General features: G+C 42.8%; 36 protein-coding genes and 2 pseudogenes. 28 read left to right on the top strand and 10 right to left on the bottom strand.

Annotation, left to right across the window (positions count from 1 at the left end):
- The first annotated feature begins 209 nt into the window (after window positions 1-209).
- The gene (locus ACEW80_RS01660; RefSeq protein ID WP_373524927.1) at window positions 210-356 is read left to right on the top strand and encodes a type II toxin-antitoxin system PemK/MazF family toxin; all 147 of its coding nucleotides are present in this window, start codon (window positions 210-212) and stop codon (window positions 354-356) included.
- Window positions 357-673: 317 nt separating this feature from the next.
- Window positions 674-1,399: a hypothetical protein gene (locus ACEW80_RS01655; RefSeq protein ID WP_373524926.1), complete on the top strand. Its 726-nt coding sequence runs from the start codon at window positions 674-676 to the stop codon at window positions 1,397-1,399.
- A 25-nt stretch (window positions 1,400-1,424) separates the two neighbouring features.
- Here the strand turns inward: ACEW80_RS01655 and ACEW80_RS01650 are convergent, their stop codons facing one another.
- A complete protein-coding gene (locus ACEW80_RS01650) occupies window positions 1,425-2,567 on the bottom strand; it encodes a quinone-dependent dihydroorotate dehydrogenase (RefSeq protein ID WP_373524925.1) in 1,143 nt (380 codons plus the stop codon).
- A 77-nt stretch (window positions 2,568-2,644) separates the two neighbouring features.
- Between ACEW80_RS01650 and ACEW80_RS01645 the strand changes: the two genes are divergently transcribed.
- The 7 genes from ACEW80_RS01645 to ACEW80_RS01615 all read left to right on the top strand — a co-directional run bounded on the left by ACEW80_RS01645 (window position 2,645) and on the right by ACEW80_RS01615 (window position 8,893).
- Window positions 2,645-3,070 (top strand): GNAT family N-acetyltransferase, encoded by a 426-nt coding sequence (locus tag ACEW80_RS01645; protein WP_373524924.1) that lies wholly within the window; start codon window positions 2,645-2,647, stop codon window positions 3,068-3,070.
- Window positions 3,071-3,211: 141 nt separating this feature from the next.
- Window positions 3,212-6,136, top strand: coding sequence for a GAF domain-containing protein (locus tag ACEW80_RS01640; RefSeq protein ID WP_373524923.1), 2,925 nt, complete (start codon window positions 3,212-3,214; stop codon window positions 6,134-6,136).
- Window positions 6,137-6,811: 675 nt separating this feature from the next.
- Window positions 6,812-7,006 (top strand): DUF2256 domain-containing protein, encoded by a 195-nt coding sequence (locus tag ACEW80_RS01635; RefSeq protein WP_094350216.1) that lies wholly within the window; start codon window positions 6,812-6,814, stop codon window positions 7,004-7,006.
- On the top strand, window positions 7,006-7,959 hold the full coding sequence (locus ACEW80_RS01630) for an isoaspartyl peptidase/L-asparaginase (RefSeq protein WP_373524922.1): 954 nt from the start codon (window positions 7,006-7,008) through the stop codon (window positions 7,957-7,959). The genes ACEW80_RS01635 and ACEW80_RS01630 overlap by 1 nt, the downstream gene beginning before the upstream one ends.
- Window positions 7,960-8,476: 517 nt before the next feature.
- A complete protein-coding gene (locus ACEW80_RS01625) occupies window positions 8,477-8,572 on the top strand; it encodes a type II toxin-antitoxin system HicA family toxin (RefSeq protein ID WP_373524921.1) in 96 nt (31 codons plus the stop codon).
- A gap of 16 nt (window positions 8,573-8,588) precedes the next feature.
- Window positions 8,589-8,669: a hypothetical protein gene (locus tag ACEW80_RS01620; RefSeq protein WP_292704493.1), complete on the top strand. Its 81-nt coding sequence runs from the start codon at window positions 8,589-8,591 to the stop codon at window positions 8,667-8,669.
- A complete protein-coding gene (locus tag ACEW80_RS01615) occupies window positions 8,669-8,893 on the top strand; it encodes a type II toxin-antitoxin system HicB family antitoxin (RefSeq protein WP_373524920.1) in 225 nt (74 codons plus the stop codon). The genes ACEW80_RS01620 and ACEW80_RS01615 overlap by 1 nt, the downstream gene beginning before the upstream one ends.
- Before the next feature lie 66 nt (window positions 8,894-8,959).
- Here the strand turns inward: ACEW80_RS01615 and murD are convergent, their stop codons facing one another.
- Both murD and glyS read right to left on the bottom strand, forming a co-directional pair.
- Window positions 8,960-10,432 carry a UDP-N-acetylmuramoyl-L-alanine--D-glutamate ligase gene (murD, locus tag ACEW80_RS01610; protein ID WP_373524919.1) on the bottom strand — a complete coding sequence of 491 codons (1,473 nt, stop codon included), beginning with the start codon at window positions 10,430-10,432 and terminating at the stop codon, window positions 8,960-8,962.
- An 84-nt stretch (window positions 10,433-10,516) separates the two neighbouring features.
- Window positions 10,517-12,670, bottom strand: coding sequence for a glycine--tRNA ligase subunit beta (glyS, locus tag ACEW80_RS01605; RefSeq protein ID WP_373524918.1), 2,154 nt, complete (start codon window positions 12,668-12,670; stop codon window positions 10,517-10,519).
- A 1,022-nt stretch (window positions 12,671-13,692) separates the two neighbouring features.
- Between glyS and ACEW80_RS01600 the strand changes: the two genes are divergently transcribed.
- Window positions 13,693-14,982, top strand: coding sequence for a glycosyltransferase family 4 protein (locus ACEW80_RS01600; RefSeq protein ID WP_373524917.1), 1,290 nt, complete (start codon window positions 13,693-13,695; stop codon window positions 14,980-14,982).
- A gap of 527 nt (window positions 14,983-15,509) precedes the next feature.
- Entirely contained in the window at window positions 15,510-17,084 is a 1,575-nt protein-coding gene (locus tag ACEW80_RS01595) for an efflux RND transporter periplasmic adaptor subunit (RefSeq protein WP_373524916.1), read from the top strand.
- Between the two features lie 201 nt (window positions 17,085-17,285).
- Here the strand turns inward: ACEW80_RS01595 and ACEW80_RS01590 are convergent, their stop codons facing one another.
- Window positions 17,286-19,202, bottom strand: coding sequence for a heavy metal translocating P-type ATPase (locus tag ACEW80_RS01590; RefSeq protein ID WP_373524930.1), 1,917 nt, complete (start codon window positions 19,200-19,202; stop codon window positions 17,286-17,288).
- A gap of 246 nt (window positions 19,203-19,448) precedes the next feature.
- Here ACEW80_RS01590 and ACEW80_RS01585 point away from each other — a divergent pair, with 246 nt between their 5' ends.
- From ACEW80_RS01585 to ACEW80_RS01565, 5 genes and pseudogenes are all read left to right on the top strand, one after another.
- On the top strand, window positions 19,449-20,567 hold the full coding sequence (locus tag ACEW80_RS01585; RefSeq protein WP_373524915.1) for an AAA family ATPase: 1,119 nt from the start codon (window positions 19,449-19,451) through the stop codon (window positions 20,565-20,567).
- Window positions 20,568-20,933: 366 nt separating this feature from the next.
- A pseudogene (locus ACEW80_RS01580) lies at window positions 20,934-21,125 on the top strand (MerR family transcriptional regulator); the annotation flags it as partial.
- A gap of 227 nt (window positions 21,126-21,352) precedes the next feature.
- On the top strand, window positions 21,353-22,234 hold the full coding sequence (gene folD, locus ACEW80_RS01575) for a bifunctional methylenetetrahydrofolate dehydrogenase/methenyltetrahydrofolate cyclohydrolase FolD (protein WP_373524914.1): 882 nt from the start codon (window positions 21,353-21,355) through the stop codon (window positions 22,232-22,234).
- A gap of 124 nt (window positions 22,235-22,358) precedes the next feature.
- Window positions 22,359-23,291 (top strand): geranylgeranyl diphosphate synthase CrtE, encoded by a 933-nt coding sequence (crtE, locus tag ACEW80_RS01570; RefSeq protein ID WP_373524913.1) that lies wholly within the window; start codon window positions 22,359-22,361, stop codon window positions 23,289-23,291.
- 169 nt (window positions 23,292-23,460) lie between these two features.
- Complete coding sequence (locus tag ACEW80_RS01565; protein ID WP_373524912.1) at window positions 23,461-23,916, top strand: divergent PAP2 family protein; 456 nt, start codon at window positions 23,461-23,463, stop codon at window positions 23,914-23,916.
- A 680-nt stretch (window positions 23,917-24,596) separates the two neighbouring features.
- Here the strand turns inward: ACEW80_RS01565 and ACEW80_RS01560 are convergent.
- Both ACEW80_RS01560 and ACEW80_RS01555 read right to left on the bottom strand, forming a co-directional pair.
- Entirely contained in the window at window positions 24,597-26,978 is a 2,382-nt protein-coding gene (locus tag ACEW80_RS01560; protein ID WP_373524911.1) for a phosphoketolase, read from the bottom strand.
- 632 nt (window positions 26,979-27,610) lie between these two features.
- Window positions 27,611-28,243, bottom strand: a complete 633-nt coding sequence (locus tag ACEW80_RS01555; protein ID WP_373524910.1) for a TetR/AcrR family transcriptional regulator — start codon at window positions 28,241-28,243, stop codon at window positions 27,611-27,613.
- 248 nt (window positions 28,244-28,491) lie between these two features.
- Between ACEW80_RS01555 and ACEW80_RS01550 the strand changes: the two genes are divergently transcribed.
- From ACEW80_RS01550 to ACEW80_RS01535, 4 genes are all read left to right on the top strand, one after another.
- Window positions 28,492-29,799 carry an ABC exporter membrane fusion protein gene (locus tag ACEW80_RS01550; protein WP_373524909.1) on the top strand — a complete coding sequence of 436 codons (1,308 nt, stop codon included), beginning with the start codon at window positions 28,492-28,494 and terminating at the stop codon, window positions 29,797-29,799.
- Window positions 29,796-30,971: an ABC transporter permease DevC gene (devC, locus tag ACEW80_RS01545; protein ID WP_373524908.1), complete on the top strand. Its 1,176-nt coding sequence runs from the start codon at window positions 29,796-29,798 to the stop codon at window positions 30,969-30,971. Before ACEW80_RS01550 ends, devC (ACEW80_RS01545) begins: the two co-directional genes overlap by 4 nt.
- An 89-nt stretch (window positions 30,972-31,060) precedes the next feature.
- Window positions 31,061-31,765, top strand: coding sequence for a DevA family ABC transporter ATP-binding protein (locus ACEW80_RS01540; RefSeq protein ID WP_373524907.1), 705 nt, complete (start codon window positions 31,061-31,063; stop codon window positions 31,763-31,765).
- A gap of 48 nt (window positions 31,766-31,813) precedes the next feature.
- Complete coding sequence (locus ACEW80_RS01535) at window positions 31,814-32,212, top strand: nuclease A inhibitor family protein (RefSeq protein ID WP_373524906.1); 399 nt, start codon at window positions 31,814-31,816, stop codon at window positions 32,210-32,212.
- A 61-nt stretch (window positions 32,213-32,273) separates the two neighbouring features.
- Here the strand turns inward: ACEW80_RS01535 and ACEW80_RS01530 are convergent, their stop codons facing one another.
- Window positions 32,274-33,113: a DNA/RNA non-specific endonuclease gene (locus ACEW80_RS01530; RefSeq protein ID WP_373524905.1), complete on the bottom strand. Its 840-nt coding sequence runs from the start codon at window positions 33,111-33,113 to the stop codon at window positions 32,274-32,276.
- 538 nt (window positions 33,114-33,651) lie between these two features.
- On the opposite strand from ACEW80_RS01530, the gene ACEW80_RS01525 reads away from it, so the two are divergent.
- From ACEW80_RS01525 to ACEW80_RS01515, 3 genes are all read left to right on the top strand, one after another.
- Window positions 33,652-34,851, top strand: a complete 1,200-nt coding sequence (locus tag ACEW80_RS01525; protein WP_373524904.1) for an ABC exporter membrane fusion protein — start codon at window positions 33,652-33,654, stop codon at window positions 34,849-34,851.
- 133 nt (window positions 34,852-34,984) lie between these two features.
- Window positions 34,985-36,157, top strand: a complete 1,173-nt coding sequence (gene devC / locus ACEW80_RS01520) for an ABC transporter permease DevC (protein ID WP_373524903.1) — start codon at window positions 34,985-34,987, stop codon at window positions 36,155-36,157.
- 82 nt (window positions 36,158-36,239) lie between these two features.
- Window positions 36,240-36,938: a DevA family ABC transporter ATP-binding protein gene (locus ACEW80_RS01515; protein ID WP_373524929.1), complete on the top strand. Its 699-nt coding sequence runs from the start codon at window positions 36,240-36,242 to the stop codon at window positions 36,936-36,938.
- Window positions 36,939-37,059: 121 nt separating this feature from the next.
- On the opposite strand, the pseudogene ACEW80_RS01510 reads toward ACEW80_RS01515, so the two are convergent.
- Window positions 37,060-38,097: pseudogene (locus ACEW80_RS01510) on the bottom strand (RNA-guided endonuclease InsQ/TnpB family protein); the annotation flags it as partial.
- A 172-nt stretch (window positions 38,098-38,269) separates the two neighbouring features.
- On the opposite strand from ACEW80_RS01510, the gene ACEW80_RS01505 reads away from it, so the two are divergent.
- Window positions 38,270-39,205: a M23 family metallopeptidase gene (locus tag ACEW80_RS01505; protein WP_373524902.1), complete on the top strand. Its 936-nt coding sequence runs from the start codon at window positions 38,270-38,272 to the stop codon at window positions 39,203-39,205.
- A 120-nt stretch (window positions 39,206-39,325) separates the two neighbouring features.
- Window positions 39,326-39,874, top strand: coding sequence for a late competence development ComFB family protein (locus ACEW80_RS01500; RefSeq protein ID WP_373524901.1), 549 nt, complete (start codon window positions 39,326-39,328; stop codon window positions 39,872-39,874).
- On the opposite strand, the gene ACEW80_RS01495 is transcribed toward ACEW80_RS01500, so the two are convergent.
- Window positions 39,875-40,480, bottom strand: coding sequence for a L,D-transpeptidase (locus ACEW80_RS01495; protein ID WP_373524928.1), 606 nt, complete (start codon window positions 40,478-40,480; stop codon window positions 39,875-39,877). It abuts the gene before it with no gap.
- 706 nt (window positions 40,481-41,186) lie between these two features.
- On the opposite strand from ACEW80_RS01495, the gene ACEW80_RS01490 reads away from it, so the two are divergent.
- From ACEW80_RS01490 to ACEW80_RS01480, 3 genes are all read left to right on the top strand, one after another.
- Complete coding sequence (locus ACEW80_RS01490) at window positions 41,187-41,381, top strand: hypothetical protein (protein WP_373524900.1); 195 nt, start codon at window positions 41,187-41,189, stop codon at window positions 41,379-41,381.
- Between the two features lie 367 nt (window positions 41,382-41,748).
- Entirely contained in the window at window positions 41,749-42,405 is a 657-nt protein-coding gene (locus ACEW80_RS01485) for a sigma-70 family RNA polymerase sigma factor (RefSeq protein WP_373524899.1), read from the top strand.
- A gap of 151 nt (window positions 42,406-42,556) precedes the next feature.
- Entirely contained in the window at window positions 42,557-43,162 is a 606-nt protein-coding gene (locus ACEW80_RS01480; RefSeq protein WP_373524898.1) for an anti-sigma factor, read from the top strand.
- A gap of 16 nt (window positions 43,163-43,178) precedes the next feature.
- Here the strand turns inward: ACEW80_RS01480 and ACEW80_RS01475 are convergent, their stop codons facing one another.
- Window positions 43,179-43,634 carry a gamma-glutamylcyclotransferase gene (locus ACEW80_RS01475; RefSeq protein ID WP_373524897.1) on the bottom strand — a complete coding sequence of 152 codons (456 nt, stop codon included), beginning with the start codon at window positions 43,632-43,634 and terminating at the stop codon, window positions 43,179-43,181.
- Window positions 43,635-43,852 lie beyond the last annotated feature (218 nt).

Below are 43,852 nucleotides of genomic sequence, written 5' to 3'. Positions count from 1 at the left end.
TCCGCTCCTGAAGGGGACTTGACGCCACGCTCACGTGAGCTAGATCAAATTCTTCGTTTAGCCGCCTAGACCACCAGTTGCAACTTTTTGATACTTAGCTCAGGAATTTAATTTCTGGGTCAATTTCTGCAAAAGTATAGGAGGAGACGCTAGGCGATCGCAGTCTATTCCTCAACGAAGCCATACAATATTATGTCCCAGAAGGCGGTTTGGAGGTTGATTCGGTTGTACTTCTCAATCAGATTCGCTCAATTGACAAGCAAAGGCTGATTAAACGCCTGGGAATGCTGCACCAAGATGCAATTGCACAGGTAGATAGAGCAATTCAAATCAGCCTTGGTTTGGTGAAGCTTTGAGGCAATGTCTGGCGACAAGCCCTACCCCTCAATATTGTTCGATTAAGGTACACAGTCCTTAATGATCCCCCTTAATCCCCCTTAAAAAGGGGGAAATAGAACCAATCTCTTTTACCCACTTTTTAAGGGGGTCGCCGGAGGCGGGGGGATCTTAATCCAAGCGTATTGGAATTTGTAGGGTTTTGGAGTGCAACATTTGCTTAGTCTCGGTTTTGCCGACAATTTTGCCCCAACTTTGCTAAAAGATACAAAAAAGTGACCAAATTTTTGCCAATATAATAATATTATTTCCCCAAATTCACTTGGCAAAAATCGGCATGAGTGAAAAACCCATAGAAAATAACGGCAAGGCTTTTCTCGTTCTGCTTTTGCCCCTCTCGTTTTTGATTATTTTCCTAGTTACCACATGGAGACTATTACTAGCGTTAATTTTGCTGGTAATTGGCTTCAAGCTTTGGCAGGAATATCAATGGCAACAGTGGACTGTGCGAGTTAACCCAATTTTTCATCAGTTGGTTCGGGAAAATCAGGGCAGACTTACGCCAATGGACTTGGCAATTAAGGGCAATTTTCCGGGAACAACGGCAAAACGCTACTTGGATACTAAAGCTTCGGAATTTGGTGCCAGTATACTGAACTCTGAAGATGCAGGGCAGTCTTATTACTTTATAACTGCCAGCATTCTCGGCAATATCCTTGACAGTAGTGAGCCTGTTAAAGAATTTACTGCTCAACCAGTTACTAAAACTGCGCGATCGCTCCTAGCACCACCGCCAACCCCACAGGAGGAAGAACCAGAAACCGAATCACTCCCACAGCCAACCCATGAGCAAGCTAAACGATCGCTAGAAAAACAGTTAGTTTTTGGCTCTCTGATTCAATCAGAACTTGCCAAACGCCTAAATGTCTATTCCAGCACCGTTTATAAACGGCGAAACGATCCAGAGTTTCCTGAATGGAGTCGCAACAAAGACCCTGATGGTATTGCCTGGTCTTACTCGGAAAAAACTAAGGAGTTTTTCCCAGTGGAGGAAGAAGGTTAAACAATTCAAAAATCAAAAATATTAATTACTTTTGATTTTTGAATTCTAAACCCACAGCTTCGCGGATGGTAGTTAATTTGTTTTCTTCTAGTTTGTCTAGCAAACCTGCTAAAATTCGGCGTACCATCACTGGCCCTTCGTAAATCCAGCCTGTGTAAACCTGAATCAGGCTAGCACCAGCAGTAATTTTTTCCCAAGCATCTTCAGGAGAAAAGATGCCACCAACGCCAATAATTGGGATTTGTCCTTGGGTTTGCTGCCAAATAAACCGAATTACCTCAGTGGAGCGATCGCGCAGTGGTTCACCGCTAATTCCGCCTGCTTCTAACTGGGGTGATTTACCCGTTTGGTCAATCACCTGGGTTTTTAATCCATCACGGCTGATGGTGGTGTTAGTGGCGATAATTCCTGCCAGTTGGTAGGTTTTAGCCAAAGAAATAATGTCAGCGATCGCTGACCATGATAAATCTGGCGCTATCTTGACAAACATTGGTTTTTGTGTAGTATTTTCTTGTTGCAATAATTCCAAGATGGCACTGAGCATGGCAGCATCTTGGAGCGATCGCAACCCTGGTGTATTGGGAGAAGAGACATTAACAACAAAATAATCTCCCAAATTCTTGAGTAAGCGAAAACTATCGAGATAATCCTGTGCGGCTGCTTCTAAAGGAGTTATCTTAGATTTACCCAAATTTATCCCTATGGGTATTGACTGAGTTAACTCCTGTTTTTGCTGTGTCAAACGTGCCGCCATTGCTGCTGCACCACTGTTGTTAAAGCCCATCCGATTGAGAGCTGCTTTATCCAACGGCAAGCGAAACAAACGGGGACGGGGATTTCCTGGCTGTGCATGAAAAGTTACAGTTCCTAATTCCGCAAAGCCAAAACCCAGGTTAGACCAAATTCCAGCAGCAACGCCATCTTTATCGAACCCAGCCGCTAACCCTACAGGATTCGGGAAGTTTAGACCAAACAAATTTTGTTCTAGACGTGAATCGTACAGACACAGAGATTTTTGTAGGCGTTGGTTTACCCAACTAGCAGGAGGGCTAATATTTCTTTGTGATAGCCAGCTAAAACTGCGGATTGTCTGCTGGTGTAACCACTCTGAATCGGTTTTTACCACATTGAACAAAAGCGGACGAATCGCAAACTTGTAAATATTCATTAACTTCTATAAAGAATGAATTATGTACGAGTGGGTAATGAGTATTGCTCAAAACCTTACCCAGAAGCAAAATTAGGATGATTACAATTCAGGTAGAACAGGAAGTAATTCAACAGGATCGGATGACCGTCATCCAAATGATTCGCCAGTTCAATCAACATTTTTTTCCGTTGTCGGAGTGGCAACCTATAGCAGTTTTCGCACGAGATGAATCAGGTTTGATTGTTGGTGGAGTTCTGGGTGAAATCGGTTGCGATTGGCTTTATATCAGAGTCCTGGTTGTTCAAGAAGACTTACGTAGCCAAGGAATTGGCAGCAACATCCTGAGAATTGCGGAAAAAGAAGGTCAAAAACAAAACTGTGTAGGGGTTCATCTTGAGACATTAGAGTTTCAAGCTAAGGAATTTTATGAATCTCAAGGCTATACTGTATTTGCTTTTCAAGAAAATTACCCCCTTGGGCATCAAAGATACTTCATGCAAAAGTTATTTAATCTGAGTTAAACAGGAAACACGATTATGTTGGTTGTTTATCAGGAAAAGGAGCAAGCCTGTGTTCTGCCTATTAAACAATTATGACGATATTACTCAGAGTCCTTTTCTGGGCATCTTATATATTACAAGCTATGTTAAGCAATAAATCAGATGGGGCAGTCGCAAAAACCTATAGCCGCCGAACAGCAGATCATATTGTTGGGGCGCGTCCTCCAGAGCCTCAGGGAAGAAGATGATGTTGACGTTTTAATTGAAACTACTATTTCTTATCTCAAAGAGCAGTTTGACTATAGGCTGATTTGGATTGCTCTTTACGATCGCCTAAATCACATATTATTTGGCAAAGGGGGCATGACACCTGATCATGACACGAGCTTTTTACGACAAAGGGTTGTGCTTAGTCCTGGGGATTTATTAGAGCAGGTGGTAATTGAACAGCATCCTTTGGGCGTAGCTGATTTGCAAACTGAAATCCGCGCCGCCGAATGGCACAAAGTTGCTGAAAAATTCCATATTAAAGGAACAATTATTTTACCAATTCGCTATAAAGACCGCTGCTTAGGTTTGCTGTTACTAGGTTCAGAACGCTGGGGCTACTTACTAACAGGGGAAGCCAAAGCACGTTTAATGATGGTTTTAGGCGAACTGGGGGCCGCGCTGTATCAAAATGAAATGCATTTGCAGCAAAAGCAAACCAAGCGAACGGACGAGCCATTATTAGAATTGCTAGAAAATGTCCGCACCCTGACTAACCTTAATCAAAGACTTGAAGCAGCCGTGCAAGCAACTCATAAATTTGTCTTCCCCAACCGGACAAATATTTACTGGTTTGATCGAGAAGGGCGCTACTTTTGGTGTCGGATGAGCAATCAGCTGGTTAAAGTTGATCGCGATTCCAGCATTCAGCAAGCAGCGGGAATGACTGTACAGGAGTTGAGCGACTTTTATTATGCTTTGGCAGTTAACAAAATTGTCTCGATTGGTGATGCACGCAGTTCTTTAAAGAGCCATTTTACGGCAAAATTGCTGCAACGGTTGAAGGTGCGATCGCTCCTGGCCGCTCCAATCATCTGGCAAAAAAACCTATTAGGTTTTCTGGCGGTGGAAAGCAATGAACCTCGGATCTGGACGGAGACAGACAAAAATTTTGTTCAAGGCGCTGCTGGCTTACTTTCCTTGGTTGCACCAACCGAAAACATGGAAAGCACCATCAAACAGATTCAAGAAGATGCCCAACTGACTAGCCAAGTTGCCCAAGGTATCTATAGCGAACACGACCTTCAGGAAACCTTACGCAGCTGTGCTAAAAGAGTTTTAGCTAGGCTTGGTGCCACCCGTTTTTTAGTATTGCAGTACGACTCTGAGCAGAATAATTATCAATTTATTTACCAAAGCCAGCCTTATAATCGCCGATCGTTGACATTTACCCTTAATAGTCTCAAAGAATTAGATGGGGAGCTTTTACAACGTTCAACTCAAGCGGTGGAGATTGAAAACTTAGACGAAGATTTACGCTTTTTTAACTGGCGTCCCTTGTTGTTAGAAAATGGTGTGCGATCGCTACTTGTTTGTAAATGCACTCACGGTTATCTACCAACAGCGCTTTTGGTGATCACTCACGAAACTCATCGTTCTTGGACAACTCTGGAAAAAGAATTGCTATGGGCTGTTAGTCAACAGATTGGTGTAATTATTCGTCAGTGGCAATTGCACAACCGTACCACCCAGCAGCAAAAAGTTTCCCAGGCATTTGAGCAATGCCTACACATCCTGACAGAATCCCAGAACAGCAAAATCGAGGTCGAAAAAAAGCATTTAGAACGCACTGCACTCGAACAAATAGCATCAATTTTGGGCTGTCCTCTTGCGGTACTGCTATCGTGGTCGCCTGGTGAAAGTTGGGCAGAAATTATCCCTGGAGTGATTGCCAATAGCCAACTGGGGATTTTTTCCGATGCCTCTATTTCTGTCCAGGCTGATGCCTTAATTCAGTGGGCACTTGCTACGGAGAGTTACCTGACTTTGAAGGTAGATAGTTTACCCCCGGAAACTCGAAAATGGTTGAATGCTCCAGACAAAGGTCAAATTTTAGTGATGGCATTATGTACCAACGCTGATTATGAAACTACAGGTGTAGTGTTGTTGGCAGACTATCAAGAGCGTCGCTGGTCTGAAGAAAGCCTTAGTGCTACAGCAATGCTAATTTCTCAATTAGCCTGGTGGCGTCGTCAAAAGCGAATTACCCAACTTTTAGAGTCCACAACAGAGGAATTACGACAACTCAATTGGTACAAACATCGTCGTTTAGAGGAAATTCAAAGAATAACGGCGCAGTCCCTTAAACAAATACATGATTTGGGCATTCCTGCTAATGAACTAAATCAGATGCGCTATCAGTTATTGCTGCGGCAGTTAGATCATACAGCCACTTCGATGAGTGGACTGCTGAAACTAGAGCAGTGGCAGCTACACATGAGTTGGGAAACTATGCCTATAGCCACATTATTGAAGCGATCGCTCGAACGCATCGAAAATTTTGTTAAACAACAAAAGCTGTGGATTGGTGTACATGGTTTGGGACAAACAATTGAGGAGCAAGGATCGCCAAAAAGTTCTTTATTAGCCAGAGGCGTTCCTAGCTCTAGCGCTCAACCTTTGATGGCGATCGCTGGTGATATTGTCAAAATTGAATTAGTTATCCATGAATTGTTGGTTGTTGCCTGTAACCGTTCTCAAATCGGCGGCAGAATTGATATTTGGTGTCGTCGCTTAGATAAGCTTAAACCCGTAGATCCCAAAGATGATTCTGCAAAGGTAGTGGCTGATCATCAGGCATTGCTAGAGCTATCGATTACATACAACGGTGCGATCGAACCACAGTTACTTACAGAACTACATGATAATACACCCAAAGATGTGCTTGCTCCTTCCAACCTCGACCAACCACCCGCTTCACATCTGTTAATCTGCCAAAACCTGATGCAGGAACTAGGAGGAGAGTTAAATTTCTATCAATTACCAGATAATCGGGTAGTCAGTCGCTTGTTGTTGCCGTTAGCTGGTAATGATTCTTAGTACTATTTTTCCAAGCAAGTGTTAAGAAATAAGCTTGAGTTAATAAAATTAAGTTCTGGAAATTTTTACCTATTTGCAACATTTTAAACATCCTTTGAGGCTTGAGGCTTCCTTAGTTAATTCAGTGAAATTACCATTAGATGCCAAATAAATATAACTCTTCTCTGCTGAAACCAAAATACCATAAATGGTATTAATAATTTCATGAACAAACTGATTTAAACTATTACTTTGCTTAAAATTGGACTTTTTACATTTTTATATAAAGATGTCCTTAAATACCGTGTTAATCGAAATCAAAATTCACTTGAATTTACTGATTTGCCTCAACATTTTTGAAGACAAGTATTGACCGTATATCCTTTCTAAAAGGACAAGCAACCAAGTTATATTTACATAGTTATTTTTCATATTATTTCCAAATTTTTTCTAAGTATTATTATGGAATTTCTCAAAATGCAATAAAAGTAGCGATCGCTAAACCAAAATATTTGATGTTTACCCTTTTCCAACTGCCTAAAGTTGCATCTTTTCAAGGCAAATACCCCAAAAGTAAGTCTAAAGATAGATTGACATTACATTTATTCGCCGAAATGATCTTCCCTTTGTAGCAAACTGGTTATAATTGTCTTCCATCTCTTTCACAAATCAGATTCTTATTTACATAGTATTTATATGGGACGTGTTCGTTCTAAATCTGACCTACCGACAAAAATCTGTCCGGTATGTCAACGTCCTTTTACATGGCGTAAAAAGTGGCAAGATTGCTGGGACGATGTGAAATACTGCTCAGAACGTTGTCGTCGTCGCCGTTCTGAAGCTCAAAATGAAACTAACCGCAACACAGACGCAAATAGCGCAAGGGATTAATGGAGTCACAGGTGCAACCTAAATTAATTATTCATGGGGGGGCTGGTAGTTCTCTCCACGGTAAAGGAGGATTGGAGGCGGTGCGCCGATCGCTCTATACAGTAGTAGAAGAAGTCTATTCTCTGCTGTTATCTGGAGCAACTGCCTCTGAAGCGGTGTTACAGGGTTGCCAAATGCTGGAAGATGACCCCCGCTTTAACGCTGGTACTGGTTCAGTACTACAATCTGATGGGCAAATTCGGATGAGTGCTTCTTTGATGGATGGCGCATCAGGGCAGTTTAGTGGTGTAATTAATATCTCGCGGGTAAAAAATCCCATTGAGTTGGCACATTTTTTACAAAACTCACCAGACCGAGTGCTGTCAGATTTTGGATCGGCTGAGTTGGCGCGGGAAATGCAAATTCCTAGCTATAACGCTTTAACTGATTTGCGGTTGCAAGAGTGGATAAAAGAGCGCCAGGATAATTTTAAAAGCACAATGGCTGGCGTGGTAGCAGAACCCGAACTGGTAGAAACCAGTAATGCTGGGCGCGGTACCATTGGCGTGGTAGCTTTAGATGCATCTGGTAGACTAGCTGCTGGCACTTCCACTGGTGGTAAAGGATTTGAGCGCATTGGTCGGGTAAGTGATTCCGCGATGCCCGCAGGTAATTATGCAACTAGTAATGCTGGTGTTAGCTGTACTGGAATTGGGGAAGATATCATCGATGAGTGTTTAGCCGCACGAATTGTAGTGCGTGTCACTGATGGTATGTCCTTGAAGGATGCTATGCAGCGATCGCTTGGGGAATCGCACCAGAACAAACGGGATTTGGGAGCGATCGCTTTAGATGTCAGTGGTGCGATCGCTTGGGGGAAAACTAGCGAAATCTTACTCGCCGCCTACCACGACGGCGAAAAAATTGGCGACACTTTGGAATGGAATGATAGTGAATTGATTGGCTATTGTTAAATTAATTGTAGGCACAGCGATTAATAAATTCGTGCCGGAGCTTACCTTTAATAATAGTGAGTTTTTTTACTTAGAAAGAAGTCGGAGCGGCAGCTACCTGCGGCAAATAGTTGCTATTTCTTCGGTTTGATAACGCCCTTTAAAAGCTTTTAGCGCCGCTCTTTTGAGTGCCACTTGATATCCTTGTTTCAGAATATCGAATTAATTCTGCTTGATTCAAGTAAAAACCACCAGATTTGCGGCGCTTGTTTATTTTGTTGATTTCACACACCGCATTTTCTATAGAAACATTGCTAGAACCAGTAGAACGTTTTTCAGCCTTCTGTTTAACCTGATGCGATCGCTTTGCACTTTTACGTTAGAATTTTGCACCGGATACGCAGCAGCTATTTGGTCTTGATGTTGGTGCTACAGATTTTAAATAACAAATAGCATTAGCACCATGCCCAAAAATAGAAAATCTGATTGACTTTTGATTTCTCAATTAGCAACTCTATCTGTACAGATAAGTAGTAGCATGAAAGTACGCGAAGTTATCAAACGACTAAAAGCTGATGGTTGGTATCTTGATAGAAATAAAGGTAGTCATCGACAGTTCAAACATATAAAGTAAACTTGGTACTGTAACAGTGTCTGGTAAGCCAAATGTGGACGTGCCAATTGGTACTCTGAAAAATATCTGGAGACAAGCTCAATTAGAGGAAGACTGATGCGTTATACTGTTGTGATTGAAAAGGGAGAAACTAGCTACGGCGCTTATGTCCCTGATTTACCCGGTTGTGTAGCTGTGGGTGAAACTTTAGAAGAAGTCAAGCAGATGATTGCAGAAGCTATTGAATTTCATCTAGAAGGAATGCTAGAGTATGGCTTACCTATTCCTAAACCTACAAGCATCGCTCATGAGGTTGAAGTTTTAAACTACAGCAAAACTTAAGTCTACGGCGTAATGCGATCGCATTTGACCACAACAAAAATCTCTATTTTGCTTATCAAGTTTGAACTATAAACTCTTGACTCTGGCAGGTTTGCAGCCTCCCGCCCAAGTAAGACATAACTGACGGAAATGCTCACCCCGCACTTCAAAATTGGGGTACTGATCGAAACTCGCACAAGCTGGAGATAGCAACACCACAGGCGCTTGATACTGTTTAGCTAATTCCGCCGCTCTGGGAACTGCTCTTTCCATCGTTTCCACAATCTCATAAGAATAATAACCGACTTCTTGGAGGCGTTGGGCAAATGCCGGAGCAGCAGAGCCAATCAATAACACAGCAGCAGCTAAAGAGTGAATTTTTGCTAGCCAAGCAGTATCATCACCTGGTTTAGCTTCTCCACCAGCAATTAAAATCGCTGGACTGTTCACCGATGCTAAACCAACTTCAGCAGCATCGTAGTTGGTGGCTTTGCTATCATTAATAAAATCAATACCTTCCCATGTGCAGATATATTCTAAACGATGGGCAACGCCAGGAAATTCACTAATTGCGCGGGCGATCGCATCATAATTAATTCCCGCTAATCGTGCTGTTGCTACTGCCATCAATAGATTTTGCTGGTTATGTTCTCCCACCATCTGCAAAGTAGATACTTTCACAATCGGTTCTGGTGCAGATGTCGCAGTCAACTTTTCCACAACCCAACCGTTTTCGATGTAAAAGCCTTTTTCGCTAATCAGGAAATCTTTTCCTTTCACACTTGTCCAATAGGCATTAGGCCAATAGCTTAAACCTAGCTTACTTAAGTAGGCATCATCGCCATTAAACACTTGCAACTCCGACTGACGCAACAACTTTGCTTTGATGTTGTAGTAGTTATCTAAAGTCTGATGGCGACTGAGATGATCCGGTGTAAAAGTCGTCCAGACACCGATACGGGGCGCAAGAGAGACGGAAGATTCTATTTGATAGCTGCTAATTTCTGCAATTACCCAATCGAGTGAAGGGTTGTCAAATTTTTCTCCTGCTCCCCCTGCTCCCTGCTCCCTGCTCCCTGCTCTTTGAGATAGGGCAACTTCACAGGCGGCGTAGCCAATATTACCGCAGGCGGGTGCATCTAATCCTGCTGTTTGGAAAATGGCAGCAATTAAAGCTGTGGTAGTAGTTTTGCCGTTAGTGCCGGTAATTCCTACCCAAGGTAGCGATGCCTGCGGCTGGCTGCGCCTACGCAAATTTCGCCAAGCGAGTTCTATTTCCCCAATGGTTTCAACGCCTAATTGGCGTGCCTTAACTAATACCGGAATATCCCAAGGCACACCAGGACTAACGACTATTAATTGCGGTAAATTAGCACCATTCAACTCTAAAGATTGCCCTAGTTTAACGGTTATTTGCTCGGCAGCGAGTTCTTGTTGTTGTTGTAGGAAGGTTTCGGAGGTGTTGCAATCACTTAGCTCTACCTCCCAACCTTCCAGTTTCAACAATCTTGCCGCAGCAACACCGGACTTTCCCAATCCAATTACAGAAGCTCTAGGCATAGATTGCAGCAGAGTGTCCCTGGTTAAGCACTACCCATATTAGCGTTTATCAGCAAAAATTACACAAATTTTTGTTGACCTACGTTACAGATTTTTGACGATCGCGCCAAAATCAGCTAAAACACGGGCATGATTGCGAACTAATCCGAGCAGATGTAAGCGATTACGTTTGACTTCTGGATTGGAGTCCATAACTAAAACGCTATCCGGGCCATCAAAGAAGTTACTAACTGTCGGCGCAATTTTTGTTAGTGCTGCTACTAATAGTTGATAATTTCGTGTCTGCTGTGCTGCTGAGGAAAGCGGTACTGATTCAACTAAAGCATTATACAAAGCTACTTCGGAAGGTTTTTGGAATAGTTCTTGATCAACTATGGTTGTTGGTTCTAACTGTTTTGTATTCAAGTCACCTTGGGCGGCTAATCGTGTGGAACGGTTAACGGTTTCGTAGATGTTATCTAAAGTACCGTCGTTGCGGATTTGTTGCAGATATAAGGCGCGATCGCGTACATCTAATAAATCCTTTAACGTCCGTTCTGTGTATTCTGGGTCATTTTCTCCCAAAACTGCATTTACCAAATCGTAATCAATTTGCTTTTCTTCTTGCAGTAAAGTGCGGATACGTTGCAAGAAAAACTCTTGTAATGCTGTTGTTAATGATGCCTGATCTTTATGATATGTTGCTGCAAAGTCTGTGGCTATTTGCGCCAATAAATCATCTAAATTTATTGGTAAATTATAAAACCAAGTAATTTTAACTACAGCATTTGCAGCCCGGCGCAAAGCAAAAGGATCAGAGGAACCGGAGGGAATTAAACCTAAACCAAAGATACTCACCAAAGTATCTAATCTATCTGCCAAACCGACAATTTGACCCGTGAGTGTTTCGGGTAAAATATCACCGGCTCCTGTTGGTAAATAATGTTGAAAAATTGCCTTTGCTACTTCAGCATCTTCACCACTGGCTAAGGCATACTTTTCTCCCATAATCCCTTGTAATTCTGGGAATTCATATACCATTTGTGTAACCAAATCTGCTTTACACAATAAAGCAGCACGTTGGATTTTTTGGCTTTGATTCTCGTCTAATTCTAATTGGCTGGTAATTTGCGCGGCAATTTTAACTATTCTATCTACCTTGGCACGTAACGAACCCAATTCTTCTTGGAAAGTGACTTTTTCTAACTGGGGTAAAAAGCTATCTATTGGCTTGGTTAAATCAGCTTCGTAAAAAAATCTGCCATCAGCTAATCTGGCACGAATCACCCTTTCATTCCCTACGGCAACAATATCTGCTTTATTAGGATCACCGTTAGAAATGGTGATGAAATTGGGCAATAATTCTTGCTGAGAACTATCTGATTTAAATACAGGAAAATAACGCTGATGAGTAACCATAACTTCAGTAATTACCTCAGTTGGTAATTCCAAAAATTCTGGTTCAAATTTACCGCCAACTGCGGAAGGATATTCTACAAGGTTGGTTACTTCCGCTAACAAGTCGGGGTAAATTAGTGTATACCCGCCTAAATTCTCTGCGACTGCCTTTACTTGCTCTTTGATCAAATTTGCCCGTTCATCGGGATCAACTGTGACATAAGCAGAGCGTAGCGTTGTGACATAATCAGTAGCCTGGGCAATTGTCACAGGTTCAGGATGCAAGACGCGATGACCTTGGGAAATGCGATCGCTTTTAATCGTTTTAGAACCATTCACTAATTCTAGAGGCAGCACCGTCTCATCTAGCAAAGCCACCAGCCAACGAATCGGTCGGGAAAACCTCGCATCCCCATTCCCCCACCGCATCAACCTCTTACCTTCCAAACCCCAAATCCACTGAGGAACAAATTCTGTCAAAATTTCCGCCACAGGACGGCCGAGAATTCTTTTTTGCACAAAGACAAATTCCCCTTTGTCAGTGGGGCGAACAAACAGCGCATCTAGTTCTACGCCTTGTCTATTGGCAAAACCTGTTGCTGCTGCTGTTGGCTGACCATTTTTAAAGGCCGCTTGAGCAGGAGGCCCTTTAATTTCTTCTTCTCGGTCTGGTTGCTGGGATGGTAGACCTTTAATTAATACCGCCAACCGCCGGGGAGTACCGTATACTTGGACACTTTCGCCCTTGAGGCTGTTTGCTTCCAGGCTTTGGGGAATGCGCTCCTGCCATTGCACTAAAGCATCACTGAGAAAACTTGCAGGTAGTTCTTCTGTACCAACTTCTAATAGAAACCCAGGCATAGGACACTGTTTTCAACTTTGCGTAGCTCAACTTTATCAGTTATTATCAGGCGATCGCTCGTGATTTTTAGGTAATTATAGTTTGAATGTTTCTTGTGAATCTTTAACCGAGTACTGTGGGTTTAAATTGATATCTTATCCAAAACTTCACAAAAAAAGTCTTCTCTTAATTGATTTATTAAATTTGCTACCGTAGTTTTATGCAGTATTTACTTATACACATTTCTATTGTAAGCTTAGGCTGTTTATAAATTTATATCTGCATGATGTCAATTAACTTTGGAGTTATGACAATGAAAAACATTTTCGCTAAAATACAACAATTTTGGCAAAAACTGGCAAAATTTCCCATACATAAGCATTTAGCGTACAAGGTGGCTTAGACTGCCAGAACCTTCATACTGCGGGCAATACGTTAAAAAAACCTTGTGGTCAACCTTAAGTGATGACAATGAAAAATATTTTCGCCCAAATCGCCGCCACTAGAGCAACCAGTGCTGCTTTCACTGTTGCTGTTTGTTGGTTCAACTTTAACTTTTATTCTCCGGTAACAGCTTCAAATGCCAAGCTATGCAGGACATGAACTACTTAAAAAAGTAGAGTAATCTTCAGTAAATACAATAATGATGACTTGGTTAAAAATACTTCATGTGCCAGTTTAAAGGGCGGAATAAGGGTTATATGCACAAGCGTAAATATAATGCTACAATCCCCTGAGTGTAAATTTAGGTATTAGTTAGAACTAACCAGACTAACGATTGTCATAATCACTAGAAACTAAAACCTATATCTATAAGAATCTAACCTATTTACACAAACTAAGATTTTGATTTTTAAATGTTTTATGATCTACAAAAATTATCTTTTAAAAACTAATACTAAAAGTCATAAACAATGCTTAACGCAATCTTAATCAAAAAAATATTGTAAGTTAAGAAAAGTAATAAAAGTAGCAACCACTACTTCCTATAAGTAATAAATCCGATATCTCGTACTGTCTTCATGAAATTCACAAATAGCTCATGCACATTCTTATTTATTCATATAACTATCATCCAGAGCCAATTGGAATTGCTCCGTTAATGACTGAATTGGCAGAAGGACTAGTAAAGCGAGGTCATGAAGTACGGGTAATTACCGGAATGCCCAACTATCCTCAGCGCGAGATTTATGATGGGTATCGAGGTAAATGGTACGTTACGGAACAAAAAAATGGCGTTACAATCCAGCGAAGTTATCTCAGGATTAAGTCTAAACCTAATCTTGTAGATCGGTTGTTGCTGGAATTGAGTTTTGTTTTCACGAGCTTGCCACAAGCCCTCAAAGGCGGACGTCCCGACGTGATTATCTTAACAGTTCCACCTCTACTAGCTACATTACCTGCAACACTACTTGGTTGGTTATACAACTGCCCAGTAATTCTAAATGTGCAAGATATTCTACCAGAAGCTGCCGTGCGTATCGGGCTACTGAAAAACAAGTGGATGATCCGAACTCTTGCAGCCTTAGAGAAATTTGCATATCGGACTGCACACACAATTAGTGTGATCGCTGATGGGTTTAGTGAGAATTTAGTGAAGAAGGGAGTACCTGTTAATAAAATTGTTTGTATTCCTAATTGGGTAAATGTAAATTTCATTCACCCATTACCTAAAGAGAGCAACTCCTGGATATCTAGCCATCAATTAGATGGGAAATTTGTAGTCCTGTATTCAGGCAACATTGCTCTAACCCAAGGTTTAGAGACAGTAATAGAAGCAGCAGTTTGCTTGCGTCATATCAAAGAAATTGTCTTTGTTATCGTTGGCGAATCAAGAGCATTGCAAAGATTGCAGGAATATTGTCAATTAAATGGAGCAGATAATGTTTTGCTGCTACCGTTGCAACCGCGAGAAAAACTACCCGAAATGCTAGCAGCATCTGACGTGGGACTGATTGTGCAAAAGGGCAATGTGATTTCGTTCAATATGCCTTCAAAAATACCACTGCTGCTGGCAAGTGGTCGCCCGATTGTGGGTTCAGTTCCCGCCACTGGTACTGCTGCCAAAGCAATCGAACTTAGTGGTGGTGGTATAATTGTTGAGCCAGAATCACCCGATGCAATGGCCGCTGCGGTGTATGATTTATATGCTAATCCTACTTTAGGGGCAAAGCTAGGTAATACAGGGAGACAGTTTGCCAAAGAAAACTATTCCTTGGAGCAAGCACTTAATCGATATGAAGTACTATTTTATCATGTTGTTACTAACCCAAAATCAACTGTAGGTATCTTACCAAAACTGGATTCTAAGAAATCGGTTGTAGATAGTTGAAGAAGATTGGGCATTAGGGAACCATTACCTTGCGGAGGTTCCCGACACTCAATGACTCGCTATCTGTTGAAGCAACTGGCGTCATGGGGATTTTTTTACAAAAATGCGATCGCTCCATAGCTTTTTCTTCCCTAAGATCAGTATTCACTATTACTTAAGAGCGATAAACTCATTACCTTGTACCAATCACTTCTACTATGTGGTTATAATGCAAGCAAGCACTTGCAAACACTTATGGAGAACCTATGCATTAAATAGGGTACACTGTCCTCAGATATAGAGGCGCTTCCTCTATGGGCCAAAACCAAGGTTTATAAATCATCCGTATAAATAACTTATAGGAGTTAGATAATGTACAAATTAACCACGATCTCTTAAGTAAATTTGTTCGTTTTAGATGCTGGACATCCTGAGCGATATTTATCTCCAATTTATAGAGAAAAAATGGTTAAAAAACTATTCAAATAGTGTTTTTTTAGCCAAGAGTAGATTGCCCAAGCGTAAATCCACAAGACGAGAAAACAAAGATGTCCCATTCTGAGTTCCCAGAATCTCCCCTTCCTATTGAGCTAGAACAACCTGCTGTTACTGATTCTAGTCAAGAGTCGCAACCATTGCCAGAGCGATCGCCTAAGCCACCTCAAAAGCGACGTTGGCCTTTGCTGTTGGGAATTGTCCTGTTAATTGCAGGTGTTGGTTTTGGTTGGCGCTGGTGGCAAACTAGCAATACACCATCGGGTGCTGAGGCAGCCGGTCAACCGATGGCAATTCCCGTCAAGCTAGCAACCGTAGAAACTCGAACTGTGCAGGAAAGTTCGGAGTTTCTTGGTTCCTTGGAAGCTCCACGATCAGTAATCATTAGACCACAGGTTGAAGGACGAGTTACCCAGATTTTGATTAAAGAAGGCAACCGTGTTCAACAAGGGCAAGTTATTCTTAGCCTGGAAAGTGATAATGTTCAAGCTCAATTATTACAAGCTAAAGGCGGACTCGAACAAGCCCAGGCACGTCTTGCGGAACTCAAAGCGGGTACTCGACAAGAAGAAATTGCCCAAGGTAGAGCGCAATTAGCCCAAGCCCAAGCTCGTCTTACAGATGCTCAAGCTGGATCGCAACCAGAAGAAATTGCCCAAGCTGAAGCTCAAATTCAGTCAGCCAAATCTGATGTGGAACTAGCACAGTCACGAGCCAAGCGATACGCACAATTGAGAAAAGAGGGTGCAGTCTCCCAAGATGTCTTAGAAGGATATGTTAAAGAACAGCAAAGTGCTGAAGCTGCTCTTGTCGTAGCCCAGAAACGCCTAGATCAAGTGCGCAAAAGTAGAAATTCTAGTATCAATGAGCTAGGTGGTGCCCTAGAACAACAGAAACAATCCTTAAGGCAACTAGAAAATGGTTCCCGCCCAGAAGAAATTGCCCAAGCGCGATCGCAAGTCACTCAAGCAAATGCCCAAGTCCAAGCTGCTCAAGTTCAACTGCAATACACAAAAGTCCTAGCTCCTTTCACTGGCATTGTTGGTGATATTCCCGCAAAGGTAGGAGATTATGTGGAAAAAGCAGATCAACTCACTACATTGACTAGAAATGACTCTTTAGAACTGAATATTTCCGTTCCGTTACAAGAAGCCCAAAAGCTACGCTTGGGATTACCAGTGCAAATGCTGGACGCTCAAGGCAAACCCACAGCAAGGGGTAAGGTAAGTTTCATCTCCCCAGATGCTAGTTCAGATTCGCAGACAGTTTTGGCTAAAGCCAATTTTGGTAACTCTAGACGCCAGCTGCTCAATCGCCAGTCGGTGCAAACTAAAGTTATCTGGAACCAACGTCCAGGAATCTTAATTCCAGTTACAGCAATATCTCGCCTGGGTGGAGAGACTTTTGTATTTGTGGCTGAAGCACCGAAGGAAAAGCCTCAATCTGAAGCGCCATCTTTGGTGGCTCAACAAAAGTCCGTGAAATTGGGAGTTATTGAGGGGAATAATTATCAAGTTCTCGAAGGACTAAAAGCTGGGGAGAAAATTGTTGTTTCTGGGATTCTCAACCTAACCAATGGCGCTCCCATCGCTCCTGCACCAAAAGAAGTGGGGAGTCGGAGTTTTTAATTATTTGTACCAATCGATAACTCAATACGGTTCAGTTAAGGAGAATCGTAGGTTGGGTTGAGGCTTTACGAAACCCAACCTACGCAGCTTAAGGTTTTTTGCGCTAACTGAACCGTATTGATCGATAACTACCAATTGAATTACCTGAAAATTGCTGTCAACGAACCGCCCAGGCGCAGAGGACACAGAGAGAATGATGGTTTATTTCAGCAATCTCAGACCACTGAGGGTAACTAACACTGTGGAACCTTCGTGGCCAATGACACCAATGGGTAGGTTAATATTTCCGAGAAAGTTGCCCACCAAAAGCAACATAATGAAACCCAACGCTACGACTATATTCTGTTTGATTATGGCTTGCGATCGCCTACCCAAATGTATCGCCACGGCAATTTTTTCTAACTTGTCTGCCATCAGTACTATATCTGCGGTTTCCAATGCCACATCACTACCAGATATTCCCATCGCTATACCTACAGATGCTTGCGCGAGGGCTGGTGCATCGTTGATCCCATCGCCTACCATTGCCACAGTTTGATATTGTTGCTGTAGACAGCGGATCACATCCAGCTTATCTTCTGGTAATAGTTGAGCATATACCCGATCAATTCCGACTGCTTTGGCGACACTGTGAGCAGTTTCTTCGTTATCCCCAGTTAACATGACAATTTGTTCAATTCCCAGTTTCTTTAACCGGGTAATAGTTGCGGCTGCTTGCGATCTTACTTCATCTGCGATCGCAATTACACCCATAACCTCTGCCCCTCTGCTTCCTTGTGCTACCCAAACTACAGTTTTACCTTCTTGCTCCAAAGATTGAGCTATTTCTCGCAATTCTTCAGGTAAATTTGTGGCATACTTTTGCACAAAAACAGCATTTCCCACAATTACCCGTTGTTCTTGGGCGATTCCGACAATTCCCTGTCCTGGTATAGCTTGCACTTGAACTGCACCAACCCAATCTAAATCACCAGCCGCCTGCACAATTGCCTTACCAATAGGATGTTCTGAGTAGGATTCCACACTAGCTGCGGCTTTTAATACATTTGCTTGAGTGTATTCACTAACTGAAATTATCTTGAATACCTGCAACTGTCCTGTTGTGAGAGTACCAGTTTTATCAAATGCGATCGCTCGAACTTTGCCAATCTTCTCCAACTGCGCCCCATTTTTAAACAAAATCCCCTGTCTTGCACCATTGGCGATTCCTGAAAGCAGTGTGGGCATAATTGCCGCCATCAGCGCACAGGGAGAAGCTACCACCAGGAAGGTAAGGGCGCGATAAATCGTTGTTTCCCAATCCCAACCCCAAAGAAATGGTGGTAAAGTTGCTAGTAATATCCCGGCTACTACAATGACTTTGGCATATCCTTTCTCAAAGCGATCGATAAACTCTTGCGAAGGTGGTGCTTCAGTCTGCGCTTGTTCTACTAAGCGAATCACCCGCTGAATTAAACTGCTTTGGGCTGGTTTGTGTACCTTAATCTGCAACGCACCATAGCCGTTGAGTGTGCCGGCAAATACTTCTGCACCGATTGTTTTTTCTACAGGTAAAGACTCGCCTGTAATCGCAGCTTGATTCAGGGTGCTGTAACCAGATAAAATGATCCCATCAGTAGGAATTAGTTCTCCAGGTTTGACGACAATTTTATCACCAACTTTTAGCTGACTGATAGAAACTTCCGCTTCCCTTCCCTGATGTAAAACCCTTGCTGTATCTGGTGTCAGGCTCATCAAACTGCGGATACTCCGCTCAGTTCGCTGCATTGCATAGCCTTCTAGTGTGCCACTGATGGCAAAGATCAGAATCAAAATTGCCCCATCAATAATTAAATGATATTCTCTTCGCCATAAGCCGAGACTAGCAGCACCAATCGCTGCCACAATCATCAACAAATCTACATCGAGTTCTTTTTCTTTGAATAAAGTAGTCAATCCTTCCCGCGCACTTTCGTAACCACCAATTACGTAAGCAGCAGGTAGCAGTAAGAATGCTAATCCGAAAGCGCCAAGATGTAAGGCAAACCATCCGAGAAATAGCAGTAAGCCACACAAAAGGGCGGCTACGGTATCTGCGTGTTCTCTGGTGAATTGGCTAAAACGCTGGGGGTAGAGCATGAGAGGTGAATTAACTGGGACTCTTTCAGGATAAACCTTGACATTGATGTTAATGTCAAGGCTTATAATAATTTTGAAACGCATAGGCGCTTCGCCTTCCCGCAGGGTAGGGGCGCTGAGGGAAGCGCAAAGTTACACAGAGTTAAATTTTTGTCTGTCTTCTGGGAGTGTTTTTCAAAAGCGGGATGTGGGTAAATGAGACGATTTAACTGTTAGCTTTAAAATTGCACTAGGAGAAAAAAATCTATGTTGAAGCGAATATATATTGATAACTTTCGTGGGTTGGTAAATTTTGAGATGAATTTTGACTCAATTAATCTGTTTCTTGGTGGTAATGGAACAGGTAAATCAACTGTTTTTGAAGTCTTGCGGAGAATTCAACTTTTTATAAGTGGCGTCGCTAAGGTAGAAGGACTTTTCCCAATTTTTGACTGCACTCGCTGGCAAACTTTACCAATTCAGCGTTTTGAAATAGAAATTGACGGAAATGATGGCAATTATAAATATGAACTTGCTATTGAACACAATCTAGAAGATCGCCATGTACAATATGAACGTTTATGGTTTGATAACCAACCTTTATTGAAGTTCGAGATAGGCGAAGTTCAAACTTTTTATGACAATCATTCAGTCGGTCAAAAATATTCTTTTAATTGGTATCAGTCCATACTACCTTTCTTTATGGCAAATAATGACATCACAAAGCTGACCTGGTTCAAACACCGAATGGAGCGATTTATTATTGTACAAATTATTCCTAGTATGATAATTAATGGGAGTGAAAAAGAAGAAGTCCAATTGAGTCCTAAAATGGAAAATTTTATTTCTTGGTATCGTTATATTTCACATGATCAGGGCAAGGTAGCTGAACTAATGAATGTTTTAAAAAATGTTTTAGACGGTTTTGTTAGTTTTAAATTTGACCAGTTCGGCGTAGGCTATACAACTTTAAAGTTAAGATTTGCATCTGTTGTAAATATTAGAAATATTATTGATTATTACTTTAATGAACTTTCTGATGGACAAAAAGTATTAATTGCTCTGTATACATTAATATATTGCACTCAGTCTGAAGATTATACACTATGCATAGATGAACCAGAGAATTTTTTAGCTCTGCCGGAAATTCAACCTTGGCTAATTCAACTTTATGAGTTCTGTATTGATGGAAAAATACAAGCTTTACTAATTTCCCATCATCCTGTAATAATTAATTATCTTTTAGCTTCACCTGTCGGTTATTGGTTTGAGCGTCAAAGTAATGCACCTACACGAGTAAAACTAATTAGTAATGAAGAAACTCAAAATTCTGGATTACCAATTTCAGAACTGATTGCGCGGGGCTGGCTGTATGACCCAGAATAGAGTACAGATAGTAATTTTGTGTGAGGATCTACAACAGCAAGTTTTTGCATATCATTTTTTGAAAAAACGAGGCTTTAATATAAATCCAAAAAATCTTACAATTAGGACTTCTCCAAAAGGTAAAGGTGCAGGAGAGCAGTTTGTTAGAAAGCGTTATGCAGCAGAGGTTAAAGAATACCGTAGAAAAAACTATCGTTCAGGAATGCTAGTAGTGTTGATTGATGCAGATACTGAGACAGTAAAGGCAACACTGAAAGATTTAGATAATGCACTGATAGAAAATTCACAGGAACTTCGTAAGCCTGATGAGAAAATAGCAATCTTCGTGCCAAAAAGAAATATCGAAACTTGGATACATTATTTAACCATCAATTGGGACTGCTACCGCAACCAGTGCGATCGCCTAGCAATTACCGTCTCTACACCAAAAAAGATGTTCTGCGGTTACAACGGATTGTCGCACTTAAGCAGCAAGGGTTTCAGCTAAACCACATCCGCAATATTTTAGAGGTGGAACCAGAAACAGACACAACTACAAACCTGATGGGACAACTTCAGCTTATTACAGTTGAAGGGACTTTGGGAGGTGGCGCTTTAGCTGCGACTGCTTTGAATGCCTTGGTTGAGTCACTGATTGATAAGCCAGATTGTCATTGTTATCTCAGTTAACCTAATTCCTATGAAGCGCCTCAGTACAGGAGGCTCAGTGACTACCTTCTGCCTTTCTTCAGTCAATATTTTCACTCTGGACTTTGAACAAAAGACGAATATAGCTGGAAATTTTCATGGAAACAAAAACGGCCAAACTCCTAGATGGTAAAGCGATCGCTGCAAAAATTCAGCAAGAACTTTCTATTGCTATTGCACAATTACAACCAAAAATTGGCCGATCGCCTGGTTTAGCAGTGGTGATGGTTGGCGATAATCCCGCGTCAGCGGCTTATGTACGCAATAAAGAAAAAGCCTGCGCTAAGGTTGGTATTGCCTCTTTTGGCCAGCATTTTCCCGCCCAAACTACCCTTGAGGAGTTAGAAGAGGTAATTGCTCTACTCAACCACGATGAACGGGTGGATGGCATTCTCGTGCAGCTACCCTTACCTAACCACTTAGACGCTGTGACTCTGCTACATCAAATTGATCCCGATAAAGATGCCGATGGACTGCACCCAGTAAACTTGGGGCGACTAATACGAGGAGAACCAGGTTTACGTAGCTGCACCCCAGCTGGTGTAATGCGGCTTCTACAAGAATATGAGATTTCCTTGCCAGGAAAACAAGCAGTAGTGGTGGGACGCAGTATTTTGGTGGGTAAACCGATGGCGCTGATGCTACTAGAAGCTGATGCCACAGTGACGATCGCCCACTCGCGATCGCACGACCTCAAAACTATCACCCAAAATGCTGATATTCTAATTGCAGCAGTCGGTTATCCCGGACTGATCTCTGCTGATATGGTGAAACCGGGCGCTGTTGTGGTAGATGTGGGAATGAATCGCGTCACCGATGCTAATGGCAACAGTCGCTTAGTTGGGGATGTGGACTTTGAATCAACCGCCAGTGTAGCAGGATTTATCACCCCCGTTCCTGGTGGTGTTGGCCCGATGACTGTCGCCATATTGTTGCAAAATACATTTGCCAGCTATTCCAGAACGGCAAGAAAAGAGTAAGGAGTGATGAATTAAAAGTTAAGAATTATTATTGCCAACCCCTAACTCCTAATTTTTTCAGCTCCATAGCATCTTAAAATTGTGACGTATAAAACAAAAATCCCAAAATGTTAGGAATTTAAGAATGGTAGCAACTAATAACGTCCAAAAGACACCACCGGAGGAAGCCACATTTAACTTAGCAGTCTATCTAAGAGAGCGACAAAAGCTTTGTGATACTGCTTTGGATCAGGCTATCCCGATCATTTATCCAGAAAAGATTTATGAGGCGATGCGCTACTCGTTATTAGCTGGAGGCAAGCGTGTACGTCCCATTCTTTGCCTTGCTACCTGTGAAATGATCGGTGGAACTATTGAAATGGCTATGCCAACGGCTTGTGCTGTGGAGATGATCCACACAATGTCGCTGATTCACGACGATCTGCCGGCAATGGATAATGACGATTATCGTCGCGGTAAGTTGACGAATCATAAAGTCTATGGCGAAGATGTGGCGATTTTAGCTGGGGATGGCTTGTTGGCTCTGGCTTTTGAGTTTGTTGCTATTCAAACCCCCCAAAGCGTTCCTAGAGAGCTAGTATTGCAGGTAATTGCCCGTCTAGGTCGGGCGCTAGGGGCAGCTGGTTTGGTCGGCGGTCAAGTTGTCGATTTAGAATCGGAAGGGAAGTCAGATATTTCCCTAGAAACGCTGAATTTCATTCATCAGCACAAAACAGCTGCCCTTTTGGAAGCTTGCGTAGTATGTGGCGGTATCATAGCTGGGGCATCATCTGAAGATGTGCAACGATTGAGCCGTTATGCTCAACATATTGGGCTAGCATTTCAAATCATCGATGATATTCTGGATATCACTGCGACCCAAGAGCAATTAGGCAAAACAGCTGGTAAAGACCAAAAAGCCAAGAAAGTGACTTATCCCAGCCTTTGGGGACTTGAGGAATCGCGCTCCAAAGCCCAAGAGCTAGTTAAAGCAGCTTGTGCGGAATTAGAACCATTTGGGGAGAGAGCCAAGTCACTCCAAGCGATCGCTTATTTTATTACCAGTCGCAATAATTAGTACTGCTTTGCGAAATCCAAAATTCCAAAAGCTTACTCAATAAGCTTTTGAGCTATTTTGAATAGTTGGTCTGTTTTCACCGTAATGTACTAGGTTTATTTTGGGTTGAATCTAAATGTTTCCTCAACCAATAACTGCTGCTAATATTTATTAACCTAACCAAAATACCATGCAGGACATAGGCAACATTTTAGACAACCGGGTGCTGCTGGTTGCTCTTGTAGCTTGTTTAATTGCTCAAATATTAAAGCTTGTAATTGAGATTGTCAAAAATCGCAAACTGAATGTGCAGGTTTTAGTGACAACCGGAGGTATGCCCAGTGCCCATTCCGCTCTAGTTACCGCTCTAGCTGCTGGTGTAGGGCAAAAACTTGGTTGGGAATCTCCTGATTTTGCCGTTGCGATGGTTTTTGCCATCATCGTTATGTATGATGCCGCAGGAGTTCGCCAAGCAGCCGGTAAGCAAGCTCGTATCCTCAATCAAATGATTGATGAATTATTTCATGAAAAACCAGGCTTTAGCGAAGACCGTCTTAAGGAATTACTTGGACATACACCGGTTCAGGTAATAGCTGGGTCGGCTTTAGGTGTAACTATTTATTGGTTAGCTAGGTTTGCTTATTAACCAAAGTTGCGGGTTATCAAATACAAATTTACTATTAAATGCGGTTGCGCCTGGCGCAACCGCAACTTCGATTCAATCAAAAGTACAATTAGCGGATCAAAATAATTCGTAATTGATAATGACGCTCTCTACGAGACGCTGCGCGTACCTTGTTTCACCGTATAAGTACGCGGACTCCCTACCGATGCGCTAACGTAATTCGTAATTGTTGCCCCACGACTGAAGTTGCTTGCTCTGCAAAAGGAATTATCAAACAGAATTCAGGAGTCAGGAGTCAGGATTCAGAATGAATTCTGACCGAAAAAGTGGATGACTCACTGGGTTTAAGACACCCACAAAAAGAGAAAATTTGTTGGTCTACAATCAGTGGCGGGTCTGAATCCCCCACTGACTTGTACTGAGCCTGTCGTTGGCGCAGCCTCTCGTAGAGAAGTATTGATTCTGACTCCTGAATTCTGACTTCTGACTTCTGAATTCTTCTTCAACTCCATTAATGAATAAGGTGCTTGTACGATTACAGCACTTCCGGCTATTATGCAATACAGTTTTTATCCCTGCCTCTCTCCTATCATCACTTTCAGCTATGAGGATGTACCTCATAGCTGCCGGAAGTGCTGTAATCACGAATTACGAATCACGAATTACGAATTACGAATTACGAATTACGAATTACGAATTACTTAATAAGGCCACTTCCAGTCACGAATTTCTGGCATATCGTCGCCGTACTTCTCAATGTAGTGCTTATGTTCGATCAGTTTATCTTGTAGCTGCTGCTTGACATAAGCCGCCCTGTATCCTAGTTTTGGTACCCGATCAATTACGTCCATCACTAGGTGAAAGCGATCTAGATCGTTAAGAACAACCATATCAAAGGGAGTGGTGGTAGTTCCCTCTTCCTTGTAACCACGCACGTGCAGATTATTGTGGTTGGTGTGGCGATAAGTTAGGCGATGAATCATCCAGGGATAGCCATGAAAGGCAAAGATGATAGGTTTGTCGGTGGTGAAAATTACGTCAAAGTCTTTTTCGCTCAAACCGTGAGGATGTTCGCTTTTTGGCTGTAGTGTCATCAAATCGACTACGTTCACTACCCGCACCTTTAAGTCAGGGAAGTTCTGGCGTAAGATGTCTACAGCCGCCAAGGTTTCTAAGGTGGGAACATCCCCAGCACAAGCCATCACTACATCTGGTTCGCCGTTTTGATCGTTGCTTGCCCATTCCCAAATGCCGATGCCTTTGGTGCAGTGCTTAATAGCAGTATCCATATCAAGATATTGCAATGCTGGTTGCTTTCCAGCAACGATGACGTTGACGTAGTTGCGGCTTCTCAGGCAATGGTCAGTTACTGATAGCAAAGTGTTGGCATCGGGGGGCAAATACACGCGCACAATCTCTGCTTTCTTATTGATCACATGGTCGATAAAACCGGGGTCTTGGTGGGAGAAGCCGTTGTGGTCTTGTCGCCAAACGTGGGAGGAGAGTAGATAATTGAGGGAAGCAATCGGTCTACGCCAGGGAATATCTAAGGTAGTTTTCAACCATTTTGCGTGTTGGTTGAACATCGAGTCAATGATGTGGATGAATGCCTCGTAGCAAGTGAAAAACCCGTGACGCCCTGTGAGGAGGTAGCCTTCTAACCATCCTTGGCAACAATGTTCGCTGAGAATTTCCATCACGCGACCGTTGGGGGAAAGGTGGTCATCTTCAGGGTAAATCTCGGCTACCCAATTTCTATCTGTGACTTCCAACACGGCGTCCAAACGATTTGATGCCAATTCGTCGGGGGCAAATATGCGGAAATTGCTACTTTCTTGGTTAAGTTGCATAATATCGCGCAGGAATTTGCCGGTAACTTTGGTAGCTTCAGCGATCGCTTTACCAGGTTGAGGAACATCTACAGCATAGTCTTGAAAGTCGGGCATCTTTAGGTCGCACAGGAAAATACCGCCGTTGGCGTGGGGATTGTCACCCATGCGTCGATGACCTGTGGGAGCCAGTTCTGCGAGTTCGGGAATCAGCTTACCGTTGCTGTCAAAGAGTTCTTCTGGTTTGTAACTCTTCATCCAATCTTCTAGGATTTTTAGATGTTCTGGCTGTTTTGTGATGTTGCTCAGGGGGACTTGATGCGATCGCCAAGAACCTTCAGTTTTTTTCCCATCAACTTCTTTGGGGCCTGTCCAACCTTTGGGGGTTCTCATGACAATCATCGGCCACTGGGGACGTTCGGTGAAACCATGTACACGGGCTTCTCTTTGGATGCTTTGAATTTGAGCGATCGCTGTATCTAGAGTCGCCGCCATTTGCTGGTGGACATCTGCGGCATCGTCACCTTCGACAAAGTATGGTTTATAGCCGTAGCCCACAAATAAGCTTTCTAATTCCTCATGGCTGATCCGCGCCAGTACTGTTGGATTGGCAATTTTATACCCATTCAGGTGCAGGATCGGAAGTACAGCACCATCATGCACAGGGTTTAGAAACTTGTTGGAATGCCAGCTAGTCGCTAAAGCACCTGTTTCAGCTTCGCCATCACCGACAACAGCAGCAACGATCAAGTCAGGGTTATCAAAAGCAGCACCATAAGCGTGGACGAGGGCATAACCAAGTTCACCGCCTTCGTGGATGGAACCCGGAGTTTCCGGTGCAACGTGGCTAGGAATACCACCGGGGAAAGAGAATTGTTTGAAGAGATTCTGGATTCCTTCAGCATCCTGGGAGATGTTATGATAATACTCGCTGTAAGTGCCTTCTAGGTAGGTGTTAGCTACCAGTCCAGGTCCTCCATGACCAGGGCCAGCAATATAGATCGTGTTTAAATCATATTTTTTGATCACCCGATTCAGGTGAGCATAAATAAAGTTCAACCCTGGTGTTGTTCCCCAGTGACCTAATAGCCTGGGTTTGACGTGTTCCAGCTTTAGCGGTTCTCTGAGTAGCGCATTGTCCAGTAGATATATTTGCCCAACCGAAAGATAGTTAGCTGCACGCCAGTAGGCATTTATCTTCCGTAATTCTTCATCTGTTAAAGGCTTTATTTGTGGAGTCATTGCTAATGTCATGATCGACACTCCATTCCAAAAGGATTTTGACGGATTCATCAGTACGCAATTTTACTTGTTTTCAAGATGATGGCCATCTAACCTATGATGAATTTTTCCAGGCTTTGTGATTAAATTTTTTTGCTCTGGGCAACGGTAAATCAATAGTTTTGAGCATTACTTTGACAAAACTTTACAATGTGTCCCATCTTGCAGGTATCTCAGCTGAACCCCTAAGTGGAGTTGGGCGATCGCAACGGAGAGCGGGTTAGGGCGTTGGGAAACGGTTTATACTGATGTTTTTTGATATTTTAAATGCCACATTTATTAGACGTTAAATTACGTATATTTTATCAATACCGAAAAGCATTTTAATCATAAATGAACTTCATGATAAGTAAAGTAATTAATTTAGCTGACTGGGTGAGTACACAATTAACAAGCTTTTAGAGATAAAACAGTGTTTAAACTAATAGTATTATTTTCAGGATTGGCTTTGTTAGGCGCTGCTGGTGGGTATTTAGCTGTCAAATCTCAAGAAGGTGATATCAATATTTTTGAGTCTTTCATTACTCGCAACCCTACCAATTTTTGCGTATGTCCGGGGAAAGTGATGTCTACGACGGGCTATTCGGTGACACTATTAATTAACACTATAAATCTGCCTTTTCTTCATTGCAATTGAGGATTAGGTGGGTCAAGGCATCAATCAGGCGATCGCTTTCCATTGGTATAATATCTTTGCCATGCATTACATTCTGAGCAATATGAAAATGCACCAATGACCCGATAAAAACCATCGCTGTTGCCTTTGGGTCAATTATCTTTAGTTCAGGATGAGCGGTTAAGTATCTACTGAGAGTTTCCAGCACTGGTTTATTCATCGCCTGAACACAAATCTGAGCTAACTCAGGAAAGCGACCAGACTCTCCAATTAGCACTCGCATAAATGCACAGTGTTTCTGGTCATTAGTCATCTGTTCTAATGCTTTGGTTGCTAACTGACGCAGGATGATTTTTGGTTCTCCCTCAATAGGTTCCGTGCCAAAAATAGAGTTAAACTTTTTGCTTGCCAGTTGCTCTATCAGTACTTTAAATAGTCCCTCTTTATCTTGAAAGTGGCTGTAAACTGTCGCTTTAGAAACACTGGCTGCTATTGCTACCCGATCCATACTTGTACCAGCATAACCATGTTGGAGGAACTCCTGCATTGCCCCTTGCAGAATTTGCTCCACTTTATCAACAGAATTGTCTCGATCAACTTCGCCAGCTTTGATGCGTGCCATTTATTAATTATCCTTTCTTATAAACAATTTTAATAGATGCTGCAAAATACCCTACGCCATTAATCTCAGTTGTGATCAGCATTCTGTCCCTTCTGTCTCCAGTTTCCAATAGCGGCGTCCATTAGAGGACTAGTACATTAATTCTTCTTATTTTTGATCACAACCTCTTGACTAAACTACTCCGTTTAGTTTAGCATGAAATTGAACTGAACGGTTTAGTAAACGACCGATGCGAAGAGGAGAATCCTATGACGCAAAACTTGAACTTAGAAGACTTACGGTCTTCTCAAAATATTTTCCGATCGCCTATCACACTAGCGATAATTGCATCAATAGTAGCGGGTGGAGCCAGTGTTTACACAGTATCAAAATTTCAGAATCAATCTAAAGCGAGCCAAGAAGCTCCGATAGCTGTTCAGCCAGTGGTAAAAACAGTTACAGCCTTGGGGCGATTAGAACCAAATGGAGAGGTAATCAAACTGTCTGCCCCTTCTACTAATGAAGGAAATCTGGTTGAGCAGTTGTTGGTAAAAGAAGGCGATCGCGTTAAAGTAGGACAAGTAATTGCGATTATGGACAGCCGCGATCGCTTACAAGCTAGTTTGGGTGAAACACAACAACAAGTTCAAGTAGCTAAATCCCGCCTTGACCAAGTGAAAGCGGGAGCCAAGCAGGGAGAAATTGGAGCGCGACAAGCGACAGTCAACCGTTTACAAGTAGAACTAGAAGGAAACGTTAAAACTCAGCAAGCGACAATTAATCGCCTCGAAGCAGAACTGCAAGGACAACAAAAAAGCTTACAAGCAACGGTGGCTCGTGTCGCAGCCGAGAGACGCAACGCCCAAGCCAACGTGCAACGCTACGAAAGTTTATACAAAGCAGGGGCAATTTCCAGTCAGGAAGTTGATAGCAGACGTTTGAGTGCAGAAACTTCCACTCAGCAGTTAATCGAAAGCCAAGCCACGCAGACAAGAACTGTTGCCACTTTAGAACAGCAGATTAACGAAGCAAAAGCTAATCGAGATAAAACCCTTGCCACTTTAGAACAGCAGATTAACGAAGCAAAAGCCACGCTGAACCAAACCGCTGAAGTCCGTCCCACAGATGTAGCTAATGCCCAAGCAGAGGTAGACAGCGCTCAAGCTACTGTGACAAAAATTAAAGCAGAACTGGATCAAGCATACATCCGCGCTCCCAAAACCGGACAAATTCTCAAGATTAATACCCGAGCCGGAGAAACCGTTAGCAGTGACGGGATTGTGGAACTAGGTCAAACTGACCAGATGTATGCAGTTGCAGAAGTCTACCAAAGTGATATTAACAAAGTGCGTTCGGGTCAACAGGTCAAGATAATCAGTGATTCCCTCTCTGGAGAATTACAGGGAACCGTAGATTGGATAGGGATGCAAGTGCAGCGACAAAATCTGATTAACAGTGACCCCTCAAGCAACATTGACGGCAGAGTAGTGGAAGTTCATGTGCGATTAAATGAAGCATCTAGCACCAAAGCTGGCAAATTGACCAATCTGCAAGTAAAGGCGGTGATTGAACTATGATTGGATTTATTCAACAATTGCAGCGGCGAACCCCTCTTGGTTGGCTGCAACTAAGTCATGAAAGAGGTCGTTTATTAGTAGCATTGTCAGGCATTGCTTTTGCAGATGTGCTGATGTTTATGCAACTAGGATTTCAGTCTGCTTTGTTTGAAAGTAATACCAGACTACATCAAAGTATGCAAGCTGATATGTTTGTAATCAGTCCCCAAGCGCGTAACTTGGCTAATATGTCCACCTTTACGCGGCGACGACTTTATCAGGCAATGGATATACCGGGGGTTAAGTCGGCAGAAGCTATGTATATTAACATTGTAGATTGGAAGAATCCCCAAACACATAAAAAGACATCAGTATTAGCTATAGGATTCAATCCAGACAAGCAAGTGTTTAACTTAGCGGATGTGAAGCGCCAACAAAATGTTGTTAAACTACCAGATACGGTTCTTTTCGATCGCGCCTCTAGAGGAGATTATAAAGAAGCGATCGCTCAAATTGAACAGGGTAAAACTGTCACAACCGAAATAGAACGGCGGACGACTACCATTAGCGGTTTATTTACAGTCGGGGCTTCTTTTATCGCTGATGGTACTTTGATTACCAGTGACCAGAACTTTTTACGACTATTTCCCAGGCGAGAAGCTAGCGGTGTCAGTCTCGGTTTGGTGCAACTACAACCAGGCTATGATCTAAAGCAAATGAAAACAGCTTTAAACTCACACTTGGGTAATGATGTCAAAGTTTTAACCAAAGCAGAATTTATCGAATTTGAAAAATATTATTGGCAAACAAATACGGCGATTGGGTTTATCTTTAGCTTGGGTGTATCGATGGGATTTATGGTGGGCGTGATTATCGTCTATCAAGTTCTGTCTACAGATGTGAATTCTCATATAAAAGAATACGCCACTTTTAAAGCAATGGGATATAACAATCTCTACTTATTAGGTGTGGTATTTGAAGAGGCGATAATTTTGGCAATCTTGGGCTTTATTCCTGGAGCGATCGCACCTTTAGGACTTTACTATGTAACTCGCAATGCCACCAATTTACCACTTTACATGACCGTAGCACGAGCCTTGACGGTATTAACGCTGACTATGATTATGTGTATAATTTCTGGTGCGATCGCCACTCGCAAATTACAGTCTGCTGACCCCGCAGATATGTTTTAAAAATTGTCATTTGTCATTGGTCACTGGTCATTTGCAAAGGACAAATGACAAAGGACAAATGACGGTCATCACGAGTAATCGAGCTATTTATGACTATTCAACCTGTAATCTCTGTTAAGAATCTCGACCATTACTTTGGTCATGGTCAACTCCGCAAACAAGTTCTTTTTGATATCAACCTGGATATTAACGGCGGCGAAATTATTATTATGACTGGGCCTTCTGGTTCAGGTAAAACTACCCTTCTCACCTTAGTAGGTGGATTGCGTTCTGCCCAATCTGGCAGTTTACAGATATTGGGACAAGAACTTTGTGGCGCTAATGCAGCAAAACTTACCCAGGCGCGACGCCATAACGGTTATATTTTCCAAGCGCATAACTTGCACGGTAGCTTGACAGTACTCCAGAACGTCAGAATGGGCTTGGAAGTGCATAAGAATATTTCGCCGGCAGAAATGAAAACCCGATCAGCCCAATTGTTAGAGGAGGTAGGATTAGGGAATCGCGTCAATTATTATCCTGATGACTTATCTGGGGGACAAAAACAAAGAGTTGCGATCGCGCGGGCATTAGTCAGTCGTCCTAAAATTGTCTTAGCGGATGAACCCACCGCCGCCCTTGATAGCAAATCGGGACGAGATGTAGTCAATCTGATGCAAAAACTAGCAAAAGAACAAGGCTGTACCATTCTTTTAGTCACTCATGACAACCGGATTCTCGATATTGCCGATCGCATCGTTCACATGGAAGATGGCAAGCTAGTAAATGATCAGGCTGTTCTCTCAGCAGTTTAAAGGAACAAGGGATGATACAGTATGAGCGTTGTCAGAAATTAATAACTCATGACTAACGATATTACTGAAAAATTAAAACAGTCTTCTGCTGATTTGTTAATGATGAGCGAATCAGAGTACCCTTTTGAGGTTTTTTTATGGACTGGTGAAGCTAACAGTCTGACAAATCAAAAACTACTCCAGCTAACAGATCATCCCCTAGATTCACCAGTCGAGGAAGTGGCTCTAGATTATTTCTTTCGGAATTGTGCCTATGAACAAGAGTGGCACGACGAACCACAGAAAGAGAATGTTAAAAAATTTCAAACACTTGTCCAGACGCTTAAAGATAATCTCAATGAAATCAATATTTATCGCATAGGTACGATAAATATTGATGTTTATATCATCGGTAAGACCCCATCTGGAGATTTAGCAGGGCTTTCTACCAAAATTGTGGAAACCTAGCAGCTAATTTGTAATTCGTAATTAATTGACATAAGTTAATAATTACGAATTACGAATTATGTTAAGGTTGCGTGTCAACTCTAGATTCAATCACAGATTGAACAGATGTTGACACATTAGATAATAAATTGAAGCCTGTGTTGACTTCAATTGAGTCAACAGAGACTCTATATGTTCTCCAATCGTTGTTTCTTATGCCTTGGGTGTTGGGCATATTAACGCTAATAACCCTCGTGCTAGTCGTAACCGATGCCGCAGTACCCGGTTCGGGTAGTACCACAATAGTCTTCCAAATTCTATTCGGAACTACAACATTGCCATTAGCAATTGTAAATTTTGTGCCATTGGAGCCAGTTCCACCACTACCGTAGGAGCCAGAAATAATATATAGTTCTTTCCCTTGGCTCACTAAGGTTCTACAGTAGGCTTCTAGCACTGCCCATGGCCCCTGATTATTGTCCGGTGACTGTGGCACCATATTTGTCATCAGAAAAGTTGCAGAGTTATCCGTCACTGTCTTTGTTCTGTCAGCGGAAGGTGTCATGTGTCCTCTGTCAAACCCGCTACCGGAATAGTCAGAGCCACCTACCCGATAGCATCCTGATGGGAGGGTGGTATCAGCGCGGAAGTTGTCTTGCCTTGGGGTTGAACCCAGCCACGAGGAATTTAGCTGCCAAGACACCCAATTTGCAATCCCTTTGTTGCAGCTGTAACTCAGCGCATACTGAAATTTTGATAATAAATAATTGCTTGTGCTTGTTCCAGCACCACTTGGATTGCCCATTCTTAGATGCACACTTTGTGCTTGTGCTTTAGTTGGGTGTAAATACCCGATCAAAGCTATGGGTAGTGCTACAGCTACACAAGGCAGCAGAAATTTAAAAAGCCTAGTTTTTCTCATCTGTTTAGTATTTAAATACCCAATTAGTGTCTATGACTTACGTCATAGATATCAAGTATTCAGGGATACAAAAACTATAAAAGCTATAAATTATCTGACGTTGCTGAGTGAAAATATGAATTTACCGGGCTACGCCCCGCTAACGCTAACACGCAGAGGCGCAGAGAATAAGAGTTTGAAATATTTGATTTTTGAATTTCATACTTATTAATTTGACTGGCTCGTAATGAGACAAATAGTTCTGTCTACTTACTTAACTTACATTTGATTGTTGGCACTGTTACAACCCGTAATTTTAAAACCGTTTACTATACCTGAGTACTTTCATAAAACAGAAGTAGTTTGCCAAGAACATAAACCTTTTACTCAGTTGAGAAATTTCTTGTTCTCCTAGCCAGCTAAATCACCTTTATCTAAGTAAAATCTCAACAATTTCCAATTTTGTTAATGACTTGAAACTGATAAATTAACAATTTCTGACTTCTGATTTCTTCTTGAATCTATTCTTTTTTCTGCGCCACTAGTTAAGAGGTAATCTATGGTGCGAAACTCCAAGTTAGGGTACAGAACGTTCCCTAAATTTATTCTGCGTCCGTCCGTTGCTATAGGTATAATTGCATCTTTATTGGTAGGCGGAATCAGTTTTTATATAGTAAAACGTTGGCAAAATTCTGCAACTCAAGAAGCACAAGTGTCAGGAATACAATTACTACAGTTAAAAACGGTGACAGCTTTAGGGCGGATTGAACCACAGGGAAAGGTAATCAAACTCTCTGCTGCGGTGTCTGCGGAAGGAAGTCGGGTAGAAAAGTTGTTGGTGAAGGAGGGGGATAGAATAAAGGCAGGACAAGTAATTGCGATTTTAAACAGCCGCGATCGCCTGCAAGCAGCATTAAAAGAGGCGCAGGAACAGGTAAAAGTAGCCCAGGCAAACCTAAACCGCATTCAAGCAGGTGCTAAACGCGGTGAAATTGCTGCCCAAAAAGCCGCGATCGCTCGCTTAGAAGCAGAACGCCAAGGTGATATTAATGCCCAAGCAGCGACAATTGAACGATTCCAAGCCGAAGTGCGTAACGCCCAAGCCGAAGACGAACGTTATCAGCAACTATCTCAACAAGGAGCAATTTCCGCCTCTCAACGGGACAGTAAGCGTTTAAATTTGGAAACCGCCCAAAAAGGTCTGCAAGAAGCACAGGCACTATTAAATCGCACCCAAGCAACTAGTCAGCAACAAATCAAAGAAGCCACAGCAACACTCGATGAAATCGCCGAAGTGCGCGGAGTGGATGTTATCGCTTCCCAAGCAGAAATCAATCGTGCCATAGCAGCGATGAATCTGGCGAAAGCTAATTTAAAACAGGCAGAGGTGCGATCGCCCCAAAATGGACAGATATTCGAGATCCACACCCATCCTGGAGAATTAATATCAACTGATGGCATTGCTGATATTGGGCAAACCAGCCAGATGTATGTCATAGCCGAAGTCTACGAAAGCGATATTGGCAAAGTGCATTCAGGGCAGCAAGTGCGAATATTTGGTGATTATCTCCCCATTGAATTGCAGGGAATCGTAGATCGTAAAGGCTTGCAAGTGCGGCAGCAAAACCTCATTAATAGCGATCCTGTCAGCAATATCGACAACAGAGTAGTAGAAGTCCATATCCGACTAGATGAAAACTCCAGCCGAAAAGCCGCCACCTTAACTAATATGCAAGTTAAGGCAGTAATTGAATTTTGAAAGGGGCATTGGGCATTGGGCATGGGGTATTGGGCATTGGGCATTGAGAACGGAGTTCTGAGGTGGATGAATCCAGTTCTAAGGTGGATGAACGAGTATCTGATTTCCAGTACTTAACCCCCAGTACCTAATTATGAGATTGATTGAACAACTGCGACGAAGAACACCTCTAGGATGGCTGCAACTGAATCATGAAAAAAGCCGTCTCTTGGTGGCATTGTTAGGCATTGCCTTTGCGGATCTTCTGATGTTTATGCAGATAGGTTTTCAGACTGCGCTGTATGACAGTAACACTAGACTGCATCGCAGTTTGCAAGCAGATATTGTTTTAACCAGTCCCCAAGCTCGTAACTTGCCAAGCTTGTCTACATTTTCTCGTCGGCGACTTTATCAAGCAATGGATATACCAGGGGTAAAGTCGGCAGAACCAATGTATTTCAACAACACAATTTGGAAAAATCCCCAAACACACCGCGAGGCGGGGGTGTTAGTTATCGGGTTCAACCCAGATAAGCCAGCTTTTGACTTACCAGATGTTAACCAGCAATTGCAGGCGATCAAAATGCCTGATAGCGTCTTGTTAGACCGTGGTGCCAGAGGAGATTATCAAAAAGCGATCGCTCAAATTGACCAAGGTCAAACCCTGACCACCGAAATAGAACGGCGCACAATTACCATTAGTGGCTTATTCCAAGTCGGGGCTTCCTTTGGCGCTGACGGCAACTTAATCACCAGCGATCAGAACTTTATGCGACTATTTTCCGGGCGACAGTCCAGCAGTGTCAGTCTAGGTTTGATTCTTCTCAAACCAGATTATGACCCGAAAAAAGTCGCAGCAACATTGAAAGCCTACCTGAGAAATGATGTCAGAGTATTAACCCATGCCGAATTTATTGAATTTGAGAATAACTTCTGGAGAACAAATTCCCCAATTGGGTTTATTTTTAGCCTGGGTGTATCGATGGGGTTTGTGGTAGGCGTGATTATCGTCTATCAAGTCCTTTCCACCGATGTCAATGCCCACATTAAAGAATACGCCACCTTCAAAGCAATGGGATATCGCAATTACTACTTGCTAGGTGTGATGTTTGAAGAATCGTTGATATTGGCAGCGCTAGGCTTCTTTCCCGGATTGGGAGTGTCCTTAGCACTTTACCAACTGACTCGCAGTGCCACAAATTTACCCATGTACATGACTGCGATTCGCGCATTGCAGGTATTAGTGCTGACCATAATTATGTGTGCAATTTCCGGTGCGATCGCCACCCGCAAACTTCAAGCCACCGACCCCGCTGATATGTTTTAAAAATTGTCCTTTGTCATTTGTCATTTGTCATTTGCAAATGACAAATGACAAAGGACTGTCATCACGAGTAATCGAGCTATTTATGACTAGTCAACCTGTAATCTCTATTAAAAATCTCGACCACTACTTTGGTTACGGCTCACTCCGCAAGCAAGTTTTGTCTAACATCAACTTAGAGATTAACGCCGGTGAAATTATTATCATGACCGGACCCTCTGGTTCTGGAAAAACTACCTTACTGACCTTAGTAGGTGGGTTGCGTTCTAGCCAATCTGGTAGTTTGCGGGTTTTGGGACGAGAACTTTGTGATGCTAGTGCTGAACAACTAGTGCAGGCGCGACGCCATAACGGTTATATTTTCCAAGGACATAACTTGCATGGTAGTTTGACGGCACTCCAAAACGTCAAAATGGCTTTGGAATTGCACAAACATCTTGGATTAAAAAATATGCAGCTTAGATCAGCCCAGATGTTGCACCAGGTAGGATTAGGAAATCATTTGCATTACTATCCTGATAAACTATCTGGGGGACAAAAACAAAGAGTAGCGATCGCCCGTGCCTTAGTCAGTCATCCGCAAATTATCCTAGCCGATGAACCCACTGCCGCCCTCGACAGCCAATCGGGACGAGATATAGTCAATCTCATCCAAAAACTGGCAAAAGAACAAGGCTGTAGCATTTTGATGGTTACTCATGACAACCGTATTTTAGATATTGGCGATCGCATCCTTCAGATGGAAGATGGCACACTCAAGTCAAAAGTAAAACTATCACTTTAAGGTCGATCAGCGCACCCCAACATTCCAGATCAGAACTTGGAACATCAAGCTTTTGACTTTTGCATCTCACATCAGGTCGATTAGTAGAAGTAAGAAGCGAATAATTGACATCCTCCCACCGCTAATCAGGAGTACCTGATATAGCGGGGGATTCCAAAGATCGCTCTTTGGGTTTCCTCTTTCCACGACCCGACTTATTTGGAGGAGTTTCCTCACCCAAACAGAGGTCGATGTCTCCAGAGGCGTTAGTTCCGACGTGACCCGCCGTACTCAATCCTTTTTCTAATATGTTTCGCGCCGCGTTCCAATCCCTGTCCTGGGTATGCCCACAGTGAGGACAAACATGAGTTCTGGTACTAAGAGTCTTTTTGACAACCTCGCCACAGCTAGAGCAATTCTGCGAAGTGTATTGGGGTGGAACTGCAACAGTTACCACGCCAAACACCTTACCAAAATACTCGACCCATTCACGGAACAGCGACCACGAAACATCACTAATCGACTTAGCCAAGCGATGATTCTTGATCATATTCCGCACCATCAAACCTTCATACGCCACGAGGTCGTTAGACCTCACCACGCACCTTGCTGTTTTTACGGCAAAGTCTTTACGCTGGCGACTTACTTTGAGATGCTTGCGAGCAAGTTTATTTCTAAACTTAACTCTGTTTTGAGAACCTTTTTTGGTCTTAGACATCCGACGCTGCAAACGTCTCAAAGACTTTTCGCTTTTGCGAAGGTGTCTAGGATTAGCAACCGTCTCCCCGTTACTATCTGTATAGAACAGGGTAATACCCACGTCAATACCAATAGTTTTACCCGTTGGTTCTCTTTTCTCGACTCGTTCATGGTCAATGCAAAATTGGCAATAATAACCATCTGCACGACGTACAACCCGCACTCTTTTAAACTGTTTAAGTTGGTAGAAATGCAGGTCACGGGTTCCCCAGAGTTTGAAGGTTCCCGCTTTAAATCCATCAGAGAAAGTGATGTACCTACGGTCGTCAGAAAGCTTCCATCCACAGGTTTTATACTCAACAGAACCATGCGTTTGTTCTTTCTTAAACTTTGGGAATCCCTTTTTTCCTGGCTTACCTTTCTTGCAGTTGTCAAAAAACCGAGCGATTGCAGACCACGCTCTTTCAGCGCTAGCCTGTCTATAAGGTAAAATTTACCATTTTTCCCATTCCTGCAACAACGCCGTTCTCAGGTTTAACAGACTACGGTCTTGCTCCTGATGTTCTTTCAACAACATCTGCTGCAAACCGGAAACACTAGTGATAATAAGCTAGTCTATTTTCCAACACAAGCAAGGGATTTTTTGTAGTTCTATGATTATTGAGAATATTGCTAGTAGTTCAAACGAGAAGTTGGTCGGTTTTAATGTCAAAAGTTTGACACAGCATCGCCGCGCAATAAATATTTTAAAGGGAATATTTGCCGTTCTCCCCTTCACCTTGGCATTACCCGTAGATGCTTTACAAATAAAGGTGATTCCAACTAATCCTAAATTAGGGGATACACTATCGGTAGAGATTAATCTAGATAACCCGGAGAATAGTATAAATCCAATAGTAACTAGTGGTAAGAATACATACCCAGCCTTTGAAATTACGCCCAATCAGTATCGGGCTTTTGTTCCCACAACTCCACTAGAAAAAGCTGGAACTAGAACACTTAGAGTTGCGGGAGATGGTCAGGTGCAAAACTTGGCGGTGAATGTGCTTAATCGCAAGTTCCCCGTCCAACGTATTACTCTGCCACCAGGGAAAGCCGGGGCATCTGCCACAGAGTATGAACTTAAGCGCGTGGCAGCTTTTAAGGCATTACAAACACCCCAAAAGTATTGGAATGGATTATTCCTAAAGCCAAATGCAGGGCGGATGAGTACAACTTATGGTGTACGACGCTACTATAATGGTAAGTTTGCAAAGGACTACTATCATCGTGGCCTTGACTACGCTGGTGCTGCCGGTTCACCCGTGATTGCTCCAGCCTCTGGGCGAGTTGCTTTGGTAGGTAGGGTATCCCAAGGGTTTCGGGTTCACGGTAACGTAGTAGGCATTGATCACGGTCAAGGAGTAAACAGTATTTTCATGCACCTGAGTCGTATTAACGTCAAAGAAGGTGATTTTGTAAAAGCTGGTCAACTAATTGGCGCAGTAGGGTCAACAGGTGCTTCTACCGGGCCCCACCTGCACTGGGGTCTGTATGTCAACGGACAATCTGTTGATCCGACACCTTGGCGAACTAAGGTTGTTAATTAGTAGAGGTGGAGTCGATGTCCTCTGTGCATAATTTGTGTTTTTAGGCTGAGAATTAGGCAAAATAAATTGGATTAATACTGTCCCTATCTTCCTTGGTTAACATAAATGATCGTAAGCGTTATGAGTATCGCACAAATTGTAGAACAAGCTCTCCAAGATGGTTATTTAACACCAGTAATGGAAGCAGAAGTCGGTAGAATCTGTGACAACGCCTCGGAACTCTCAATTGAAGAGTATATGGCGCTGGATAAGCTGATGGGGGCACTATTGACTGGTGAGGTAGTGGCGATACCTCGCAAACAATTTATTAACGTCATGGAAGAATTAGTCCTAACGGAAGCGATCGCCCGAATCGCAGAAATTGAAGCCACCAGCGAGAGTTCTCTAGATGTCGGGGATATTGTTGCTTACGCTCTGAATCGGCTACCACCCTTGTATGCCACCACAGAAGAAGGTGCTAGCTTCCAGCGCGAAACGGCTCAGGCACAGATGAAAGAATTAATTTCTCAGCAAGTAAATGAGGCGATCGGTCGTTACCTAGATCGACCCGATTTCTTCCCTGAACGACAAGCCCTGAGCAAAAGCACTGGCAATGAAGTTGAACGCCAGCTTACTGCTTTACTCAAGACGTACGCACCTAAATTTGAGCAAAATGACAATGACCCTTAATTAATTACGTACTACTACTGTTGTCCCTAAACTAACTTGCTCATATAACAACCGGACATCAGAATTACGCATTCTTAAGCAGCCGTGGGATACAGCCGTTCCTACCAGGTCAACTTCCGGCGTACCATGAAAGCCAATTTCATTGCGTCCATCTGACCAAAAACCAATCCATCTGTCTCCCAAGGGACTATCCGTACCAGCTTCAAACACTTTGCCAGTAATTGGGTGACGCCAGATTGGATAGTGTCGCATATGTATCACTTGGAAAGAACCTGTGGGCGTTTCCCAACCTTTTTTACCGACAGCAATGGGGTAGCTGGCTATCACCTCATCTTCTGCGTATACATAGGTGCGGCGATCGCTTAAATCAACCACTACTTGCGTCTTAGCATCTGCCAGCCTATTAGATGGTACTTGTTGGGCTGAAGCCTTAGACCATAGAGCTTTTGGCCAATTGCTCACAACTGGATTTTGTCTTTCTGCTTGCGCCACCAGCCGCGTCTTAGTTGTTAAGTCAGTTGCTTTAGCTACATTCTTCTTAATGCTTTCCTGCTTAGTTTTAGCCTGAATAGCAGAAGACTTGAGTGTAAAAGCCCTCTGGACAATTGTGCGCCGAACAGTTGCTTTCGCTACATTCTTCTTAATTGTTTTCGACTTAGCACGAGGCTTAATACCAGAAGACTTGGGTGTAGACACCTTTCGGGCAATTGTGCGCCGAGCAATTGCTTTAGCTACATTCTTTTTAATTATTTTCGATTTAGCACCAGACTCAATAGCAGAAGACTTTGGTGTAAACGCCCTCTCGTCAGTTGAGCCTTGGGGAACTTCACCAGAAGGTACAGATGCACCTAGCGCAGTTTCCCCTAAACTCACTTGTGAAAGATTCTTATAGACTCCCTCTGGGCGGCTTCCCTTAGAATTGGTTAGCGTAGAATCTTGCCGCATCAAAGTAGATGCAGACTTCTCAGACTGCCGTTCTGCTGTAGTAATGCGCCAATGGACAGCTAAAGATAAAAATGCTGTACCAAAACAGAGCAACATTACCATCCGCCCTACAGATTCGTTTCTTACCATTGCCATCGCTTATTGTTTATCCCTGACATATCCAGCCGAGCAATTTGGATGCGTTCATCATCCGTTTATCAAAAATTTATCAATACTTATCATTTCTGCTATAAATCTGCCAATACCTCTGGGCAAACTAAGACTATGCAAACCGTCCCAGCAACAAAATTCCAAGTGAGTAACCTCATTCCTCCAAAGTTCTAGAGGTCGTAAGTCTCCACTTGGGTTGTTCTCTGGAACTTTTGAAATGCAGCAATCAATCATTAATGGTGTAGGTGGGAGAAAAACCATGTTTGAAAAACTATTGCTAGCAGCCACAATTACATTTTCCCTCAATTTCTTTGTTCAGGTTCGCGTACTAGAGCAAAATAACTCTGGTGCTACTTACAGACCACAACCAGAACAATCAGCAACTATTCTGGTAACAAAACCAAAAAAATAATTCACCATTATAATAACCGCAGGAACCTAATTTCCATAAATTATTACCTGAATTTTAAAGGTATCAAGAAGTTAGAATTACAAAATTTTTATCTTCATCCTTATAACCAGATTTAATTATTTTTATCAAGCGTATATACCCGGTTGCCAAAAGTACCAAAATGTGTATAATGTTCTGCCTTTGTTAGCTAATGATGCCAGGGCAACTATGGGAGTAGTATAAGGAAAAAGTGGCTCTGGTTATTGCTATAAATGTATCCAAAATTGTATGCCTCAGTGTTCCAGTAATAAATCCGTCACCTTAGCATGGAACTTTTGTTCCATTAGCAGGTCTAATAGATAGGGATGATTTAGAGCCAGTACGATCTATGAGTCAGTCGATTACTGTATCCTGGTCAACGGTTGATGCAAAGTATCCAGAAGCATCAGTGCAAGTTGACAAACTCCCTAATCACGATTTAATTTTGCGCTGTCAAGCGGGACTGCGACCAGATCGTGTTGCATTTTCAGAACTATTACGCCGCTATCAAAGTCAAGTCGATAGAGTTCTATACCACCTGGCTCCCGATTGGGGTGACAGAGCCGATTTGGCTCAAGAAGTTTGGATTCGAGTGTATCGGAATATTAACCGATTACAAGAGCCTGCCAAATTTCGGGGCTGGTTAAGCCGCATTGCCACCAACTTGTTTTACGATGAGTTGCGGAAACGCAAGCGGGTTAGGAGTCCTTTGTCACTTGATGCTCCCCGATCGCTAGAGGACGGCGAGATGGATTGGGAAATCGCCGGCGATACCCCAGGGCCTGAGGAAGAACTGACAACTAGAGAATTTTATGAGAAATTGCGGGAAGCGATCGCGGATTTGCCAGAAGTCTTTCGTACTACCATTGTCCTCAGAGAAATCGAAGGCATGGCATACGAAGAAATTGCCGAAATCACGGGAGTTTCCTTGGGAACTGTCAAGTCCAGAATAGCCAGAGCTAGAACGAGGCTGCAAGCCTACTTGCAGAATTATCTAGACTCCTAATCTACAACATCTTGCCTCTGCTATTAGGCAGAATTTAAGCATTGATTAAGAATTACCACAAAGTAGATCGCTTCTGCCGTTAGCAGGAAAATTGACAATTTTTCCGAATTTCCTCCACCTTCCCCGTGTATGAATTGGTAATAATGTTAAGATGACTACTGATTCTCAGTTTTTCGACCGTTCTCCTTTGCAACTTTCTGAAGATTTGTCAGATGGAATGGGCAAGCATACCAATGAATCAACGGGTCTTATGGATATGGTGAAGCGCGATCGCTTCGAGTTATTGAGTGCTTACCTCGATGGTGAAGTTACGGCTACAGAACGCAGGCAAGTAGAAGAATGGCTGGCAAATGATGCCTCAGTTCAATGCTTGTATGCCCGACTGCTAAAACTACGCCAAGGCTTACGGACTCTCCCAGTGCCAACAGCCCAACAGTCACCAGAAGCAACAGTTGAGCAAGTATTGACACGTTTGCGCCGCCGTTCCCGTTTAAACTGGATAGTGGGAGGTGCAGCCGTTGCTGCTTGTGCGATCGGCGCATTATCTGGCTTAGTAACTAATGGTTCAAGAACGCCGCAACTGGCAAGAATAGAACCGATACAAACGTCCTCAGCGTCTATGGTTCCCCCTTCCCCTCTGATGGTGGGACTAAATAACCCGGTAATTGAAATTCCGAAAGCAGCAGTAGCATCCCCGGAAAATTCAATTTATCGGGTACAGCCCCAACGCCAGGACTCCAAACAAGACATAAACTAATCGCAAAGTTAACAGTTCACAAATCATAACTGTAATTTGTGGTTAAGCCACAGCCACTCCACCACCCGTCAGGTTGGAGAAAGCCTCCTAATTGCTCAACTCGGTCTAGAGTCATTAAGTAAACCCAAGCCCAACCTAGAGCAAGCGACTGTGGCTCATAAACCTCGATAATCTGGCGATTATAGAGGTTTTCTGGTGGTTGTCTAGTGGGCTGGTAATCTTCCAGCACATCTAGTTCATTTAAAATCTTTTGGTTGGAAAAATAGAGTAAATAACCGTGAACTTGCCTATTCCCTAGCGTCATTGCTGGATAGCCCATTGGCAAAGCAAACAATCTGCCTTGTACAAAAGCTCTTTTGACATCTACTACCTTGTCAGCACAGTATTTTTTATAGTTAACTTCACCCGGTTTAAGCGTGCCGTAGACAAAAACCCGTACTAAACCAGAAAATTTTATATTTAATTCAACCATCTAAACCTTTATGATATGACTCTCGCTATACCTAGAAAGGGAAAATGTATCTACCGTAACTAAAATATCAGCGATCGTTTCTATACTTTTGCAGAAATTGACCCAGAAATTAAATTCCTGAGCTAAGTATCAAAAAGTTGCAACTGGTGGTCTAGGCGGCTAAACGAAGAATTTGATCTAGCTCACGTGAGCGTGGCGTCAAGTCCCCTTCAGGAGCG

It is taken from the genome of Nostoc sp., from assembly GCF_041747015.1.
In the GTDB taxonomy this organism is placed as follows: Bacteria; Cyanobacteriota; Cyanobacteriia; order Cyanobacteriales; family Nostocaceae; genus Nostoc.
This window is presented reverse-complemented; position numbering and strand designations above follow the sequence as displayed.

Bases quoted from the DNA above. Each gene is read 5' to 3' on its own strand.
- ACEW80_RS01655 (WP_373524926.1), top strand. From the start codon at position 674: ATGAGTGAAAAACCCATAGAAAATAACGGCAAGGCTTTTCTCGTTCTG.
- ACEW80_RS01650 (WP_373524925.1), bottom strand. From the start codon at position 2,567: ATGAATATTTACAAGTTTGCGATTCGTCCGCTTTTGTTCAATGTGGTA.
- ACEW80_RS01645 (WP_373524924.1), top strand. From the start codon at position 2,645: ATGATTACAATTCAGGTAGAACAGGAAGTAATTCAACAGGATCGGATG.
- ACEW80_RS01640 (WP_373524923.1), top strand. From the start codon at position 3,212: ATGGGGCAGTCGCAAAAACCTATAGCCGCCGAACAGCAGATCATATTG.
- ACEW80_RS01635 (WP_094350216.1), top strand. From the start codon at position 6,812: ATGGGACGTGTTCGTTCTAAATCTGACCTACCGACAAAAATCTGTCCG.
- ACEW80_RS01630 (WP_373524922.1), top strand. From the start codon at position 7,006: ATGGAGTCACAGGTGCAACCTAAATTAATTATTCATGGGGGGGCTGGT.
- ACEW80_RS01625 (WP_373524921.1), top strand. From the start codon at position 8,477: ATGAAAGTACGCGAAGTTATCAAACGACTAAAAGCTGATGGTTGGTAT.
- ACEW80_RS01615 (WP_373524920.1), top strand. From the start codon at position 8,669: ATGCGTTATACTGTTGTGATTGAAAAGGGAGAAACTAGCTACGGCGCT.
- murD (WP_373524919.1), bottom strand. From the start codon at position 10,432: ATGCCTAGAGCTTCTGTAATTGGATTGGGAAAGTCCGGTGTTGCTGCG.
- glyS (WP_373524918.1), bottom strand. From the start codon at position 12,670: ATGCCTGGGTTTCTATTAGAAGTTGGTACAGAAGAACTACCTGCAAGT.
- ACEW80_RS01600 (WP_373524917.1), top strand. From the start codon at position 13,693: ATGCACATTCTTATTTATTCATATAACTATCATCCAGAGCCAATTGGA.
- ACEW80_RS01595 (WP_373524916.1), top strand. From the start codon at position 15,510: ATGTCCCATTCTGAGTTCCCAGAATCTCCCCTTCCTATTGAGCTAGAA.
- ACEW80_RS01590 (WP_373524930.1), bottom strand. From the start codon at position 19,202: ATGCTCTACCCCCAGCGTTTTAGCCAATTCACCAGAGAACACGCAGAT.
- ACEW80_RS01585 (WP_373524915.1), top strand. From the start codon at position 19,449: ATGTTGAAGCGAATATATATTGATAACTTTCGTGGGTTGGTAAATTTT.
- folD (WP_373524914.1), top strand. From the start codon at position 21,353: ATGGAAACAAAAACGGCCAAACTCCTAGATGGTAAAGCGATCGCTGCA.
- crtE (WP_373524913.1), top strand. From the start codon at position 22,359: ATGGTAGCAACTAATAACGTCCAAAAGACACCACCGGAGGAAGCCACA.
- ACEW80_RS01565 (WP_373524912.1), top strand. From the start codon at position 23,461: ATGCAGGACATAGGCAACATTTTAGACAACCGGGTGCTGCTGGTTGCT.
- ACEW80_RS01560 (WP_373524911.1), bottom strand. From the start codon at position 26,978: ATGACATTAGCAATGACTCCACAAATAAAGCCTTTAACAGATGAAGAA.
- ACEW80_RS01555 (WP_373524910.1), bottom strand. From the start codon at position 28,243: ATGGCACGCATCAAAGCTGGCGAAGTTGATCGAGACAATTCTGTTGAT.
- ACEW80_RS01550 (WP_373524909.1), top strand. From the start codon at position 28,492: ATGACGCAAAACTTGAACTTAGAAGACTTACGGTCTTCTCAAAATATT.
- devC (WP_373524908.1), top strand. From the start codon at position 29,796: ATGATTGGATTTATTCAACAATTGCAGCGGCGAACCCCTCTTGGTTGG.
- ACEW80_RS01540 (WP_373524907.1), top strand. From the start codon at position 31,061: ATGACTATTCAACCTGTAATCTCTGTTAAGAATCTCGACCATTACTTT.
- ACEW80_RS01535 (WP_373524906.1), top strand. From the start codon at position 31,814: ATGACTAACGATATTACTGAAAAATTAAAACAGTCTTCTGCTGATTTG.
- ACEW80_RS01530 (WP_373524905.1), bottom strand. From the start codon at position 33,113: ATGAGAAAAACTAGGCTTTTTAAATTTCTGCTGCCTTGTGTAGCTGTA.
- ACEW80_RS01525 (WP_373524904.1), top strand. From the start codon at position 33,652: ATGGTGCGAAACTCCAAGTTAGGGTACAGAACGTTCCCTAAATTTATT.
- devC (WP_373524903.1), top strand. From the start codon at position 34,985: ATGAGATTGATTGAACAACTGCGACGAAGAACACCTCTAGGATGGCTG.
- ACEW80_RS01515 (WP_373524929.1), top strand. From the start codon at position 36,240: ATGACTAGTCAACCTGTAATCTCTATTAAAAATCTCGACCACTACTTT.
- ACEW80_RS01505 (WP_373524902.1), top strand. From the start codon at position 38,270: ATGATTATTGAGAATATTGCTAGTAGTTCAAACGAGAAGTTGGTCGGT.
- ACEW80_RS01500 (WP_373524901.1), top strand. From the start codon at position 39,326: ATGAGTATCGCACAAATTGTAGAACAAGCTCTCCAAGATGGTTATTTA.
- ACEW80_RS01490 (WP_373524900.1), top strand. From the start codon at position 41,187: ATGCAGCAATCAATCATTAATGGTGTAGGTGGGAGAAAAACCATGTTT.
- ACEW80_RS01485 (WP_373524899.1), top strand. From the start codon at position 41,749: ATGAGTCAGTCGATTACTGTATCCTGGTCAACGGTTGATGCAAAGTAT.
- ACEW80_RS01480 (WP_373524898.1), top strand. From the start codon at position 42,557: ATGACTACTGATTCTCAGTTTTTCGACCGTTCTCCTTTGCAACTTTCT.
- ACEW80_RS01475 (WP_373524897.1), bottom strand. From the start codon at position 43,634: ATGGTTGAATTAAATATAAAATTTTCTGGTTTAGTACGGGTTTTTGTC.